Raw genomic sequence first — 55252 nt, forward strand, 5'->3', positions numbered from 1 at the left:
CCCAGAGCGCGTCGCCGATGCCTTGGTAGACCACTTCGGGCCAGTCCATCGCCAGCAACTGACCGCTGATCCGCTCAATGCCGCTGACCAGCAGCGCTGCCCCCAATAACAACAGAATGGTTTCGCTGATGGCAAAGAAACGCGGCCATGAGATGAACCGTCGACTGCCGTGCAGCAAGACGATGGTCAGCAGCGCCAGCAGCAGGCCGGCCACCGCGCCCACGGCGAACAAGCCCAGTGGCGCCCCTTGCAGACGTGCCCCGGCGCCATACAGGAAGACCACGGTTTCACTGCCTTCGCGGCTGACGGCCAGCAGCGCCAACACCATCAGCCCCCATCCACCCTGGCGGCTGAAACGATGGTCGGCGTGACGCGTCAGATCCTGTTTCAACGTCCCGGCGTTTCGGTGCATCCAACCGACCATTTGCACGATCAGCAGACTGGCGACCAGCGCCAACGCCGCCTGGAACCATTCATTGGCCGCGCCGCTCATGGCTTCGCCGGCCAACAGAATCAGACCGGCCAAGATGCCCGACAACAGCAAACCCAGCGCCACGCCAGCCCACACGAACTGCAACAAGCGACCGGCCTGTTGCTGCCGGCTGACCCAGGCCTGGAGTATGCCGATTACCAACAGCGCCTCGACGCTTTCGCGCCAGACAATAAACATGGATTGAGTCATGCAAACGCCTCCTGTTCGCCGACTACTGGGCGAGGATGCCGCCCTCGGGCAGTTGCGGGTTGAATTCATCGAAAAACGGATAGTGCCCGGGGCGCAGCGGGTGAATGACGACAAACGTGGTAACGCCGGGCGACAGGACCTTTTCCACCCGCAGGGGCGTGCTCTCGAATTCCGCCGGACCCTGGCCGACGTTTTTCAGCACGATCTTGAAGCGCTGCCCGGCCGGTACTTCCAGCAGCGGCGGGGTGAAATGGCCGTCGCGCATGCTCAACTCGTAAGTAAGCAGTTGGGCATGGGCGATTGAAGGCAACAGCAAGCCGGCCAGCACCCACCCGGCCAGCTGTCGCGCTGTTCGGCTCGTTGAACGACGCATCTTCAATACCCGCCTTTTTTGCCAATCCCGGCGTAGACGAATTCGTAATGCAGTTCACAGCGCTCGAACCACGGTGCCACGCCGGTTTCCTTGTCGGTATGACGGCCGAGGGAGCCATGGCCGCCGGGCGGCAGGACGGTGAAGGTCAATTGGTATTTGCCGGGGCCCAGCAGCTTGACGTTGTCGCCATAGTGCGGCCCGTCATTGGCCACCATGGCGTGGAAGTCGCCCTTGAGCGGGGTGTTGTTGCCTTGTTTTTTCAGTTGGAACGACACGTTGAGGTAGGGCACGAAGCTGCCTTCCTGGAAACCTTGCTGGTTGTCGGCCGTGGCCCTGATATCGGCCTCCAGGTGAACGTCAGACTCGGCGGTTGGGCGCATCATGCCGGCCGGGGCCATTTCGATCGGTTGCAGGTACACCGCGCCGACCTCCAGGCCCGGGCACATTTGCGGTTCGCCAATGGGGTATTCCTTGGCCTGGGACAGAGGGGCGAGAAACAGCAGGGCGAGAGACAGCGGAGCGAGGGTACGCATGGGAAGACTTCCTGAGGACTAAGGGATGGCCGAGTCTAGGAAGCTTTGCTGCGAATAATAATGATTCTTGTCAATTTTCGGGGCATTTAACCCGCCAGGAACGCCGATACCGTCATGCCGGTGGTTCTTGATCGATATCAAGGGCACTTCGGCCCTGACACGCTAGGGTACAGGCACACCCATCGGCTATACGGGGGCGTCATGGCAAAGCCTTTTCCAATCAGTCCGAAACATCCCGAGCGCATTTGCTGGGGCTGCGACCGTTATTGCCCGGCCAGTGCCCTGGCGTGTGGCAACGGTGCGGATCGAACCATGCACCCGGCCGAAATGATCGGGGAGGATTGGTACCTGCATGGTGATTGGGGGGTGGAGTTGGTGGACATTAGCGCCAAGGTCATCGATCCAAGCGCCACTCACCCGAAGGAATGAAGTGAACCTGTGGCGAGGGGATTTATCCCCGCTGGGCTGCGTAGCGGCCCCAAGATTTGCGGTCGCTGCGCAACCGAACGGGGATAAATCCCCTCGCCACATTAACGCCCATTTTCCCGGACAGGGGATCACAACTTCGGCAACTGTCCGATCCGCCCCATCATCTCGGTCACGATCTGCAGGTCCAGCAAAAACTGCTCGACGGTCTTGAACTCGTTGTCGTTATGCCCGGTGTACTTGACGTCGGGCATGGCCAGGCCGAACTGCACGCCGTTGGGCAAGTCATGAACCGAAGTGGCGCCAGCGGAGGTGCCGTACTTGTGCTCCATGCCGAGGTTTTCGCTGGCCACGGCCAACAGTGCCTTGACCCATTCACCGTCCGGGTTGCGATACATCGGCTCATCAATTGAATAATCGAACGCCACGGTGACCTCCGTCTTCTTGCTCCAGGCGGCCAGTTTGTCGGTGATTTCAGCCTTGATCGCTTCCGTCGGCTTGCCCACCGGCACGCGCAGATTGACGGCCAGCTTGAAGGCTTTGTCATCCATGCCGACATACGTCAGGGAAGCGGTCAGCGGCCCCATGAAGGCGTCGGAAAAGCCAATCCCCAGTTTGCTTCCCAGGTAGTCCAGGCCCCAGTTGTCGGCGGCAAAGCGGGCGGCATCGGTGATGTGGTTGTGCTTGAGCGCAACCTTGCCCTCGAGGCTGTTGATGAAGTCCAGCATCCTCGCCACCGGGTTGACCCCGGACTCTGGTTCTGAGGAATGAGCGGACACGCCGGTGAAGGTCAGTTTGACGTCTTTACCGACGACCGCGGTGGTCACCTGGAAGTCGCCGCCATTGCCCTTGGCATACGCGGAAGCGGCTTTTTGCAGCGTCGCGGCCAGTTCAGCAGGCTGATCGCCCACGAAGGTAGCGACCGATGTGGACGGAATCTGATTGGTGGCCAGGCCACCGGTCATCGCCGTGATCTCAGCGCCTTTGCCCTGGGCCGCACGCCGGGCGAAGTTGGCCATGACGGTGCCATAGCCTTTTTCGGCAATCACCACCGGGTAGCCGCCATCCAGCGCCAGGTTGTAGTTGGGGGTTGGGTTGCGCTCGAAGTAATAGGGGATGGCGTCGCCGGTGGTTTCCTCGGTGGTGTCTACCAGCAGTTTGAAATTCCTCACCAGCGGCAGCTTTTCTTCCTTGATGATCTTCATGGCGTACAGCGCCACGACAATGCCGTTCTTATCATCTTCGGTGCCCCGGCCGTACATGCGGTCGCCCACCAAGGTGACCTTGAACGGATCCAGACGTGTGCCGTCTTTCAATACCCAGTTTTCCGGGGTCACCGGCACGACGTCGGCATGGGCGTGAATGCCCACGACTTCGTCGCCACTGCCATGCAGTGAAATCTCGTAGACGCGGTTGTCGATGTTGCGAAAGTCCAGGTTGAAGGCTAGGGCAAGGCGCTTGATCTTGTCCGCGATCTTGAGGAACTCGGGGTTCTCGTGCTGGGCAACACCGTCCTTGCGAAAGGTCGGGATCGCCACCAGTTCGCTCAGGGTTTCGGTGGCGGCGTTGCCGTATTTCACCCGTGCATAGAGGCCGAGCAGACGATGAATTTCGTTCTGCTGCTCAGCCGTAAGGGGTTTGTTGTCGAGGAACGTGCTGATGGCCGGGCCGAGCTTGGCGGTTTCGGCCAACTCGCTTCTGGCCACGTTTCCCAGGAACTGCCTGAAGTCGGTGACGGAGGTGTCAGCGAGGGTTTTGACAAGGGCCGAACTCTGTTGCGCAGTGATGTTGGCCAAGGCGGGTGGAGTGATCGACGCCAGGCTGGACAGCAGCAGGGTGCTCACGGCCAGGTGCTTGAGGGATAAGTTCATTGGTAGAGGCATTCCTTTGCAGACGGTGGGAAAGAAGTGACTGATTGATGGAACACTCACTTACAACCTAGCACCGAGAAGGACCTGCCGGGAGTTTTGTAATCAACATTAATGCATGCCGATCCATTGCTATCGCGAGCAGGCTCGCTCCCACAAGGGATTAGGGGTGGTCACACGATCTTGTGTCCACTTTGCAATCCCTGTGGGAGCGAGCCTGAACTGGCCTAATGATTTTGGACACTTCAATCGGGCGCTATGATGGCGCCCAAATCTGAGGTGTTTGGATATGCGCAAATCTTATTCCAGTGAGTTCAAGCTCAAGGCTGCCAGCATGGTGCTGGACGAGGGCCAGTCCGTTCCCGAAGTCTGTGCCAGCCTGGATATTGGCCCTACCGCCTTGCGCCGTTGGGTCGACCAGGTTCGCAAAGAGCGCTTGGGTTCGACCCCCGAGGGGGCTAAGGCGATTACCGCCGATCAGCGAGAGATTCAGCAGCTCAAAGCGTTGCTCAGGCAAAAAGACCTGGACATTGAAATCCTAAAAAAGGCCAGTGCTCTCCTGCTTTTGGACTCCAAAGATCATTCTCGTTGATCAACGAGCTGGACGAGCAGTACGGCGTTAACAATTGCTGTCGGGCGTTTGGGGTCAACCGCAGCAGCTTTTACGCCTGGCGTCAGCGCCAAGGCAAGGTGAAGCCTGAGCGGGAGAAACTCAAAGCCGTGCTGGTCGAGCATCACAAGGAATCCAGAGCATCCGCCGGGTCTCGCACCCTTTCCAAGGAACTGCAAGCAAAGGGGCATCGTGTCGGGCGACATCTGGCTCGCAGTTTGATGCGCGAAGCCGGTGTTGCCAGTCATCAGCGGCGGCGGCACAAGTACAAATCTTCCGGCGTGGAAGCGCTGGTAGCGCCGCATGTGCTCAAGCGCAAGTTTGATGTCACGGCGATCAACCAGGTGTGGTGTGGAGATGTGACGTACATCAAGGTGGGTAAGCGCTGGATGTATTTCGCGGCAGTGTTGGATTTGTTTGCTCGCCGGATCGTGGGGTGGTCGTTTTCAATGATTTCCGATGCCACGCTGACCTGCGAAGCGTTGCGAATGGCGGTTCAATTGCGAGGCTGTCCAAAAGAGGTGCTGTTTCATTCTGACCAAGGTTGCCAATACACCAGCCACAAATTCAGGAATGAGATGCGCAAGCATGGACTCCTGCACAGCATGAGTCGTAAAGGTGAGTGCTGGGACAACGCCCCGATGGAGCGTTTCTTTGGGAGCCTGAAATCAGAGTGGGTGCCAGACGATGGCTACAGCTCGGAGCATGAAGCCCGCGTGGATGTGCAACGTTATGTGATGCGATACAACAACGTCAGGCTCCATAGCTACAACGACTACCGGTCGCCGGTAGCCATGGAGAAACTGGCGGCGTGAAACCTTAACTGGTGTCCAGAATTACTTGACCAGTTCAGCCTGCTCGCGATTGCTTAATGCGGCGCGCGAGGGATCGTCTTGAGCAGGTCTTCCGGGCTGATGTGACCGACGATGGGCTCCGCGCTGCTGCCCGGCAGCGGCAGGTCGAGGATGTGCCCCTTGATCTTGCCGACCACATGCATCTCGCAGGGTTTGCAGTCGAACTTCAGCGTCAGCACCTCGTCACCATGGATCAACTGCATCGGCGCAACCTTGGTGCGCACGCCGGTGACGCCCTTGGCCTGCTTGGGACAGAGGTTGAACGAGAAACGCAGACAGTGCTTGGTGATCATCACCGGTACTTCACCGGTTTCTTCGTGGGCTTCGAACGCCGCATCGATCAGTTTCACACCGTGGCGATGATAAAAATCCCGGGCCTTCTGGTTGTAGACGTTGGCCAGGAACGACAGGTGCGACTCCGGGTACACCGGCGGTGGATTGGTCTCGGCCTTGCGCCCCCCTCGGGGATGGGCCTCGACACGGGCGGTGGTCAGGGCTTCGATGACTTCGCGGCGCACTGCCTTGAGCTGCGAGTTGGGAATGAAATACGCCTGGGGCGCATCCAGCTCGATGGCGGTGGCGTGGTACTCGGTGGTGCCCAGTTGGCCGAGCAGGTCGTGCAGTTGCTCCAGCGCCTGCTCCGGCTTGTTCGCCAGGCCGAATGGCCCGTCCAGGCTGACGCTGGCGCTGACGCCTTCCTCGCTGGTAGCAGTCAGCTCCAGGCGCTCTTCACGCAGGCGTGCGACCCAGGCAACGCCCACCCGGCGCTCGGCGGAGGTCTTGAGCAGCGCTTGCTGCCAGTTGTGGTCCAGGTTACGACTCAGCGGGTGGTTGGGGCGTAATGTGTGCAACCCTGCCGGCATTTCATTGGGCTCGACGCGGTAGCGGTAACGCTTCTGGCCGTCTTCCTCGAATTCGCCCTTGGGCTCGGCGATGTTGGCGCGAAAACCCACCACTTCACGCTTGACCAGCACGTTGAGGCCATCGCCGTTGGACAGCGGATCAAAGGTCACGACTTGCAGGTCGCGCTTGCCGACTTTCTCCACCACGCCCACCGGCACGCCGGTAAAGGTCGGGGAATCGAAGGCGCCGATGTCGATCTTGCGCTCGCTGACGAAGTAGTCGGTGCTGCCGCGGTGGAACGTCTTCTCCGGGTCGGGCAGGAAGAAGTGCGCGGTGCGACCGCTGGAGGCGCGGGCCAGGTCCGGACGGTCTTCGAGGACATCGTCCAGGCGCTGGCGGTAGTAGGCGGTGATGTTCTTCACATAGCCCATGTCCTTGTAGCGTCCTTCGATCTTGAACGAACGCACACCGGCTTCGACCAGGGCGCGGATGTTGGCGCTCTGGTTGTTGTCCTTCATCGACAGCAGGTGCTTCTCATAGGCAACCACCCGGCCCTGATCATCCTTGAGGGTGTAGGGCAGGCGACAGGCCTGGGAGCAATCACCACGGTTGGCGCTGCGGCCGTTCTGGGCGTGGGAGATATTGCATTGGCCGGAAAACGCCACGCACAGCGCGCCGTGGATAAAGAACTCGATGGCCGCGTCGGTTTCGTCGGCGATGGCGCGGATTTCCTGCAGGTTCAACTCCCGCGCCAGTACCAGTTGGGAGAAACCGGCCTGATCAAGGAACTTTGCCCGTGCCAGGGTACGGATGTCGGTCTGGGTGCTGGCGTGCAGTTCGATCGGCGGGATGTCCAGTTCCATCACCCCTAGATCCTGGACGATCAACGCATCGACACCCGCATCGTACAACTGGTGGATCAACTGGCGGGCCGGCTCCAGTTCGTTGTCATGCAGGATGGTGTTGATCGTGGTGAACACCCGGGCGTGGTAGCGATGGGCGAACTCCACCAACCGGGCGATATCACTCACCTCGTTACAGGCGTTGTGACGCGCGCCGAAACTCGGGCCACCGATGTACACGGCGTCAGCGCCATGCAGGATGGCCTCGCGGGCGATGGTCACGTCGCGGGCGGGGCTGAGCAATTCCAGATGATGTTTGGGCAAGGACATTTGTTTTTAGTCAGGCTGATCACGGTCGAAGCGCGCATTGTAGCCGCCAGGCGCCCGGCCGGCACCTGTGGACTTGGATTTGCGCGATATGACCGATATGCGGCTTCGCCCCGTGGGTCATCCCGGCGAAGCATCAGGGCTGCACCAGCGGTTTCTCCCGGTGTTTTTTGCCAGATACAAGAACGCATCAGCGGCCTTGATCAGCATGGCCGGGGTCACGTCCTCGGTGCTTGGCCGGCAGGTGGTGATGCCCGCGCTGGCGGTGACCAGGCCCAAGGGATGGTCGCCGTGTTCGATGTTCAGCGCCCTGATGGACTCCAGAATCTCTTGTGCGATCGTGGCGGCCCCCGCGCTGTGGGTGTCGGGCAGCAAAATGGTGAATTCTTCACCCCCGTAGCGCACCGCCAGGTCGCCGGGCCGTTTGATCGCTTGCTGGATCGCCCCCGCGATCGCGCGCAGACAGTCGTCCCCGGCAGCATGGCCGTATTTGTCGTTGTAGCGTTTGAAGTAATCGACATCAAGCATGATCAAGGCCAAGGAGGCGTGCTGACGCTTGGCCCGGCGAATCTCATCGGCCAATGCAATGTCCAGCCGTCTGCGGTTGCCCAAACCGGTCAGGCTGTCGGTCAGTGCCATGTCCCGCATGGTTTGGTGGGCGCTGCGAATCTGTTTCTCCATGGTCATTCTGTAGCGCAACTGGCTCAACACGATCAGCCCGAAGCCGACGAGTATCACGATCAGGAATATCAGTACGAAGCCGGTCTTGAGCAGATCGTGACGCCAGGGGGTGATGATCGATTCGCGAGACAATCCGGCCTCGACCACCAGCGGATAAGTGGTCAAGGCTCGGTAGCCATAAATGCGTTCAGTGCCGTCGACGACGGCCCTGGCCTCGGCGACGCCCTGATTGGAGTTGGGCAAGTGATCACGGAAGATCACGCTATTGACCAGGCTCTTGCCGACCACCGAGGCGACGAAGGGCCGCCGGACCAGAATCGTGCCATCTCGAAGGGCCAGGACCAGGGCTCCCTTGTCGTCGATCTTGAAGTCGCCGTAGTAGTCCACGAAATAGCTGACCTTGACCGTTCCCAGCAACACACCGGCGAACGAGCCGTCAGGATTGTTCAAGCGGCGGGAGATGGGGATGATCAGGTCATTGGTGGATCGGCTCCTGATCACTTCGCCGATCCGCACGTTTCGGTCCTCGTGGGTGCGGTGATACTGGAAGTAGTCGCGGTCGGCATTGTTCGCCGAGTCTGGCGTTGTTTGCTTGTCTGTCACTATCCACTGCCCGTCGGGGCCGTAGATAAACAAACCGTGCAACTGCGGCATGATGGCCGACTGTTGCACCAGCAGTTTATGGATGCGCGGGATGTCGATGTTCTGCAGGCCATCGCCTTCCACTCGCTCGCTGAGTGCGGCGGTCACCACGTCCACTTGCCGGATGGTGTCTTCGGCGTGCTGGGCCGTCGCTCGCGCCAGGTTTGTCACCGAATCGCGGGCCGAGGCAAAGGCAGAGCGATAGTCACGCCATGTTCTCCAGCCTTCAACGGCCAGGAACACCATCACCACCACCAGCATGAAAGTGATGGTGAGCCGCAGGGCAGCTCCTGCCCGCGCTACCTGAGGGGGAAAGGATTCGTCAGCACTTTCTTTCTTTAGCTGCGGCCGTTCACGTCCGAGCATTAACATTTCCTTCTACAGCAGCGCGACTGCGCATTATTAGGGCGCAGGCTACCTTATCCGATAACAGCACGTTAGCTGAAGGATTCGAGGCAGGCACAGATCGTCAAAGCACGGATGGATATAAAAGGCCATAACTCGCGAATCCACTCAAAAAAGCTGTACAAATCATACTTCATGTACAACTATTGAGCGACCTTCGGCAATCCAGTGATGTTTTTTCAATGGCAAGGTCGTTTGCGTTCAAGAAAAGCCTGAGCCGGTTCATGGCCTGCGTTTTGGTGCTTTACGCCAGTCAGGCTCTGTGCGACTGGCGTACGGTACTGCCTGACGCCCGTCTGGTGGGGCAAGCCGATTATTCCTGGTACGGGTTCGATCTCTACCAGGCCAGGTTATGGAGTGCGACCTTGCAACCCAGCCTGGAAACGCCGCTGGCACTTGAGCTGAATTACCGCCGCACGATCAGCAAGCAAACCTTGGTGCAAGCGAGCATCGAGGAGATGCGCCGAATCGCGGGTAAATCCCTGGACCCAGTACAGCTCGACAGCTGGAGCGATGACATGCGGCGGTCCTTCGTCGACGTCAGGCCAGGCAGTCAAATCACCGGGCTTTACCTGCCCGGCAAGGGTTGCCGCTTTTATGTCGACGGGCGCTTGACCCATGAAGTCGCCGACTCATCGTTCGCTCGAAGTTTCTTCGCCATCTGGCTCGATCCCCGCACCCGGCATCCGGAGTTGCGGCAACAGCTGCTGGGGCTCAATAACGCGCGCGTAGGGGGGCAAACACCATGACTCGGCTAATGGTTGGACTGCTTTTAATGATGAGTTTGACCAGTTGCGGGAACGTGAATGTCGATCGTTATGCCGACCAGCAACCGCAGCTGGATCTGGTGCGCTTCTTCAGTCAGCCAATCAAGGCCTGGGGCATCTATCAAAAACGTTCCGGCGAGGTCATCAAGCGTTTCGAGGTTGAGATATTGAGTCACCGTGAAGGTGAACAGCTGATTCTCGATGAGCGCTTTCTCTACAGTGATGGCAGCCGACAACGGCGCGTATGGACGCTGACCCCCGATGGCCCGGGGCTCTGGCGCGGTCGCGCCGACGATGTGATCGGCGAGGCGCGGGGAGAGGTGGCCGGCAACGCGCTGCGCTGGCGCTATCGATTGAACCTGCCAGTAGACGGATCGACTTACGAAGTGACTTTTGACGACTGGATGTACTTGATGGACGAAGACACGATGATCAACCGCTCGAGCATGAGCAAGTTTGGCGTCGAGTTGGGCCAGGTCACGCTGTTTTTCCGTCGTCAGGGCGGGGGCGCGCCATGAACCTGCAAACCCTGATCGAGCTGGCCATCGAAGGCCGGGTACACGAGCTGGAGTTATGGTCGCTGGAGGGCGGTATCTACGTGTTGCGTGCGCGACTGGACCGCGGGTTTCGTACGTTGCTCGACGACTCCGGACGAACATTGCATTTGCGATCCACCACCCATTTGCGTGAGTTGCTGCGTGACGCGCCGCGGTTACCCTGCATGTTGGTACAGCATGTCGTTCACGACGAAATGTGTGGCCAGCGCGAGGGGCCGATAGAGCCTTTGCGTGTGCCACTTTTTCTGGATGAACCTTGGTAATAATGTTCGCCTGGCGCGGGTTCTGACCTCAGTGGGGATCAGTCAGGCGCAACGCCAACGGCAGCCAGAGTGCCCACAGGGGCGCCAACACCAGAGCGGTTCCCACGATGCCAAGCGGCAGCGCAACGCCGGCCAGTGGAGCGCCTGCGCAATAGGCCAGCGGACCGCCGACCATGCCCACCAACGCACCGCGCCAAACAGGCTGTACGGCCCAGGCCAGGCTGTGCCGCAAGCTTGTGGCAAACACCAGCCAGAGCAGCGCAAGCCAGAGGGGCAGGGCGGTCTGAGCGAATCCGAACAGACCCAGCACACCCAGGCTCCAGTCCAGCACCATGCCGCACAGCCCCACGCGCATCACTGCACGCAACTCGGCCCGGGGCTGTGGACAGAAGCTCAGGTGAGCCAGCAATCCTGCCGCCACAGCCAGGAGCCACCAGGCATTCTGTGCGCCCAGTACACAACCCCACCAGCCCAACTGGACCCAGAGTGCGTTGACGATCAGGCCCGCGCGACTCATCAAGCCTCCCGCCGCTCCAGCAAAGAGAGCTGACGCGCCCCGGGAGCGGCAAAGAGCAGTTGCGCGACGCCGATGGCACGCTCCTGGAATCCGCCTTCGCAGTAACACAGGTAGAACTCCCACAGGCGTTGGAAGGTTTCGTCGTAACCCAGCTCCAGCAGCGCTTGGCGTGATTGCCGGAAGTTCTCGTGCCAGTGCTTCAGCGTGCGGGCGTAGTGCGCGCCGAAGTCTTCCAGGTGCAGCAGGTTGAGCGGTGTTTGACGGCTGGCGGTGTTTAGCAGAACGGACAACGATGGCAGCGCGCCGCCGGGAAAAATATGCCGCTGGATGAAGTCCACCGAGCGGCGTGCCTGCTCATAACGCTGGTCGCGAATGGTGATGGCTTGCAGCAACATCAGGCCGTCATCCTTGAGCAGAGCGCAGCAGCGTCGGAAGTATTCGGGTAAATAGCGATGACCGACAGCTTCGATCATTTCGATCGAGACCAGCTTGTCGTAGCGCCCCTCCAGATCGCGATAGTCCTTGCACAGCACCTCAATGCGCTGCTGCAGACCCAGTGCCTCAACGCGCCGGCAGGTATGGGCGTACTGCTCGTGCGACAACGTTGTGGTGGTCACCTTGCAGCCATATTGGCTGGCAGCATAAATCGCCAGGCTGCCCCAGCCGGTGCCGATTTCCAGTAGGTGGTCGCCGGGGCGCAGGTCGAGCTTGCGACAGATGCGTTCGAGCTTGTTGAGCTGGGCTTCTTCCAGGCTTTGTTCGGGGCTTTCGAACATGGCGGCCGAGTACATCATGGTGGGATCGAGCAAACGCTCGAACAAGTCATTGCCCAAGTCGTAATGGGCAATGATGTTGCGCCGAGAGCCGCGCCGGCTGTTACGGTTGAGCCAGTGCAGCCAACGCAGCACCGGGCGGCCGAGGCGAGCCAGACCACTGTCCATCGCATCGAGCACGTCCAGGTTGGCGACGAACACGCGGGTCACCGCCGTCAGGTCGTTGCTGCGCCAGTACCCCTGGATATAGGCCTCACCGGCGCCGATCGAACCGTTACTGGCGAGCATGCCCCAGACGGCGTCGTCAAGAATTTCGACTTCGGCCTGCAGAGCACTGGCCGGATCGCCGAAGTTTAGCGATTCCCCATCGAGCAGCAGGCGCAAGTGGCCTTGGCGCAGGTGTCGTAATTGGCCGAGAACGACTTGCTTGAAGACGCCGCCGTTGAACAGGCGAAAGCTGCCGGCCTTAGTAACGCTCAGGGTGGGTTCGGGCATGGTCGGGGTCCTTGTGGGCGGTTTCGCCGACGCTCAGGCCGTTTTGGCTGGCCTGATGGTCGTGCAGGGGCGTGCGTTTGAAGAGCAGGCGCAGGGCCTGCCAGTAAATGGCGCTCAAGGTGCGCAGGCTCATCCACGGGAAGGCCAGGAAGTGACGACGCACAGCCGCGGCATCGAGAGGTTGGCGCTTGAGCGCAAGGTCGGCCTCGAACACCTTGCTGCCATCGCGCCAGTTCTCCATATGCACCCGGATATGTGAGTCCGCGATCAGAAAGCGCATGCGGTAGTCCATGTCCCGAGGCAGGAACGGTGATACATGGAACGCCTTGGCCACCCGGAACGCATGGGGTTCACCGGGGCTTACCGGCAACACATAGTGATAGCGCTCGCGCCATGGGGTGTTGCGGACCTCACAGAGAATGGCCGCCAGACGCCCATCGGTTTCGTGGCAGAAATAGAAACTCACCGGATTGAAGGACAGCCCCCAACTGCGCGGTTGGGTCAGCAGCTGGATTGCGCCTTGGGGCGCGGTGCCCAGGGCCTGGGCAAGCAATTCGCGCACCGCGTCGAGCAAGGGGACGCCCAGACGTGTGCGAGCGGGCAGGTAATCGCGCTCGCGCCAGCACAGCGGTGCCAAGGGCCACCCTCGCAGCAGGCGGGACAGGCCCAGCACCTGGCTTTGTTCGGCGAGGTCCAGATAAAGCATGCCGATGGGGTATCGGAATCCATGGGCGCGGGGTGAATAGCGGCGATGGTCGATCCAGCCGCGGCACAGGCTGCTATTCAAAGGTATTCTCCAAAATGCCCGGCCACATCCAGCCCACTGACCACACCGTCTTCGTGGAAACCATTGGCCCAATAGGCGCCGCAGAAATAACTGTGCTGACGCCCTTGCAGATCACCCTGGCGAGCCTGGGCGGCGACGCCGGCGAGGCTGTATTGCGGATGCGCATACTCGAAGCGAGCCAGGACTTTGGCCGGATCCACCACGTCACTCTGATTGAGGCTCACGCAGAAGGTCACCGGGGCGTCCAGACCCTGGAGGATGTTCATGTTGTAGGTCAGCGCAGCAGGCGCTCGCACCGAACCACCCAGTCGGTAATTCCAACTCGCCCAAGCCTGGCGGCGCTGCGGCAAGACACCGGTGTCGGTATGCAGCAGTACTTCGTTGCTGGCGTAGGCCAGGGCACTGAGCACCTCACGCTCCGCTTTGCTTGGCGTTTCAAGCAGCGCCAGGGCCTGGTCGCTGTGGCAGGCAAACACCACTTTGTCGAAACGCTCAAGTCCCGCCGCGCTGAGTATGTTCACGCCTGTCGCGTCGCGGCTCACGCGCTGCACCGGGCAGTTGAGCCGGATATGCTGGCGAAAGTGCGCGCATAACGGGTCGATATAACCCCGCGAGCCGCCCTCGATCACTCGCCATTGTGGGCGTCGGTTGACCGATAGCAGGCCGTGGTTATGGCAGAAGCGCACGAAGAACTGCAGCGGAAACTCCAGCATTCCGGCAGGCGACATCGACCAGATCGCCGAGCCCATGGGCACGATGTAGTGGTCGATGAACCGTTGTCCATAATTGTGGACATGCAGGTAATCGCCCAGCCGGGTGGTGCTGTCGATGCGCTGCGCCTTCAAGTCGGCCGTGGCCTGCCGGTTGAATCTGAGGATGTCCTGCAACATGCCCCAGAAGCTCGGCGACAGCAGGTTGCGTCGTCGGGCGAAAAGGCTGCGCAGGGTATGCCCCTTGTACTCCTGGCCGGTGGCCGGGTCATGCACCGAAAAGCTCATCTCAGTGGCACGGGAAGTCACGCCCAACTGGTCCAGCAAACGGATGAAGTTCGGGTAGGTCCAGTCGTTGTAGACAATGAAACCGGTGTCCACCCCATAGCGCTGACCTTGCCAATCCACGTCCACAGTGTGGGTGTGGCCGCCGATCCGGTCGTCGGCTTCGAACAGGGTGATCTGGTGCTGGCGAGCCAACAGGTATGCGCATGTCAGCCCCGATATGCCGCTGCCGATGATTGCGATGCGCATGTTTCAAGACTCCTGGGAAGAGCGTGCCAGACGCCGGCCAAGGGCCAGGCGCCAACGGGCGGGCAAGCGTCCGAGCGAACGCAGGACGAAGGTGAAAAACCATGGGAAAGCGATGTCCAGCGGTCGCGCGGGCAGGCGCTGGGCGATATGCCGCGCTGCGCGCTGGGCCGACCAGCGCATGGGCATCGGAAAGTCATTGCGGCGGGTCAGCGGGGTGTCGACGAAACCGGGGCTTACCAAGGTGACATCGATACCCTCGGCGGCCAGATCGATGCGCAACGACTCAAACAAATAGCGCAGCGCCGCCTTGGACGCGCCATACGCGCCGGCACGCGGCAAAGCCAGCCAGGTCACTGCGCTGCACACCCCCACCAAATGCGGGCGTTGGCCTCTGCGCAGCAAGGGCAGGGCGGCTTCCAGGCAGTGGCTGGTACCCAGCAGGTTGGTGGTCAGTACCCGTTCGACCAGTCGCGTGTCGAAGTGCCCCGGCTCCAGGTATTCGCAGGTTCCGGCATTGAGAATCACCAGGTCCAGCGCCCCCCATCGAGCGTCGATGGTCCGGCAGATATCGGCCACTTGGGCTGGATCGGTCAGGTCTCCCGGCAGCACCAGGACCTGATCCTCATAGCGAGTCGCTAACGCTTGAAGGGGTGCGACCTGGCGCGCACTCAGCGCCAGACGGTGTCCTTGCTCAAGAAGCTGCGAGGCCAATGCTGCACCGATACCGCTACTGGCGCCGGTCAACCAGATGCGACTCATGCCAGCCTCCGCTTCAGCCAGCCGATCACCGAGCCAAACAGTGGAAGGTGCTCGTAGAGCAGGGCACCCGCGTCGAAGAAGTCCTGGTGCAGGTAGACCCGTTCGTTCCAGCGCAAATAACTGCAGCCTTGCAGGGAGATAAGTGCGCCGCCGGCCAGACGTGGGTGGCTGTAATGCAGCGTCCAGCGTAGATAGCCCTCGCCGGGGCCAACCTCATCAAAGCCATGAAAGTCGTAGCGCACCTGATCGACGTTGGCATACATCTGCGCGAAGTAGTTGCGCAGGGCAGGCAGGCCTTCGATCCGATGCAATGGGTCCTGGAACTTAATGTCAGCGCTGTAGAGGGTATCGAGCTCGGCCAGGTGACTGGCGTCCAGCTCGGCGAAGGCGCGGGCAAAACGCTGGAGGTAGGCAGACATGTCAGGCTCCGAATTATTGTACAGGTAGTTATTCCTGTACAAGTTTTCGAAGCCTACTGCACGAATTGTACGTTTTAAAGTGTTTTGTATAGGTATTTGTAAATTTGTATAACTTTGCTGCTGAACGAGCCCGGTCATGATCGGGCTCGGCTGGTTCAGTGCAACGGCTGAATGTCAGTCAAGTGCGTTGCAGAAACCACGAATCGCTTCGCAGGCCTGGCGCAAAGACGCATCGTCCAGGGCGTAGGCGATACAGCAGTTTTTTCCTTGCCTGCAACAATAAAAACCCTCGTTTCGCAAATTCCCGCCTGCCGACAGAATCGCTTCGACACCTCTTGTCGATCGTCGCAAACGCAGAACTACAAAAAATCCAAACCCGAGGCGGCGTCATGCCGGCCTGAACCATCCCACTGCCGGAAGTGCACAGACATGCCCGTTGAGACCCTACAGATAGATACGCTTGTTATAGGCGCCGGCCAGGCCGGCGTGGCCATGAGTGAACATTTGAGCCGCCAGGGAGTGCCTCATCTTGTGGTGGAGCGCAACCGCATTGCCGAGGCCTGGCGCACCGCGCGTTGGGATTCGCTGGTGGCTAACGGCCCGGCCTGGCATGACCGCTTTCCGGGGCTGCAATTCCAGGGGCTCGACCCTGATGCCTTCGCCACCAAGGATCAAGTGGCCGATTACTTCCAAACCTATGCCAATACAATCAACGCACCGATCCGCACCGGTGTGGAAGTCAGGGAGGTACAGCGTAATGTCGGCCGCCCAGGCTTCAGCATTGAAACCAGCGAGGGCCCGATCGAGGCCATCCACGTGGTGGTCGCCACCGGGCCCTTTCAACGGCCGGTGATTCCACCTATCGCCGCGGATATGGCGCAAGTCACCCAGATGCACTCCGCCCAATACCGCAATCCCCGGCAGCTGGCCGAGGGCGCTGTACTGGTGGTCGGGGCGGGCTCGTCGGGGGTACAGATCGCCGATGAGTTACAGCGCGCTGGCAAGCAGGTCTACCTCTCGGTGGGCGCCCATGATCGCCCGCCTCGGGCCTATCGCAACCGGGATTTCTGCTGGTGGCTGGGTGTGCTCGGCGAGTGGGATGCGGAGGCCGTCCAGCCGGGCAGGGAGCATGTGACCATCGCCGTGAGCGGTGCCCGCGGCGGCTATACAGTGGACTTTCGCAGGCTGGCCCATGAGGGCATCACCCTGGTGGGCCTGACGAAGTCGTTCAACGGTAGCGTCGTGACGTTTGAACCCAACCTTGCCGAAAACATTGCCCGTGGCGATGAAAACTACCTGGCGCTGCTGGATGCCGCCGATGCCTACATTGCCCGCAATGGCCTGGACCTGCCGCCGGAGCCAGAAGCCCGCCGGCTGTTGCCTGACCCGCACTGCCTGACCCATCCGATCCTGGAACTGGATCTGGTGAACGCTGGGGTGACCACCGTGATCTGGGCCACCGGCTACTCGGTGGATTACAGCTGGCTGAAGGTCGACGCGCTGGACGCAAACGGCAAGCCACGGCACCAGCGGGGTGTTTCCAGCGAACCGGGTGTGTATTTCGTGGGTCTGCCCTGGCTGTCACGGCGCGGGTCGGCGTTCATCTGGGGCGTGTGGCACGACGCCCGGCATATCGCTGACCACATCGTGAAACAGCATACCTATCTCAACTATCGAGACGCTTCGCAGCGCCAGAACGACGACGTTCAAGCCCCGGCGCTCGATAGCGATTCGAACAGTTCGAAAACCAGCCTCATGGGAGTCCGTTGATGCCTACCCACACTCGCATCCGCATGTTCAACACCAAAGACACCTATCCCAACCAGACGCTGGACAACGACTTGTGCCAGGCCGTGCGCGCCGGCAATACCGTCTACGTGCGCGGTCAGGTTGGCACTGATTTCAACGGCCAGTTGGTAGGTCTGGGCGATCCGCGTGCCCAGGCTGAACAGGCCATGCGCAACGTCAAGCAATTGCTGGAAGAGGCCGGCAGCGACCTGAGCCACATCGTCAAGACCACCACTTACCTGATCGACCCGCGCTATCGCGAGCCGGTGTACCAGGAGGTGGGCAAATGGCTCAAAGGGGTGTTCCCGATTTCCACCGGGCTGGTGGTCAGCGCCCTCGGCCAGCCGCAATGGCTGATGGAAATCGACGTGATAGCAGTGATCCCCGAATAAGGAGAGTGGAGCATGACTTTTTCCATTGTCGGGCGCTGCGCCGAGACGGGCCAGTTGGGCATCGCCATCAGTTCCTCGAGTATTGCCGTCGGCGCCCGTTGCCCCTGGTTGCGGGCCGGTGTCGGCGCGGTGTCGAGCCAGAACATCACGCTGCCGGCCCTGGGTCCGCAGATCCTCGACGAACTGGCCGGCGGCCTGGCCGCCCAAGAGGCTATCGACCGCGCCCTGGCGCGCAATGGCTACAGCCAGTACCGCCAGGTGGCGGTGGTGGATGCCCACGGGGGCACGGCGATTTTCAGCGGCAGCCACGCCTTGGGCACCCATCGCGCGCTGGCCGGTGAGCAATGCGTGGCGGCCGGCAATCTGCTGGCCAGTGTGGACGTGATCGACGCCATGGTTGCCGCATTCGAACACAGCGAAGGTTGCCTTGCCGCGCGCCTGCTGAGTGCGTTGCAGGCCGGGCAGAGCGCAGGTGGTGAAGCCGGAGCGGTGCATTCTGCGGCGCTGTCGGTGGTGGATGAACTCACCTGGCCGATCGTCGATTTGCGTGTCGACTGGGCCGAGGAAAACCCCATTGGTGAGCTGGAAAAACTGTGGCTGGCCTATCAACCGCAACTGCAGGACTACCTGACCCGCGCCCTCGATCCGACCCTGGCCCCCAGCTACGGAGTGCCGGGTGATGAGTGAGCTGCGCAGCCGCGCACTGCTCGCCAGCCTCGTGGGCTTTGCCACGGTCAGTCGCGAGTCGAACCTGGCGCTGATCGAGTTCGTGCGTGGCTACCTCCACGATCTGGGCGTGAGTTGCGAACTGATCTACAACCCCGAGCGGACCAAGGCCAACCTGTTGGCGAGCATCGGCCCAGCGGTGCCCGGTGGAGTCGTGCTGTCCGGTCATACCGATGTAGTGCCGGTGGACGGACAGCACTGGACGGTCGATCCGTTTTGCCTGAGCGAGGTCGGCGGCAAGCTGTACGGCCGGGGCACCGCCGACATGAAAGGCTATTTGGCTTCAGTGCTGGCGGCGGTGCCGATGTTCCTCGCCAGCCCGCTTCGCCGGCCCGTGCATCTGGCGTTCTCCTATGACGAAGAGGTCGGTTGCCTGGGCGTGCGCAGTCTGCTGCAAGTGCTGGCGCAACGCATTCCCCAGCCTGCGTTGTGCCTGATCGGCGAGCCCACCCAACTCCAACCGGTGTTGGGCCACAAGGGCAAGTTGGCGATGCGTTGCCATGTCAAAGGGGCGGCCTGTCATTCGGCCTATGCGCCCTACGGGGTGAACGCCATCGAGCAGGCAGTGCGCCTGATCGGTCGGTTGGGGGAGATCGGCGCGAATCTGGCCGAACCTTCACAGCACGATGCGCGCTTCGATCCGGCGTACTCCACGGTGCAGGTGGGCGTGATCCAGGGCGGTACCGCGTTGAACATCGTCCCGGCCGATTGCCGCTTCGATTTCGAAGTGCGCGCCTTGCCGGATTTCGCCCCAGAAGTCGTCGTCGAGCAATTGCGCGATTACGCCGAGCAGGCGTTGCTGCCGGCGATGCGGGCCGTGCAGGGCGACACCGCGATCCGGTTTGAACCACTGTCCGCCTACCCGGGCCTGGCAACCCGACCTGACAGCGCCGCTGCGCGTCTGGTGGCCGAGCTGTGCGGCAGTGATGCCTTCAGCACCGTGGCATTCGGCACCGAAGGCGGCCTGTTTGATCAGGCCGGAATCCCGGCGGTGGTCTGCGGCCCCGGCAGCATGGATCAGGGGCACAAAGCCGATGAATACGTGAGCGTTGAACAGATGGCGGCCTGCGACCGATTGATGGATCGCCTGGCGAGCCATCTCAGCGAACCCAACGACTTCTGAGACAAGGAATTTGCGGTGAACGATTTCAATGTTTGGAAAACCCGGGCCGCGCAACTGCGCCTGAAGGATAACGCCCTGATTGACGGCCTGCCTCGTGAGGCCGGCACTCTGGGCCGGATGATCATGGCCCCGGCGCTGGTAGCCAGCCATGCCGACATCAACGAACTGGTCGACAAGACCCGTATTGCTGTAGATCGCACCGCCCGCGCTTACGGTCGCCTCTGAGTCCCGTCGCCGGCTCGTGCGGGCGAGCCGGCCTTTCGAGGAACCGCTTCATGTCCAGATCCTTGCGTTGCAATATCGCGTGTGCCCTGGTGCTGCTGAGTAGCAGCGTCCTGGCCGCGCCACAGAGCCTCACCGTGATCTCCTTTGGTGGCGCCACCAAGCAGGCCCAGGACAAGGCCTACTTCCAACCCTTCAACGCCAGCGGTGCAGGAAGCATTGTCGCCGGCGAATACAATGGCGAGTTATCGAAGATCAAGGCCATGGTCGCGGCCGGCCACACCAGTTGGGATGTGGTCGAAGTCGAAAGCCCCGAGCTGTTGCGCGGTTGTGAGGAGGGCCTGTTCGAAAGGCTCGATCTGAGCGCCTTGGGTGATCCGGCGAATTTTGTGCCGGGAACACTCACCGAATGTGGCGTGGCCACGTATGTCTGGTCGATGGTCCTGGCCTATGACCAGAGCAAGTTGGCCAAGGCCCCCAAGTCCTGGGCGGATTTCTGGAACGTCACCGAATACCCGGGCAAACGCGGGTTGCGCAAGGGAGCCAAGTACACCCTGGAAATTGCCTTGCTGGCCGACGGGGTCGAGGCGCAGGAGTTGTACAAGGTGCTCAACACCCCCGAAGGCGTGTCGCGGGCGTTCGCCAAGCTGGATCAGATCAAGCCGAACATCCAGTGGTGGGAGGCCGGTGCGCAACCGGCACAGTGGCTAGTGGCGGGGGACGTGGCGATGAGCGCTGCCTACAACGGTCGCATCGCTTCGGCGCAAAAGGAAGGCATGAAGCTGAGTATCGTCTGGCCGCAAAGCCTGTATGACCCGGAGTACTGGGCGGTGGTCAAGGGCACGCCGAACAAGGTCCTGGCCGAGCAATTCATTGCCTTTGCCAGCCAGCCGCAGGCGCAGAAGGTGTTCTCGGAAAACATCCCTTATGGGCCGGTGCATCGCAAGGCGCTGGCGTTGTTGCCTGGAGCGGTCCAAGAGCAGTTGCCTACCGCCGAGGCCAACCTGGCCGAAGCCCGGGCCGTGGATGCCGAGTTCTGGGTTGACCATGGTGAGGAACTGGAGCAGCGCTTCAACGCCTGGGCCGCTCGCTAGTCACAACGTTCCATATCAATGGCTGGCTCAGGCCAGCCATTGTTTGAACTGCTCTTTGCAGTAATCCACGAACAACTGCGCAGGTTTGGTCAGGTGCGCGCGCTTGAGCCATCCTGCCACCAGGGCCGAACCGGTGACGTCCTCGGCGATGTTGACGCACACCACTTGCTGCCCATCGTAGGTGCAGGTGGAATGTGGCCGGGTTACCAGCAGCGCAAAGCCGAACGATTGCCCGACCATGCCGCGCACCATTTCGATCGAGGGTGAGCTGAATACAATGTTCGGTGTCAGGCCCAACTCCTCGAATATGCTCACGAAATAGGTCCGGCTGGGTTGCACGTCCAACAGAATCATCGGCTCCAGCGCCAGATCGCGCAGGGACACCTGAGCCTGGCTGGCAAAGCGGTGCTCCGCCGGCAGCAGCGCGTAAGGTCGTTGCGGCGCCATCAGCGCCTCGGTCTCGATGGTGCCGTCGAGGTCGTGCTCATAAAAAATCGCCAGATCAAAACGGCCCCCCGTCAAACCTTGCACCAGTTCCTGTTGCTCGCCGTCCTGTAGACGGATCTCCACGCCGGGGTAACGCTGGCGAAAACCGGCGATCAATCGTGGCAAGTACAGGGGCGCGACAGTCTCGAAACAGCCAATGTCGATCTGACCGCTGACCACGTCGTTGTCGGCCAGCGCGTTCTGCTCGAACTCTCGCGCCATGCGCAGCAGTTCCTGGGCTTTGCGATAGAAGCGAGCGCCGCTGGGGGTTAGCGACACACCCTGGGCGTGGTGACGGATGAGCAACTGCACGCCGAAACTGTCTTCCAGCCCTTTGACGGCGGTCGCAATCGAGGGCTGGGCGATGTACAGCTTGCGGGAGGCTTCGGCGACGCTGCCACATTCGACGGTGGTGACGAAGTACTTCAGCTGACGCAAGGAATAGGACGCCACGGCACACCTCGATCCGGATGATTTTTGCCTACCTTACCTTGTGCACAGAGGGCAGTGGGCGGGCATTGCGACGGATTTTACTGGGCAGTGACGATATTCAGACTGGCTTGGGGACGAGCGCCTGAAAAAAAACGCCTGCCCAAGCATCATCGGCAGGCGTCTGGGAAAGACCGGCGCAGAAAGGAGGGACTGGCCGGGGTCGGAAACGGACTCAGGCCACCGGGATCAACGGGTCGGCGGCGGCCAGTGCGGTCGCGCGATCAGCCGCGGGCGGATAGATCCACACGGTGTTGATCTGGGTCTTGAGCTCCTTGGCTTCCTGCCCGACCAACTTGAGCTGGCGATCCCAACCCTCGGTATACACCGCGCCCCAGGCACCCAGGTCCAGACAGGTCACGTACTTGGGTTGGCTGTAGGCCATCGGCGCGACGCCCAACAAGTCGGCCGCGACGTTGTTGCCGGCATAGCGGCCCAGGGCGATGGCGTGCTGGCAGGACATGGCCGCGTAGTTACCCAGGGTGTCGGTGGCGGCATAGGCCACGTCGCCGGTGGCAAATATGTCGTTCTGGCCCAGGACTTTCAGGTTGGCATCGACGTGCAGGCGACCCTGGCGATCGCGAGTGCCGGGTATCTGTTGGGTCAACGGACTGGCGCGGAACCCCACGGTCCAGATCACAGTATGGGACTCGATACGCTGGCCGCTCGACAGGGTGACGCCACCGGCATCCACCGATTCGACCGAGTCGTTGACGATCCAGTCGATACCCAGATGCTCGGACGCTTGGACAATGGACGGACGAATGCCGTCGCCCAACGCTGCGCCGATCTGCGACCCGCGATCCACCACGATGACCCGGATGTTAGCGTCTTCACCCAGGACCGCGCGCAGGCGTGCCGGCATTTCGGTGGCGGTTTCGATCCCGGTAAAGCCTCCGCCGGCCACCACCACGGTGTTGCGGGCCGGGCTGTCCGGAAGATTTTTCAGGGACTTGATATGGGCTTCGAGGCGGGTTGCCTGTTCGATTTCATCAACGTCGAAGGCATGCTCGATCATGCCTTCAAGGTCTGGGCGGACCAGTTGGCTGCCCGCCGCGAGCACCAGGCGGTCGTAGACCAGGCTGCCCTCGGTGCCGAACACATCCACGTAGCCAACCTGTTTGTTGTCGACATCGATACGGCTCGCCGAACCTTGTACGAATTTCACGCCCACCGCGTCGAACAGGCCACCCAGTGGGGCGGCCATGGTGTGGACGTCCGGCTCATAGAAACGAGGACGGATGCGCAGCTCAGCCTGGGGGGCCAGGACGCTGATCTGCACGTCATTACGATCGTGTTGGTCCAGCAGCCGGGCGGCGCTCAATGCACTCCAGACCCCGCCGAAACCTGCGCCAACAACCAGAATATGTTGTTTCATGATGAGCTCCCGAAGACAAAATCGATACGTTGAATTGTTTAACTGTTTCAGCGTGACCGTGTCGCGAACTACTCCAAAAGCGCCTGGCTGCAATGAGTTGCCATCGAGCACATTCAATTTCAGTTCGCTGTAGGGAAGCTTATTGGCAGGGCCTGTGTTTAACACTTCTACATAAGGTCATCCGGCCTATGCCTGGGTAGGGGGGATCTATACAAAGGTATGAGGTCGCGACGATGGCGCGGCATCAGGAAGGCCGGCCAACTACCGATTCGATGCAGGCGATCAATTGAGCGCAGTCGAAGGGCTTCGGGAAAAACGCCACCGGCTCGGGCGCCCCGGCGCTGACACGGGGTGGCACGCCAGGGTATCCGCTAATGAAAATGATCGGGATATGAATGCCCAGGGTCGACAGTCGATCGTACATCTGAATACCGGTCATGCCAGGCATTTGAATATCCGATATCAGGCACGCTGTGTTTTCAAGTTCACAAGAAGATAAAAAGTCCAAGGCGCCCGCGTATGTTGTAACCCGATATCCGTGGGAACGTAACAAGCCATCCAGTGCAATTCGAACTGACTCGTCATCATCAACAATTGAAATAGTTGCGGTATTGGACATGTCGATACCTGGGGTGATATCAGGTAGCCATAAAGGCGCCTGTATCACTGCAAGATACGCCGTCCAATAGTCCCGCCAAGTATACGTGTGTATGAACTTTCTACTGCTCGCCGCGCCATTCCAGCACCTGGGCCATGCGGACCAGATCGGCAAACGAGCCTGCGCACATTTTGCGCATGGCTTGGCCGCGGTGAATCTTGACCGTGATTTCGCTCAAGCCCAGTTCCCCGGCGATCTGCTTGTTCATCAGGCCTGACGCCGCCAGCGCCATGACCTGTTGCTCGCGCGGGGTCAATGTAGTGTAACGGTCAAGCACCTGCTGATGGCTGCGTTCGGCGTCGCGTCGCCGACAGTCCTGTTGATGGGCGGCGGTCACGGCGTCGATCAGGTCTTGTTCGCGAAACGGCTTGGCGAGGAAATCCACGGCACCGGCCTTCATCGCCCGCACGGTCATGGCGATGTCACCGTGGCCGGTCATGAACACGATGGGCAGATGGACGTTGGCCGCGACCAGCGCCCGTTGGCACTCCAGGCCGCTGGTGCCTTGCAGCCGTACATCCAGAACCAGGCAACTGGGCAGGTCGGGCCTGGAATGGTTCATGAACTGTGCGACCGAATCGAACAGATGCACCTGCAGGCCGATGGAGCGCAGGAGGCTGCCGAGGGCTTGGCGCAGCGGTGCGTCGTCGTCAACGATATAAACGATGGGCTCGTTGCCGAGGACCGGTTTCGTGGGCTGCATGGCGTTCATTGCCCGCTCCCCGATACAGCGGTGCAAGTGAGCCGCGGCAGCGCGAATCTGAATGAGGTGCCTTGGCCGGCCTCGCTGGTCGCCCAGATCCTGCCGTCATGGAAGTCGATGATGGACCGGCAGATGGAAAGGCCCATGCCCAGGCCGTTTTCCTTGGTGGTAAAAAACGCATTGAACAAGGACGGCAGGACCTCGGGGGCAATGCCGGTTCCGTGGTCAGTCAGCTCCAGCAGCACTTCGTCATCCTCCATCCAGGTGCGTATGTGCAGGGTTCGTTCGTGTACCTTGACTGCGTCCATGGCGTGACAGGCATTGATGATCAGGTTGATGATCACTTGCTGCAGTTGCACCCGGTCTGCGCTGACCTGGCTGTCGGTCGCTGCCAGCTCCACCTTCGCCCGGACTTTATGATGAGCCAGTTGCTGCTGGACCAGGTTCAGGGTCTCGCGGACGATGTCGTCCAGCGGCTCGGGCTGGCGCACCGGGTCGCATTTGCGCGACAGCGCTCTGATACCGCTGATGACCTCGCTGGCGCGACAGCCGTTGGCGACGATTCGGTCGAGGCAATCCAGGGCTTCCCCGAGATCGGGCTCCGGACGTTTGAGCCAGCGGCGGCAGGCCTCGCCACTGCTGGTGATGGCCGTCAGTGGCTGATTGACCTCGTGGGCGATGGACGCGGCCATTTCCCCCAGGGAGGTCAAGCGCGTGACGTGGGCCAATTGGCTCTGGGCGCGGAACAATGCGTCTTCGGCCTGCTTGCTGGCAGTGACGTCCATGAGCGCGCCCAAGTACTGGAAACGGCCATGCTGGACGAGCAGGGGGCTGGCGATCATGTGGATGTGCTTGATGCGCCCATCAGGCATCAGCAGGCGCAGCTTGACCTCGATCTGCGGTTCACCAGCGGCGGCCTGTTGGAAAACCCCGCGTGCCAACTCCAGGTCTTCAGGGTGAGTGCGCGCCAGCATCATCGACACCGTCGGTGTCTTGCTGGGCGAGTACTCGAAAATCCGTGCCGACTCCTGCGACCAGGTCAACGCTTGGCGATCGCCGCGAAAGCCCACGCTGCCGGTCTGGCTCAGGCGCTGGGCGCCGATCAGATAAGCCTCGTTGTGCCGCAGGCTGTCGGAAGCCTGCTTGCTGCGCAGCGCCAGGAACGCAATGGCGGACAATGCGGTCAGGCAGCGAAAGAAACCGGTGGTCGATTCCCAGCGGTGATAGCCGCCGTTGTACAAGAACATCGCGGTGAGCAAGCCCATGCACATCAGCGCGACGGTGATCACCAGATTGATGGAGAACAGGTTGGCCGCCATCAATAACAAGGTGATGTACAGCAGGGTCGGCGCCAGGTCGGAATGGGTCTCGGAGTTGATGATGACAATCCCGCAAGCCACCACCAGGCCTACCAGCCAGCCGAGGGCGTTGACCAGCGGATGGGTACTGATTCCCATCGACAGTCGCGGCCCCTTCTGGCATGGGGCGTATCGCAGGCTGTCATAGACGTTCTTGAGCATCGCGGAGGGTAGGGGCACGCTGGCAGACCTTTTGTTTTTACGTGGTCTCGCTCTGGGATGTCGGGGGACAGAGCATCGGTTCGTATCTTAGAAGCGCCGCTTGGGCTGAGGTAGGACATAAAACCCTGAAATTCCGCCAGGCCGTGCCAATACTTTATTTGTGGCGAGGAGATTTATCCCCGCTGGGCTGCGCAGGGGCCCCCAAACCAGGCAACTCGGTGTGCCAGGAAGATTGAGTTCACTGCTTTAGGGCTGCTGCGCAGCCCAACGGGGATAAATCCCCTCGCCACAAAGGCAGTGTTCGCCACAGGGCTTGGTATATACCGAAGTATCGATGAAGCCGCCCAAAGGGTGGGTGGAGTGTCCCCACGTACAACAGACACTGGCTTGCCTCGGGGATTACGCTTTCAACACCTCGTCGCCGTAGGCCTTGATGGAGGACGCAGGCGATGATCTTGTCCACTCCTGACTCAATGGCCTGGCGCCTGGGGCGACGACGATGATGAACAGAAATGACCTGCGTCGTGCTGACATCAATTTGCTGGTGGTCTTCGAAACCATGATGCACGAGCGAAACGTGACCCGCGTCAGCGAAAAGCTGTTCCTCGGCCAGCCAACGATCAGCAGTGCCCTGGCACGCCTGCGGTTGATGTTCGATGATCCCTTGTTCATCCGTTCGGGGCGGTTGATGGAACCGACCTCCCGGGCGCGGGAAATCTTCTCCAATCTATCACCGGCGCTGGACAGCATCGCCGCAGCCTTGAGCCGCTGCCAGGCGTTCGAGCCAGCCACCAGCGAGGCGACCTTCCATATCGGCCTTTGCGATGACGTCGAGTACGCACTGCTGCCGGAGTTGTTGCGGCGCCTGCGGGTCGAGGCACCGGGCACCACCTTGGTGGTGCGCCGGGCCGATCAATGGCAGGTGTCCCAGCTGTTGACCAGCGGCGAGATATCCCTGGGCATCAGCCCGACCCTGGAGCTGCCGGCCAATGCCCGGCGCAAGACGCTGCGGCCGATTCGACCGATGCTGCTGCGCGCCGATTCGCAGCCCGGCGAACTGACCCTGGATGAATTCTGCCGTCGGCCCCATGCCGTCGTGTCGTCCATGGGCAATGTCATCGATGATTCGGACCGGGCGTTATGCCTGATGGGCCGACAGCGCCGGGTGGTGTTGACCGTGCCGCAGTTCAGCGCCTTGCCCGTGCTGTTGGCCGGGAGCGACATGATTGCTATCGTGCCGGATTACGTTGCCCTGGCGATGGCCGTGCTGGCTGGCATGCGGGCTCAAGCGGCCCCGATCTGTTTGCCCCAGCACGAGCTTTCCATGGTCTGGCGCGGTGCTTCGCACAATGATCCGGGGGAGCGTTGGCTGCGCTCCCGTTGCAGCGCACTCCTGGCTGAGCAGGGCGACTCGCAGGCGCGATCCTGGAAAGTGGCCTGACAGGCCAGTAGCGCAAGTTTCGCGCTTAACGGGAAAACCGGCTGCGATACTCGCGGGGGGAAATCGACAGGTGACGCTGAAATGTGTGACGCATTCGTTCCTCGTCACCGAAACCGCAGGCGCGGGCGATCTGGTCGATGTTGCGCTGAGAGTCTTCCAGCATTCGCCGCGCCGCCTCAAGGCGGAACATCTCGATGGCTTTGGCCGGGGTGCGGCCGGTCTGGCGTTTGTAGACCCGGGCAAAATTGCGCGGGCTCATCCTGGCCTCGCGGGCCAGTCGCTCGACGGTGAGGTTGTTGTCGTCCAGATGTGCGCAAATCCACACGTGCAGTTCATCGAAGCCGGCGCTCTCCTGCATCTGCAATTGCAACAGTTGGCTGAACTGCGCCTGACCGCCGGGGCGTTTGAGAAACACTACCAGCTCACGGGCCACCTGCAGGGCCACGTCGCGACCGCAATCGGCTTCGACCAATGCCAGGGCCATGTCGATGCCCGCGCTGACACCGGCCGAGGTCCAGACGTTGTCCTGCTGGATGAAGATCGCATCAAGATCCACCTCAACCGACGGGAAACCACTCTTGAGCATCTCGCACATGGCCCAATGGGTGGCGGCCCGGCGTCCGTCCAGCAAGCCGGCCTGGGCCATGAGGAAAGTGCCGCTGCACACCGATGCGGTGCGCCTGGCCTGGACCGAGGCAATGCGCAGCCATTGCACCAGATCGACACAGTCGATCATCGCCTGCCGAATGTCCGGTGCGCCGGGGACAATCAGCGTATCGATGAGCGTCCCGTCGAGCTCCCGCAGGGCACGGGTATCCACGACCAGGCCTTCGGCGCTTTGCATCAATCCGCCTGCCAGACTGGCGGTGTGCATGGCGTAGCCGGGCAGGCCGCGTTCGGTCATGGCCTTGGTGGCGGCCCAGAACACTGTTTGGGCGCCGGTCAGGTCCAGCAAGCCCATCTGCGGATAGGCCAGGAATACCAGGGTGCGCGGTTGGGAAATGGACTCGGCGGCGAGGCCGACATCCAGGGTCATCTCGTTCATGATCGTTTCGCGCGGGGTGTTTGTCAGGGCCGGTGAAAGAGTCTATCCGTTTTCGGCACAATTGAACGAATGGCCTACCCAGCGGAATGGAACTTGCCTGAGCTTTGATCCATAAGCCCTGGAATCATCAAAGGTCGGGTCAATGAACAATGACAACATGGCGCAACCAGCGGTCTCGTCGGAGGGACTGCCGATGCTGCCGATCAATCGGTTCCGCACCACAGACATCGACGAGCACGCCCGGAACATGGGCGGTTGGCAGGTTTGCTACGACCAGTTGACCCCCGGGCGCTTCGACGGCGAGTTGATCGAGTTCCGCTCGGAGTGGATGCAACTGGTGCGCGACCGCTCTAATCAGGCTCTGACCAAGCAAGGCACGGCCTGGGAGGGCGCCATCACCTTCAGCGTGCCGCTGAGTGCGGACGGGCCGGTCTTTTGCTCCGGGCACCCGATTGTCGAGCCCAGCCTGTTGGTCGCCCGTGGGCATAACCTGCCCGAGCTGCGCACGCCCCAACATCTGGATCTGCTCGGTGTCGCCATCGACGAGCAGGCGTTGGAGCATGTGCTGGAACGTCAAGGCAGCCGCTTTCGAATTACCGATCTTCCCAAGTGTTACCGTCTCGGCAACTCGACGCTGCCCGCCGAGCTTGCGGCGTTATTCGATGAGCTTGAAGGGGGCGAGCAGGGGCGTGACTCGTTGCTGGGTTACGAGTCGATTCGTCGTGGCCTGCGTGACACGGTGATGCTGCACATACTGGAACTGGTGGCACCGGACGAGGCACCGCCGCTCAATCCCACGGCGCGCAAGCGCATGGTCGACCGCGCCCGGGAGTACGCCTTGGCCCATGTCGATGAGCCGCTGTCGATCCTCGACCTGTGCAACCACATCGGGGCCAGCCGACGCAAACTGCAGTATTGCTTCCAGGAAACCCTGGGTATCAATCCGGTGGCCTATTTACGGGCGTTGCGCCTCAATGCCGTGCGTCGTGAACTGCGCAACGGGGATCAGGCCCTGGGCGTCCAGGAGGTGGCGGCACGCTGGGGCTTCTGGCACTTGAGCCGCTTTTCCAGCGATTATCGGGTGCTGTTCGGCGAGACACCTTCCCAAACCCTGCGTCGCACGCATCTGTGCTGAAAACGGATAACGGCTGACCGGCCGGCTCCCTAGGATGACCCCAACACCACAGGGTTGGAGGGGCATTCGATGAATCAAAATAAAAAAGCAAACGCCTGGCGCTGTACTTGGTTGACCTTGGGGCTGATCGGTATGGGGGGCGCTGCCCATGGCACCGAAAACGGCGCGCCGACCACGGCGGTCGGGGTCTATGATTTCGGCGCGGGCATGATGCCGCCGGCCACGCCCTTTGGCACCGTCGGCCTGCGCACCGCGTTCTATTCGGCCAACGTGCAGAAGGACCGCCACGGCAAGTCCGTGGACAACAATTTCTCTCTGGATGTGCTGTCCATCGGCGTCGCCTATATGCGCATGACCGATTACACCGTGCTGGGCGCCAAATATGGCTTCGGCGCCGTGGTGCCGTTCTTCCAGATGGACGCTTCGGTACAGGTGCAGACGCCTATCGGTCCGCTGGACCTTGCGGCCGATCCGTTTCGCATGGCCGACATCCAGTTGTTGCCGCTGATCCTGCAGTGGACCCTATCGCCCAACCTGTTCGTCAACACCCAGTTCCAGATCCAGGCACCGACTGGCGACTATGACAAGAACCGGCTGATTTCACCGGGGCTCAACCACTGGACCTTTTCGCCGATCCTCAACGCCACTTACATCTCCGACAGCGGCTTCGAAGTGTCTTCCAGTTTCGAAGTCGACATCAACACACGCAACCCGGCCACTGACTACAAGAGCGGCGTCGAGTACCGCCACGAATTCGCGGTGGGCCAGCACGTCGGGCCCTGGACCGTGGGCGTGGGCGGGTATTACTACCGCCAGTTCAGCGATGACGATGCGCCAGGGCTGCAATCGGGCAATCGCGCCCGGGTGATGGCCGTCGGGCCGGCGGTGAGCTACTTCAAGCCCGGTATGCCGCCGGTATGGCTGCACGTCTACAAGGAGTTCGACGCGCGTAACCGTGCCGAGGGCTACACCACGGCACTGCGCATTTCTCACAGTTTCTAAAGGGGCTCCCATGAACCAATCAAGTTCCATTTCAACGGCCGCAGCCCCGTCACGCCAGGCCACGGGTCGGCGTGAAGGGCTGGTGCTGATGCTCGGCAGCAGCCTGACCATCATGGGCTCGGTGATGGTCGCACCCATCTTGCCCCGTTTGGGCGCCGAATTCGGTCCCATGGAGCCGCGAGCCGATCTGCTGGTGCCGCTGGCGATCACCGGGCCGGCCCTGACCATTGCCCTGTGCGCGCCGTTGGCCGGTTGGCTGGCGGACCGGGTCGGGCGCAAGGCGCTGCTGGTGATTGCCACGTTGCTCTACGCAGTGCTCGGCGCGCTGCCGGCGATGCTCGATAACCTGCCGGCGATTGTCGGCACCCGGCTGCTGTTCGGCTGCGCCGAGGCGGCGGTGATGACCTGTTGCGCGGCCCTCATTGCTGACTACTGGCACGGCGAAGAGCGCTTGCGCTACGTCAACCGGCAAGTGGTGACCATCGGCCTGGTGGGAGCGCTGTTTTTTGTGGTGGGTGGGGCGCTCGGGGAGCATTCGTGGCGCTCGCCGTTCCTTTTGTACCTGCTGCCATTGTTGCTGGTGCCCGCCATGATGAAGGTGCTGTGGGAGCCGTCGATGGCCAAGCGGCCAAGGGCCGAGCAGCAAGCGGACGAATCGGGTCCGGCCAAGGTCGCGGTACGGTCGCTGGTGATCGGTTACCTGATGATTCTGGGCGGCATGGTGCTGACCTTCATCGTGCCGATCCAGGCGCCGACGCTGTTGGTCAGCCTGGGCATCACCTCCAGCACGCTGATCGGCATGGCGGCAGGCTTGAGCCTGCTGGCGACCCTGGGCGGTTCGTTGATGTGGCCCTTGCTGCGCCGTCGCTTCGGCATTGCCGGTTGCAACGCGCTGTTGCTGAGTCTGATAGGGCTTGGGCTCTGGCTGCTGATGCGCGCCCAGAGCTACAACGCCGTGCTGGTGGCGGTCTTCATTCAGGGCCTGGGTTCCGGATTGCTGGTGCCCAACGTGATGGCTCCCGTGATGAATGCCTTGACCGCCAGCACCCGCGGCCGTGGCCTGGGTGGGTTCACCTCGTTTCTGTATATCGGCCAGTTCGTCAGTCCGCTGGTGGTGGCCTCTGTGGGCGCCTTCGCCAGCGATCTGCGCCAGTCGATCCAATGGCTGGCAGTCGCCAGTTATGCCGCCGCGCTGCTGTGGATCGCTGTCGGTCTGCGTACTCGAGGCCATGGTCAGGCGACCACTCTCGGCCCCCGTCAATCGTCATGAAACAAGGAATCTGAAGCATGGGCATGCAAGACATCCACCACTTGATGGACAACGAAGACGCCAGCGCACTGGCCGAGTGGGTCAGGCGCGGCGAGATCCGCCCCGGCGAACTGCTGGAGGCGGCCATCGAACGTCTTGAACGGGTCGAACCGCAGCTCAACGCGGTGGCCGAGCGGTTATACGATTCGGCGCGGGAAGCGGCCGACACGCCTGAGGTCGGGCAAGGTCTGTTGGCGGGCGTGCCGACGTTGATCAAGGACCTGTTTTCGCCCGTTGCGGGGGCGGCAATGACCAACGGTTCACGCTCATTGGGCGATTTTCGCGCGGATTTCGAATCCGAAGTCGTCACCCGCTTGCGCCGTGCGGGCTGTCAGGTAATGGGCACCAGCACTTCACCGGAGTTTGGCACGTCGTACTCCACCGAATCTTCACGGTTTGGCGCCACCCGAAACCCTTGGAGCACCCGTCACAGCGCCGGTGGTTCCAGCGGTGGCGCAGCAGCGCTGGTGGCGGCCCGGGTCGTGCCGTTCGCCCACGGCAACGATGGCGGCGGGTCGTTGCGCGTGCCGGCGTCATGCTGTGGCGTCTTCGGGTTCAAGCCAAGCCGCGGCCTGCTGCCGTCCGGGCCGATGATCGGCGAGGGGTGGGCGGGGATGGGCACGCCCCATGCGATCACCTTGTCGGTGCGCGACAGCGCCGCGCTGTTGGACGCCACCGCCGGAATGGACCTGGGAGCGCCCTATGCCGCGCCGGTCCAGACGTTGCCCTATGTGACGGCGTTGCAGCGCGATCCGCAACCGTTGCGCATTGCCCTGGTGGAGCAACTCGGTCCCTGGCCAACATCGCCACAGAGCCTGCAGGCCGTAGGCGAGGCGGCGCGGTTGTGTGAGTCCCTCGGCCACCGTGTCGAACCGGTAAACCTGCCGGTGGTATTACCGGAGTTTCTCGATCAGGTCTTCACCATCATCGGCGCAAGCACTCGCCATTACGTTGACCTGCTGGGCCAGATGCGCGGGTTCGCGGTACAGGCCGAGGAGCTGGAGGTGCGCACCCGGATCATCCTGCGGGACAAGGGCAACGTCAGCGGCGCCCAGTACGCGGCTGCAGTGGAGTGGATTCATACCCTGGGTCGACAACTGGCGACGTTCATGCACGATTACGACCTGATCCTCACCCCGGTCCTGACCCGTGAACCGGTACCGATTGGCGAGCTGGACGTTGAGGACGTGTGCATGAGCCTCGATCAACTGCTGGAGCGTTACCACAGCTACTCGCCATTCACCGCGCTGTTCAATGCCAGCGGTCAGCCGGCGATGTCCGTACCGTTGTCCTGGAGCAGCAACGGCCTGCCGATGGGCGCGCACTTCGCCGGTCGCTTTGGCGAAGAAAGCACCCTGCTGGCCCTGGCCGCGCAATTGGAACGCGCCCAGCCGTGGCGTGGCCGGGTGCCTGCGGTGAACGCCTGTCGTCGTTGAAGGCGGCGATGTCTCAATAAAGTGAAGCGGGCCGGTTCCAAGCACGGCACATCCAGCGTCGATGGAATGCCGATCTCGATGCCTGATCAGGCCCGCTTCCCACCACTCAGCCGTGCCCCTCCCTAAAACGCTGATCAAAATCCTCCGCTAACTGCGCCAGAGTGATGCTGCCCAAACGCTTGAGCAGCAACGCCTGAGCCTCATCGAACGCATCCGTCAGCGCCGCATTCACCGCTTGTTCCACCAGGCACTGCGGGTGATCGGTGGACAGGCCGATGGCAAAAATCGACGTGCTACCCAAGGCCTGATGGATGTCGAGCAGGGTCATCTCTGCCAGGGATTTGCTCAACGTCCAGCCGCCGCGATGGCCTTTCTCTGACGTGACATAGCCCTGTTCCTTGAGCAGCGCCATGGTCCGGCGCACCACCACTGGGTTGGTGCCGAGCATCTGCGCGATGGTGTCGGAGGTGGCGGATTGCTGGTGACGGTCCATGTGGATGAGTACATGAAGCATGCGGGACAGGCGCGTGTCGTTTCTCATGGTAACGGCATTGTTCTGTGGTTGAGACGGGGTGGAGTATCGCCTGTAATTGCAAAAGTTACGAGATCGTTGACAGACGCTTTTCAAGGAACTTACGATGTGTCGAGACTTTAGCGGTCCTTCGAAAACCACCCTTGGAGAAAGATCATGGGCTACGACGTCATCATTACAGGCGGCAGCTACGCGGGTATGTCGGCAGGACTTCAACTGGCACGGGCTCGGCGAAAGGTGCTGGTGATCGATGGGGGGCAACGCCGTAACCGGTTCGCCGCGACTTCCCATGGGTTTCTTGGCCAGGATGGCCGCGCACCCGCTGACATCGCCGAGGATGCCCGCGCCCAGCTCATGGCTTATCCGACGGTGGAGTGGGTGTCGGACACCGTGGTCCAGGCGCGCAAGGAGGAGGGCGGCTTCACCCTGGAAACTGCCCGTGGGCAACATTTCCAAGCCCAACGCCTGCTGCTGGCCACCGGAGTGGTCGATGATTTGCCGGCGGTGCAAGGCCTGGCTGAGCGCTGGGGCAAAAGCGTTTTCCACTGTCCTTACTGCCACGGCTATGAGTTGGACCAAGGGCCGATAGGCGTGCTGGCGACGTCGCCAATGTCGCTGCACCACGCCTTGATGCTTCCCGACTGGGGGCCGACGACGTTCTTCACCAATGGCGTATTCGAGCCCGACCCGGAGCAGCGGGCCAGCCTGGAACTACGTGGGGTGACGCTGGTAGCCGAACCGGTCGAACGCATTGAAGGCGAGCGGGCCAATGTGGTCCTGGAAGGGGGGCGCGTAGTTGCCATCGATGGTCTGTTCGTCTTGCCCCGTACCCGCGTGGGCAGCTCGTTGGCCGCATCTCTGGGGTGTGAGTTCGAGGACGGCCCGCTCGGTGCCTTCATCCAGACTGACATGACCCGCGAAACCAGCGTGCCGGGAGTGTTTGCCTGTGGTGATGCGGCCATGCCGTTCGGCTCGGTGGCACTGTCGGTGGGCGATGGTGTGCGGGCGGGATCGGGCGTGCACCGATCGTTGATCTTCGGCGCACACTGAAAACCCGATCCCCGCGCTGAACCCTAAACCTGTACCGCCCCGGTCGCCACGGCGAAGGCGAGCATCACCAGGCTGACGCCCCAGGCCCAGAAAAAGGTGTAGGCCATGTGTTTGCGCAACTCGACGCCGGACAACGCCAGGGCCAGATACACGCTGGGCACCACCGGGCTGATGGAGAAACCGGTGTTTTCACCGATCAGCATGGCCCGGGCCACCGCTTCCAGGGGAACGCCCGCGGCGGCGGCCACATCCCTGATCACCGGCAACAGGGCAAAGTAGTAGGCGTCCGGCGAAAAGATCATCCCCAGGGGAACGCCAAAGAATCCGACGATCACATGCAGGTACTGAGCGGATCCGCCAGGCAGAAAGTCGATCAGCGCCAAGGCCATGCCGTCGGACATTTTTGCCCCGGACAGCACCCCCAGCAACACGGCGGCGGCCATCATCACCAGCACCATTTGCAGGGCATCGGATGCGTGGGCCTTGAGACGTTCGGCCTGGGTATCCAGGGAAGGGAAGTTCAGCGGCAGGGCAATGCCCAATCCCACCATGAAACAGGCATAGAGCGGAAAGATACCGGTGAACAGGCAAGCCAGGATCGCGCCGGTCAGGGCCACGTTCAGCCAGTACCGCAGGTTGCGGGGCGAGAGGCCGAACTCGCGACCTTCGGTGGACAGACTGTCCAGATCGACGCTGGCGGCCGCTCCCAGTGACATTGGCCGGCGACGCTGGGCTCGCGAGCCCAGCACGGTGGCCACCAGCAACATGCAGACCAGCCCCACCAACTGCACCGGCAGTAAACCTAGCCAAAGCTCCGTGGCGTCCAGCCCGGAAACTGCGGCAGCCCGAGCGGTGGTGCCACCCCAAGGCACCATGTTGATGACCCCGGCGGTGGTGCCCACTAGGCACAACAGCATGGCCGGGCTCATGTTCAGGCGCTTGTACAACGGCAACAGCGCCGGAATGGTCAGTAAAAATGTCGCGGCGCCCACCCCGTCCAGATGCACCACTGACGTCACCAGCACCGTGACCAGCGCCACAGCCAGCGGCTTGCCACCGGTACTGCGGATCAGCAGGTTGACCAGCGGGTCGAACAGCCCGCGATCACGCATGATCCCGAAGAACAGAATGGCAAACAGAAACAGCGCGGCGGTGGGCGCCACGGTGATCAGCCCGGCCTTGATGAACTCGCCGATCTGTCCGGGGTTGAAACCGGCCAGCAGGCAAGCGGCGACGGGGAGGGTGGTGAAGGCGACGACGGGGCTGATCCTGCGCAGCAATATCAGCCCGATGATGACCAGCATCATCAAAAAACCCAACGTTGTAATCATGGTGCAGCCTCTCTTTTTATTGTTGTCGACGGTACGGGCGCGTGAGTCCTTCAGCCCTGTGGTTGGGGCAGGCGCAGGGACAGCAGCAGATAACTCAAACTCTTGCCGTGGCGGTCCAGGCCGCAACTGAGGTTTACGCCGCCTTCCAGGGCGTCTTCGAGGACGAAATTCAGCGCATGCAGGTTCGGCAGTTCATAGCGATGCACCTTGGCAGGCCGGCGCGTGGCGAATTGTTCGGCGACTCGTTCGCAGGTCAGTTCGCGCAGCAACCATGGGTAGTGCGCCGGATCGAGGGGGAATACCGCAATGCTGAGGATATTGCCTTTGTCTCCGGCACGAGCGTGGGCGAAGTCGGCGAGGGTGACCAGGTTCATCAGTACCACTCCAGGGTCGTGTGGATTTCGCTACGCGGCAGCAGGAAGCTGCGGGTGGTGACGGCTTCAGCGAGGTGCCGGCGCACGCCGCCACCGCCGGCCGGGCCGTTGGTGTAGAGCGATTCCACCTCGGCCAACAGCGTCTGAACCATTGCCTGGTCGGTATGGGTCAGGCCGACGCGCACACGCACATCATCAAGGGCCGGCGCCAGGGCCAGTCGTTGTTGCAGATAGCGGCCACCGTGGTCATTGAACAGACTGGCGACACCCGACAAATCGATCCAGGGCTGTACGCCTGGCGCTAATCGGTCAAAACGTTGCAGCAGAATTTCCCGGGCCAGGGCGGCACGGGCCACGGCACCGGGGCCGGCATAGGAAATTTCCGCCTCGCCGAACCAGAGCCCACGCACACCGGCCAGGCCCTTGAGCGTATCGGGGCGCGGATGGCCCAGCAGGCCGCTGATCTCAACGCGGTCTTCACCCAGGTCCCGGACGCGGGCCTGCCCCAGGTCCAGCACCACGTCCGGGGTCAGGTAGCGGCGCGGATCATGCACCTCGTAAAGCAATTGTTCCTTGACCGTTTGCTCGCTGACGCAGCCCCCGCAGCCCTGGGTTTTGCCGATGATCAAACGCCCATCTTCATGGATTTCGGCAATGGGGCAACCGAGGTTCGCCGGGTCCGGAATCTCTTTGATCCCAGGGTGGGCAAAGTACCCGCCGGTGACCTGGGTGCAGCACTCCAGCAAATGCCCGGTCGCGGTGGCGATGGCCATTTTCTGCCAATCGTCGGCGGCCCAGCCCAGTCCATGGCGAATCGCGCCCACCGCCAGCGAAGGGTCGGCCACTCGCCCGCACAGCACGATACCGGCACCTTCTTGCAGCGCCGTATGAATGCCGTCGGCACCGGTGTAGACGTTGACCGAAACCACGTCTGCCGGGTCCACGGGCAGCCATTGCTTGAAGCGCGGTGTGGTTTCTTCCAGCAGGTCATCGCCCAGTACGCAGGCAATTTTCAAACTCGGATAGCGTCCTGCCAGTGTTGCTCGCAGGCGCTGCGCGGCGGCTCTGGGATTGGCTGCCCCCCCATTGGTAATGATGGGGATGCCGGAGTCGATACACACATCCAGCATCGGCTCGAGGAAATCGAACAGGCGAGAGGCGTATCCGGCTTGAGGATCGAGGCCCCTGCGCAGTTGCGCTTCGGCCAGCGTCCGTTCGGCCAGCAACTCCAGCATGATGTAGCGCTGGCCGTTTCGTTGCGCCAGGTCCTGGGCCAGGCGCAAGGCGGCGTCCGGGCGATCATTGGCAAAACCGGCGCCGCATCCGACGAGAATTGTTTTTGTCATGTCCGTTTCCACTGATGGGATGGCCCATAGTGGCGGCCATGGATTGTTCTGTGAATTTTAAAGGTAGAATCAATTGATCCATTATCTTTATAAGTACGGCCATGAACGTTTCTTTCCGACAGCTTCGTGCCTTTATCCTGATCGCTGAAACCTCAAGCTTCACGCGCACCGCTGAACAGCTTCACCTGTCCCAGCCAGCGCTGAGCTACAGCATCCGCAAACTGGAGGAGACCATGGGTCTGCAGTTGCTGGCGCGTAACACCCGCAGTGTCGAACTGACGCTGGCCGGTGAACACTTTCTGCCCCAGGCCAGGCGCATGCTCAGGGACATGGACGATGCCGTACGGGACGCCCGCGACACCCTCAGCCTGAGTCGTGGCTCCCTTCGCCTGGCGGCACTGCCCACGGCCGCCGCTTCGTTCCTGCCTGTGGTCATCGCTTCGTTCCAGCGCAAACATCCGGGTGTAAGGGTGAGCGTACTGGATGGTCGGGCCGGGGAGATCATGGGGTGGGTGCAGCGCGGTGAGGTGGACGCGGGCATTACCTCGTTACCCGACGACCTGTCCGGGCTGAGCTTCGTGCGCCTGTTGGATGACAATCTGGTGTTGCTGACCCACAAGGATCATCAGCGCGACAGTCTGGACGACTGGAAACGCAGGCCCTACATTGCCCTGACTCCCGACACGAGCATCCGGCCCTTGGCCGACGCAGCGTTGCGCTACCTGAATGTCGAGCCTGAGCCGGCTTGGGAGGTGGCGCACATGAGTACCGCCACTGCGCTTGTACGCGAAGGGTTGGGATTTTCCCTGCTGCCGGCCAGTTGCACGGCGGTGTTCAATATTGGCGAGCAATGCGAGGTGATTGCCATCGACCAGCCCGGCAAGCGTTCGATCGGCCTGTTGCAACGCAAGCCAGTGGCCCAGTCGCCGTCGTTGAGCCAGTTCATGCAGCATTTGCGGCAGACGCTGCGTCAGCAATGACAGTTCCATGGTCATCGCGAGCAGGCTCGCTCCCACAGTGTGTAGAACCCTTGTGGGAGCGAGCCTGCTCGCGATAGCGGGATTGCCGCCAGTGCCAAGCGATCTGATCAAACGCTATTGGGTGCCAAACATCGCGGTCCAATAAATCCCCGCATCGCTCTTCGGATCCACCGCATAGCCGGCGCCCAGTTCCTTGAACTGCGGGTTCATCAGATTGGCGCAATGACCGGGGCTTGCCAGCCAGCCGTCCACCACTTTGAGGGCCGTATCCTGTCCGGCGGCGATGTTCTCACCGATCAATTGGCCGAGGTAACCGGCCAACTCGGCGCGGTCGCCCGGCATACGGCTGTCGCGATCCTTGTGGTCAAAGAAGTTGTTGTTGGCCATGGCCCGAGTGTGGTTCACGGCGGCCAGGGCCAACGTAGCGTTCCAGGCCAGCGGCGTCGTCGCCGTGAAGGCTTCGGTGCCGCAGCGGCGCGGTTGGGCACGCGCACTGTTGATCAGCTTCAGTAGCTTCTGACCTTCGGCTTGCCAGTCTCCCAGACGCGCCGACAATAGCGGGCGCGCCAACACGATGCGCCATTCGCGATCCAGGCGACTGACGCCGATGTCGACGAACTGTGGATCCAGCACCACCTGGCAGAAGCTTTCCTGCACGGCCTTCATCGCGGCTTGCGCGTCCCGTGGCCCGGACAGGCTGATGGCCTGTACGTTGACCATCGGGTAGGCCGTGCGGGCCAACGCCTGCTGCAGGTCACCAATGCCGTTGGCCGACAGGATCAGCCGCGAATCCATGGCCAGCGGCGGTAGCTCCAGAGAGGCCTGATCCGCACAACTTTGCGACTGACTGCGATAAAGGTTGATGGACTCGACCAGTTGCGTCTCTTCGGTGGCCAGGACACTGGTGGCGAAGGCCAGCCCCAGCGACAGCCCGATAAGACGCATGACGGATGAAATGGCACGCATGTAAATCTCCCTTGAGCGGACGGCGCCTATGATGCGCAATTTTTGCCCGGCTGGGGCAACGGTATTCACGCTCTCTTGAAATCCCTTGCAACGGCACCGTTGGGTACCGTTTGGGACAATCCTCAAGTAGTGGGATCAATTTTCAGGCAAATAAGTCCATCTCCGTCGATTCAAGGGCAAAACTTGCGAATTATCAGCTCATCCAGTTCCCGCCATCGACGTTATAAGTCTGTGCTACCACATATTCGCTCTCCGCCGAGGCCAGGAATATCGCCATCCCCACCAGATCCTGCGCGGTGCCCATCCGGCCATAGGGCACTTGCGCGCCGACCTGACGCTTTTTCTCTCCCAGGGGCAGGTTTTCATGATGGGCGAACAGCGCATCCACACCATCCCAGTGCTCACCCTCCACCACACCAGGGGCAATGGCGTTGACGTTGATTCGATGCTTGATCAAATCAAGGCCGGCCGACTGGGTCAGGCTGATCACCGCAGCCTTGGTGGCGCAATACACCGCCACCAGAGCTTCTCCACGTCGGCCGGCCTGGCTGGCCATGTTGATGATTTTGCCGCCATGCCCCTGGCGGATCATCTGCCGGGCGGCGGCCTGCAGCGTGAACAGTGTGCCGGCGACATTGATGCAAAACAGCCGTTCGTAGCTTTGGCGCGTAATCTCCACGATAGGCGCCAGGTCGAAAAGCGCTGCGTTATTGACGAGGATATCGAGCTTGCCCGTCCGGGCCACGACCGCCTCGATGGCCTGGTCAATCGAAGCTTGTTCAGTGACGTCCATTTTGACCGCGTAGGCGCTGTCGCCCAGTTCGGCGGCGGTGGCTTGGGCGCTTCCAAGATCGATATCGGCAATCGCCACAGTAGCCCCTTCGTTGATATAGGCCTGGGCGAACGTCCTGCCAATACCACGGGCAGCACCGGTGACCAGGGCGCTTTTTCCTTCCAGTCGTTTCATGGGTTGTCCTGTCTCGAATGACAAAATAAACAGCAGGGGAGCGCGGCTCACCATCAATGACGTGCCGATTACAGCAGCGCCATTGGCGCCGGACAAACGCAGGAGGGATCATCGGCTGGTACTTTTTTTAACGCCGTGACGTGTCCCTTGGCCGGGTTAAAAAAGTATCGGTGGACGATCAGGTCAGGGCTGGTGAACCGGTGCGCGCCGAGCGTAAGGTGCTGCCTACAGCGATAGAGACGCGCGACATGCCTGATCACCCAACGCCCCTGTTCGAGCAGCCACCCGCCGAACTTGAAGTCATCCTGCCTGAGCCCGAGCACAGTTTTCGCTGGTATGAGCACGACTATCCGTATCCGCTGGCGCGCTGGAACCACCATCCCGAATTCGAGATCCATCTCATTCGTCGGGGCAGCGGTAAATTGCTGGCGGGCGATTATATTGGTCCATTCGGCCCCGGCCACGTGGCGATGATCGGCCCGGGCTTGCCCCACGATTGGATGGGCGACCTGGCCCCGGGCGAGTACCTGGCTGGAAGGGACGTGGTGCTGCAATTCGATGGCGCAACGCTGTTGAGCCTGCGCCGGACGCTACCTGAACTCGGGGATTTACAGCCGCTGTTCGAAAGGGCACGACGAGGTCTGGTCTTCAGCGGCGACACCGCGGTGAACGCCGCAAGGCTGTTGGAGAGCATCGGCCCGGCCCAGGGACTCGGGCGGCTGGCATTGTTTCTCCAACTGCTCAACACACTCAATCTCGCCCCGCAGGAGCAGGCCCAGTGCCTGGCCAGCCCTTGTTATGCACCCAGTCTGGATGCCCGCAGTTCCGAACGCATCCACAAGGCCTTCGAGTACCTGCAGACTGAACTCACGGGTGACCTGCGCCTGTCGGTGATTGCTCGGCAACTGGGCATGAGCGAGCCCGGTTTTTCGCGTTTCTTCAAACGCATCACCGGACACGGTTTCATTGACCTGATGCGCAAGCTCCGAGTCCAGCGAGCCTGCCGGTTGCTGTTGCACAGTGAAATGCCGGTGACCGATATCTGTTTTGAGGTGGGTTACAACAACCTGTCCAACTTCAATCGGCACTTTCGCATTGAGATGCACCAGACGCCCAGCGAGTATCGATCAGCTAGACCCTGAACTGCTTCAGCAACCCGTTCAATTGCTCACTCAGCGACTTGAGACGGGTACTCGCCAGGCTCGATTGTTCAGCCGCCAGGGCGGTGCTGTGGGAGAGGCCGGCGGCCTGGGTCACGTTCTGATTGATGTCTTCCACCACATGGGCCTGTTGCAGCGTGGCGCTGGCGATGGAGGCGTTCAGGCTGTTGAGATTGCGCAGGGCCTGACCGATGGCGTTGAGGCTGGCGCCGGCCAGCCCGGCTTGTTCAATGGTCAATTGCGAAGCACGGCTGCTGTCGCTGATGACTTTCACCGCCGCTTCGGAGTGGTTCTGCAAGCGTTCGATCATCGCCTGGATCTCGGCGGTGGACTTCTGCGTGCGCTGGGCCAGCAGCCGCACTTCATCGGCCACCACGGCAAAGCCCCGACCTTGTTCACCGGCGCGGGCCGCTTCGATCGCGGCGTTGAGGGCCAGCAGGTTGGTCTGCTCGGCAATGGAGCGGATCACCTCCAGCACACTGCCGATCTGGGTGCTTTCGCTGGCCAGGGTACGAATCACCTCGACCGCCTGATCAATGGTCTGGGACAGTCGGTCAATCTGCTGCAAGCTGCCATCGATATTCACCTGGCCCTGCTGGGCCTGGGATTCGGCGTCGCGCATTTCGCTGGCGGCGTGTTCGGCATTCTTGGCGACGTCTTGCACGCCGTAGGTCACTTCGTTGATCGCAGTCGCCACCAGTTCCATCTGTTGCGATTGTTGCTGGCTGCGCTCCTGGGCTTGGGCGGCGTCGTTACCCAGGTCGTTGGACGATTGCCCCAGGGCCCTGGCCGAGTCCTGCAACTGGCTGACTACTTCGCGCAGTTTGGCGGTAAAGGCATTGAAATGCCGGGCCAGTTGCGTCACTTCATCCTGGCCGTGGGTGTCGAGGGTGCGGGTCAGGTCGCTTTCACCGCTGGCAATGTTGGCCATGGCATTGACCGTTTCCTGCAACGGCCGAACGATGCTGCGCACGATCAGGGTCAGGAGCAGGCCCATGAGCAGGGTGATCGCCAGGCCGATCAGCGAAGCCTTGATCACTTGAGAGCGGAATTCGGCCTCCACGTCATCGACATACACGCCTGAACCGATGATCCAGCCCCACGGCTCGAACAGTTTGACGTAAGAGGTTTTCGCCACCGGCGCCTCGGCGCCCGGTTTCGGCCAGAGGTAATCCACCATCCCGGCGCCCTTGGCCTTGGCAATGGCGACCATCTCGTTGAACAGCGCAAAACCATTCGGGTCGCGAATCGCCGAGAGGTTCTGGCCTTCGAGTTTCGGGTTGGTCGGGTGCATGACCATCACAGGCGTCAGGTCATTGATCCAGAAGTAGTCACTCTGGTCATAGCGCAAGCCGCGCACCGCGCTAAGGGCCTGCTTCTGCGCAACCTCGCGAGTCAGGGTGCCAGCCGTTTCCAGACCATGGTAGTAGCTCAGCACACCGCTGGCAGTCTGGACCACATGCTGGGTTTTCTGCACCTTGGCCTGATACAGGTCGGTGTGGATCTGCTTAAGCATGAACGCGCCTAACGTGAACAACATCACGATGGACACGACCAAGATGAGCCACAAGCGTCGGCTGATCGACACACTGCGCAAGCTATTCATACGCTGTCACTCCGGTTTCTTATTCTTGTCATCTGCGGCCGCCTGAGTCTGGCGTCGGGCGGGTATGCCTTTGTGTCCTGAGTCATAACGCGGCAGCGTTATCAGGGCTTGTCTGATAGGATTTCGGCCCCGCGGCGCAAAACCTGAGCCTGTTCCGGTTTTTTCATTGGTTTTTTTGAGAAATCGCAGTCACCGTGCGCCTGCTGTTTACACCTGCATAACGCTTAAATTTTGATGAGACGTGCGCAAGCATAGTCTTTTGGGGGATGAATGGATTTGTGGACCGCCTTTCAGGCACTGATTCTTGGCGTGGTAGAAGGCTTGACGGAGTTTCTGCCGATCTCCAGTACGGGGCACCAGATCATTGTCGCGGACTTGCTCGAGTTCGGCGGCGAGCGCGCGATGGCGTTCAACATCATTATCCAGCTCGGGGCGATCCTGGCGGTGGTGTGGGAGTTTCGGCGCAAGATCTTCGACGTAGTACTGGGCTTGCGCACCCAGCCCAGCGCTCGTCGGTTTACGGCCAACCTGCTGATTGCCTTCATGCCCGCTGTGGTATTGGGCGTGTTGTTTGCAGACCTGATCCATGAATACCTGTTCAACCCGATCACGGTGGCCATGGCGTTGGTGCTGGGCGGTTTCGTGATGCTCTGGGCCGAGAAGCGCCAGCACACAGTGCACGCCGAAACGGTAGACGACATCACCTGGAAGGATGCACTGAAAGTCGGCTTCGCCCAGTGCCTTGCGATGATTCCCGGCACCTCCCGCTCAGGTTCGACCATCATCGGTGGCTTGCTGTTCGGGCTGTCGCGCAAGACCGCGACCGAGTTTTCATTCTTCCTGGCGATGCCAACCATGGTCGGCGCGGCGGTCTACTCCGGCTATAAATATCGCGAGCTGTTTGTGCCGGCGGATTTTCCGGTGTTCGCCATCGGCTTCGTCACGGCGTTCATTTTCGCCATGATCGCGGTCAGGGGCTTGTTGCTGTTCATCGCCAGCCACAGTTACGCCGTATTTGCCTGGTACCGGATCGCTTTCGGCCTGTTGATTCTGGCCACCTGGCAATTCGGTTGGGTGGACTGGACGGCGGCCCAGCCATGAGCCGTCCAGGCCGTGAGCCGGGCCCAGCCGTGCAGAGTTTGCGGCTCAAGCTCGTGGTATTTGCGCTGGTGTGCGCCTTGCCGCTGCTCGGATCACTTTTGCTCGGATTGCGTGCGGAGTCCTGGGTGCCGCTGACGGCCTACGGGCTCGTCAGCGTGGTGGCGTTTCTGTTGTACTGGAGCGACAAGCGCAAGGCCCGCGCTGACGCCTGGCGCACCCCGGAAAACGTATTGCACGCCGTGGAGCTGGCCGGGGGCTGGCCCGGGGCGTTGTTGGCTCAGCAAGTGTTTCGCCACAAGACTCGCAAGGTGTCGTTTCAGGTGGTGTTCTGGTTCATCGTGTTGCTGCACCAGGTGTTCTGGATCGACCAGTTATTCCTGGGCAGTCATCTGCTGATGCTTTTCTGAGCTTCACGACAGCAGCAAACCCACCTGGGTGCGCTTGGGCAGCTTGCTCACCACCAGTTGGTGGGAGCGCTGCAGCAGGCCACGCAGTTCATCGGCGCCCAGCGGGTAGGGCGTCTGCATGATGACCCACTGAGCCCGCGCCAGATAGGGCGCCGGGTGGATCCCCGGGCGGTCGCAATGCCCCAGGAACAGATCCTTGTCCACCTTGAACGCCAGTGATTCGCCCCGCAGGTTCTGCAGGGCGAACATCTTGTTGCCGGCAATGGAAAATACCCGCACGCCGCCCCATTTGTAGTCCTCCCTGGCGCCCGGCAAACCCAGGCAGAACTGCGCGACATCCTCTTCGCTCAAGCTCATATTTTTCTATCTCCACAGCCATCGAATGCTTCTACCAAGTGGTCGATCCACGCGCGTACCGCCGGCAGCATGCCGCGTCGATGCGGGTAGACTGCCTGCAGCCAGCCGTCCGGCAGCGACCACTCGGGCAACAATTCCACCAGTGTGCCGTCCTGCAGTTCCTCCTCGCAATACATGCTCGGCAACAAGGTGAAACCCAGGCCGGCGAGGGCGCAGGCGCGGCGCACAATGAAGTCGTCGATGCCTAGCCGGGCTTCCAGGGCCAGTTCGACGGGCTCTGCGTTGGCCTTGAGCAGACGCAGGTGGACCAGGCGATCGGCATCCAGCGCCCCGAGTATCGGCAGTTTCTTGAGATCCTCCGGGGTATTGATCTGCCGTCCTGCGACGAACGCCGGGCTGGCGACCATGATCAGCCGCGCCTGACGCAGCCGTCGCGTCATCAGCAGCGGGTCTTCGTCCCCCAGATCGCGCACGCGTAATGCCACGTCGATGCCTTCGCTCACCAGGTCTACCCGCCGATTGACCAGCATCATTTCCAGCTGCACTTGAGGGAATTTTTCCAGGAAGCTGGCGATCACCCCGCCCAGCATCTGATGAGCCAAACCCACCGGACTGGAAACCCGCAGGCGCCCGCGCGGCTCAGTGGACATGCTCGCCACGGCTTCATCGGCCATCTCGGCTTCCAGCAGCATGGCTTGGCAATGGCGCAGATAACGCTCGCCAACGGCCGTGAGCTTCAACTGGCGGGTGGTACGTTGCAGCAGTCGGGCGCCAAGGCGCTCTTCCAGTTCAGCGATACGTCGTGACAGCCGCGACTTGGGAATACCCAACAGGCGTCCGGCCGCGGCGAAACCACCGGCTTCAACCACTTTGGCGAAGTAGTACAGATCATTGAGGTCTTGCATATCGAGTTCTATTGTCCTGTCAGTGGAACGAACTATCGCATTAATACTGACTTATCGGCTATTGGCTTCATCGATAGGATTGTTCTCAATTGATCGCTTGGTCGCGATCCTCACTTGGAGAGCACTCATATGAAACTGTTGCACATTGACTCGAGCATCCTGGGCGACAATTCCGCGTCCCGCCAACTGAGCCGTGACGTGGTTGAGGCCTGGAAAGCTGCCGAAGCGGACGTCGTCGTGACCTACCGCGACCTGGCGGCCGATGCCATCAGCCACTTTTCCGCCCAGACCCTGATCGCCGCCGGCACCAGCGCTGAACTGCGCGACGCCGCCCAGAAGCACGAGACTGATCTCAGTGCCTCGACCATGGCCGAATTCCTGGCGGCGGACGCGGTGGTCATCGCAGCGCCGATGTATAACTTCACCATTCCGACTCAACTCAAGGCCTGGATCGACCGTATCGCCGTGGCCGACCAAACCTTCCGCTACACCGAAGCCGGCCCCGAAGGCCTGTGTGGTGGCAAGAAACTGGTGATCGTCTCCACCTCTGGCGGCCTGCATGCCGGCCAGCCAAGCGGCGTGGCGCATGAGGAGTATCTGAAGGTCATGTTCGGTTTCCTCGGCATTACCGACATCGAGTTCGTTCGCGCCGAGGGCCTGGCTTACGGTGACGAAATGCGCAGCAAAGCCATGAACGAAGCCAAGCTGCAGATCAGCGAGCAATTCGCCGCAGCTTAAAGACCGCGCAAAAAACACCAGGCCTGGGCGAACCGGCCTGGTGGGTTTGCACAAGGTCGATCAATAAGCGGCTGTTTCGGTACGGCGCCGCAGCAGTAAAGTCAGCCCCAGTCCGATGATCGACAGCAGTGCCGCACTGAAAAAGATCGAGGAATACCCCAGATTCAACGCCACCGCGCCCATCAAGGGGCCGGCAATCGCCAGCGCCAGATCGAAGAACACCGCATAGGCGCTCAGTCCTGCGCCACGGCTGGTATTCGGTACTTGTTTGATGGCTTCCACACCCAACGCCGGATACACCAGCGACAGCCCGAAACCGGCCAGCCCCGCGCCAATCAGCGCGAACGCGGTAGAAGGCGCCAGCCATAGCAACACCAGCCCCAGGGTTTCTATACACATACAGGCAATGGCCGTCCTGAAGCCTCCGAAGCGGGCGATGCTGGAAATGAACAACAAGCGCGACAGGATGAAACAGACGCCAAACACCGTCAGGCACCAGGCTGCACCCGTCCAGCCGCGACTGACATAAAACAACGTGATGAAGGTGGTGAGCGTACCGTAGCCGATCGACGCCAGGCACAGGCTCGTCCCGTACGGTGCAATACGCCCGAACACCGCCCAAAAGGGCAGGCGCTCGCCACGAATGACCGGCACCGATGGCTTGTTGCGTATCAACAGCAGCGCCGCGCCGGCCAGCAGCGACAAGGCGATCCCCAGGCTGACAAAGCCCAGCTCACTGACCATTACCACTCCCAGCGGCGCGCCGATGGCAATGGCCCCATAAGACGCGATGCCGTTCCATGAGATCGAGCGGGCCGTGTGTTCGACCCCCACCTGGCCCATGCACCAACTGATGGTGCCCACGCCAATCAGGCCCTGAGCCACCCCGAGCAGCAAACGCCCGGCGATCAGGATCAACAGGCTCAGCAGTGGAAAGCTTTGCAGCAGCGTCGAAAGCAACGTCAGCAAACCACTGAGGACGATCCCGTACAGCCCATAAACGATCGCCCGCTTGGTGCCGATACTGTCCGACAGCCGCCCGGCCATGGGCCGACTGAGCAGCGTCGCCAGATACTGGGAGCCGATGGTCAGCCCGGCCACCACGGCACTGAAGCCCAACTGTTCGTGGACATAGCCCGGCAACACGGCAATCGGCAGGCCGATGCAGAGAAAGGCGATGAAGGTATAGAAGACGATGGAGATGATCTGCCAGGTGATCGACAGGGAACTGGGGGTGGATGGGTGTGTTGGCATGAGGCTCGTTCGCGGGCAGCGGTAAGAGGGGCTCATCATGGCGCGCGGCGGGAATAAAAGAAAGCAGGCTAACGGTTTGCCCGGGTGGTGATAGTGCCGACGCTATCGCGAGCAGGCTCGCTCCCACACTGGCCGCAGGGCTTGGAAGAACATCGGTTCCTTGTGGGAGCGAGCCTGCTCGCGATGACGGTAGGTCGGCCAATACCAAGTCGACTGAAACGGCCAAATCGCAAGCAAGCTGTGCTCCCACAAGCGGTTCTACCTTGAAAACAAAAAGCCCCGTCACAACGGACAGGGCTTTTCACTTGCAGCTTGAAGCTTACAACTCGACGCTGCTCTTAAATCAGCACACCCTGGCTGCGCAGGTAATCGTCATAGGTGCCGCTGAAGTCGATCACGCCATCGGCGCTCAACTCGATGATGCGGGTGGCCAGGGACGATACGAACTCACGGTCGTGGCTGACGAAGATCAGCGTGCCCGGGTAGTTTTCCAGCGCCAGGTTCAGCGCCTCGATGGATTCCATGTCCAAGTGGTTGGTCGGTTCGTCCATCACCAGCACGTTCGGCTTTTGCAGGATCAGCTTGCCGAACAGCATGCGACCCTGTTCACCACCGGAAATGACTTTGACCGACTTGAGGATCTCGTCGTTGGAAAACAGCATGCGGCCCAAGGTGCCACGAACCAGTTGTTCGCCGCCCTGGGTCCACTGGCCCATCCAGTCGAACAGGTTGACGTCGTCTTCGAAGTCGTGGGCGTGGTCCTGGGCGTAGTAACCCAGTTCCGCGGCGTCGGTCCATTTCACAGTACCGGCGTCCGGCTCCAGTTCATTGACCAGGGTGCGCAGCAACGTGGTCTTGCCGATGCCGTTCGGGCCAATGATCGCCACGCGCTCGCCGGCTTCGACGGTGAAGCTGAAGTCCTTGAACAACGGCTTGCCGTCAAACCCTTTGGCCATGCCTTCGACAATGACCGCCTGACGGTGCAGCTTCTTGGTCTGTTCGAAGCGAATGAACGGGCTGACACGGCTCGATGGCTTGACCTCGGCCAATTGGATCTTGTCGATCTGCTTGGCACGGGAGGTGGCTTGCTTGGCCTTCGAGGCGTTGGCCGAGAAGCGGCTGACGAACGATTGCAGTTCGGAAATTTGCGCTTTCTTCTTGGCGTTGTCCGACAGCAGTTGCTCGCGGGACTGGGTCGCCACGGTCATGTACTCGTCGTAGTTGCCCGGGAACAGGCGCAGCTCGCCGTAGTCCAGGTCCGCCATGTGGGTGCAGACACTGTTCAGGAAGTGACGGTCGTGGGAGATGATGATCATCAGGCTCGAACGCTGGGTCAGCACGTTTTCCAGCCAGCGGATGGTGTTGATATCCAGGTGGTTGGTCGGTTCGTCCAGCAGCAGCACTTCCGGGTCGGAGAACAACGCCTGGGCCAGCAGTACCCGCAGTTTCCAGCCGGGCGACACTTCGCTCATCGGGCCGAAATGCTGCTCGATGCCAATTCCCAGGCCCAGCAGCAGTTCACCGGCACGGGACTCGGCAGTGTAGCCGTCCATTTCGGCGAATTCGGTTTCCAGCTCGGCCACGGCCATGCCGTCTTCTTCGGTCATTTCCGGCAGCGAATAGATGCGGTCGCGCTCGGCCTTGACCTTCCACAGCTCTTCGTGGCCCATGATCACGGTGTCGATCACGGTGAATTCTTCGTAGGCGAACTGGTCCTGGCGCAGTTTACCCAGGCGCACGTTCGGCTCAAGCATGACCTGGCCGCCGGACGGTTCGAGGTCGCCGCCGAGGATCTTCATGAAGGTCGACTTGCCGCAACCGTTGGCGCCAATCAGACCGTAGCGGTTACCCGCGCCGAACTTGACAGAGACGTTTTCGAACAGTGGCTTGGCGCCGAACTGCATCGTGATGTTAGCTGTAGAGATCAAAGGTTTATCCTGCGGAACATTCAGAGTAGCTAAGGGTGCGGCAGTACCTGTTCAGTACCTGTTTGCGCAGGTCCCGACCGCGCGAAAGCTTCGCGGTCGCAAGCGCAAGGGTCCATCCGGCATAAGAGGACAGCAGCATACGGAGCGCTTGACCCAAATAGACGTACGCCGAAGCCGGAATCCGGTATCGGCCAAAAAGGGGGCGCGTAATGTTTGGCGGCAATTGTACTGATCTGGCCGCGTTAACGATAGGGTGTAACCCAGGCAAGACAGTTTTTCACAACGCAGGGATAACCTTTGGTTACGAGTTGTGGCTAAATTGCCGTCTCACTTACGCCATTCCCCACGCTGTTCGGCTGTGCGGGAAGTGGCAGCCTGTCCACTTTTGATGTGTGCGGATACTGTGAAACTCATCATTGCCGCGATCTATCTTCTCTCTATCGGTTATGTGCACCTGCGCGGGCGCGTTCGGCACAAGCTCGGACGCCAGTTGAGCGACCATTCGTCCTTCCTCGCGCCGATCAACTGCCTGCTTTACCTGTGCTCGAAACTGCCCAACAAGCCTTTCCTGAACCCGGCGCAGTTTCCCGACCTGAGCCCGTTGCAGGCCCATTGGCAGGAGATCCGTGCCGAAGGCCTGAATTTGCTGCGAGCGGGGGAGATCAAGCGTTCCAACCAGTACGACGATGTGGGCTTCAATTCGTTCTTCAAGACCGGCTGGAAGCGTTTCTACCTGAAGTGGTACGCCGACAGTCATCCCTCGGCGATGAAACTGTGTCCGCGCACCACTGAACTGGTGCAGAGCATCGGTTCAATCAAGGCGGCGATGTTCGCCGAACTGCCACCGGGCTCCAAGCTGGTTCGTCATCGCGACCCGTATGCCGGGTCCTATCGGTATCACCTGGGCCTGGAAACGCCCAACGATGCCGGCTGCTACATCAATGTCGACGGTGAGCATTACCACTGGCGTGATGGCGAGGCGGTGATATTCGACGAGACGTTCATTCATTACGCCCAGAACACCACGCCTCACAATCGCATCATTCTCTTTTGCGACGTGGAACGCCCCATGAGATTTCGCTGGGCCAGTGCCTTCAACCGCTGGTTCAGCCGCACCGTGATGGCGGCCGCCGGAGCGCCCAATGACGCCGGAGACAAAACCGGCGGCCTGAACCGGGCGTTTTCCAGGCTTTACAGGATTCGCCTGCAAGGCAAGGCTCTGAAGAAGCGCAACCGCAAGCTGTATTACTTGCAGAAGTGGGCGTTCTTCGGCGGTCTGCTGGCGGTCTTCATCTGGATATGAGCGGGTGACTCTCCGTACCTGCGTCATTCCCCAGGTTTTTGCGCATCCAGTTGCTCCCACATCCTGGCCGTGATTCGCTGGCGATGGTTGTACCCCTCCCAAGGATCGGCGCCCAGGTTTCTGGCCCGTTCTAGGGCCGTATAGATGTCCCACTGCTGGGCGTTACGCAGACCGTCAAGCTCGGCCCGGGCAATCGGCACGGATACCGGCAGACCTGGCCGAGCGCGCACGGAATAGGCGCTGACGGTGCTGGCGCCCCGGGCGTTACGCAGGTAGTCGACAAATATCTTCCCGACACGATTCTTCGGCCCCATGGTCGCGGTGATCCGCTGCGGCATCTGCCGGGTCATGAACAGGGAGATGGCCTTGGCGAAAGCCTTGGTAATGTCCCAGCCTTCACTGCGCGCCAGCGGCACGATGACATGCATGCCTTTGCCTCCGCTGGTTTTGAGGAAGGCCTGCAAACCCAGTTCGTCGAGCACCGAGAGGGTCAGGCGAGTCGCCTCGATCATCGCGCTCCAGGGCAGCGACGGGTCGGGGTCCAGATCAAGAACGAACAGGTCCGGCGTCTCGATCCGATCATGCGTGGCGGCCCATGTGTGCAACTCCACCGTGCCCATTTGGGCCGCGCTGACCAGCGACTGCACACTGTCGATTTCCATCAGCGCGGCATGCCCGGGATCCAGTCGCGGATCCAGCTGTTTGATGTGGGGAATGTCCAGGCGATCGGCGTGTTTCTGAAAGAACTGCTCTTCGCCGATTCCCTCTGGCGCCCTGAGCAGGGCAACCGGGCGCTGCTTCAGGTGCGGCAGAATCCAGGGAGCGATGTCCTCGTAGTACTGCGCCAGTTCGACTTTCTGCACGCCGCTGACACTGTCGATGACGCGCTCAGGGTGGGAAATCTCCACCCCTGAGACCTGTACGCTACGGGCTTTGCCGCGAGGCGTGGTTTTGGCGGACAGGGGTTTTATCGGAACTGGCTGCTGACGCACAACCTTGCTTGCCGGTATGTCGTTCTGTAGATCCAGGAACACCGCCTGGCGCACCAGGCCGTCGCGGGTCCAATCAGCGAACTCGACTTCACAGACCTCGGTTGGCTCTACCCAATGCACGCCGCGGCTTTGCGCGCTGCTGACCGGTGCGACCAGTGGCGAATCGTCCCGCTCCAGGCTACAGAGTTGCTCGTGCAGTTGTTTGAGCCGGGCTTGTGCGAACCCTGTGCCGACACGGCCGGCATACATCAATCCCTCGGGCCCGTTGACCGCCAGCAACAGTGCACCGAAACCATTGCGCCGACCTTTGGGGCGGGTGAAGCCGACGATCACGAACGGCTGGCGCAGACGGCACTTGAGTTTGATCCAGTCGGCGCTGCGGCGCGACACATAGGGGCTGCCCAGGCGTTTGCCGATCACGCCATCGAGTGCGAGGGCGTTGGCACTTTCAAAAATGTCGTGCTGGTTGGCGGAAAACGACTCGGAGAAGCGCAGGCGCTTGCTGGCATTGTTCTTCAGCGCCTTCTTGAGGGCTGCCCGGCGTTTTTCAACCGGCGCCTGGCGCAGATCGACGCCATTTAAAAAAGGCGCATCAAACAGGACGTACACCAGGTCTACCGTGCGGCCAATCTCGAACGACTGTCGCAGGGCCACAAAGTCAGAGTGGCCGTCGTTATCGAGCGAAACGAGGCCGCCGTCGAGCCAGCTGTCACCCAGATTCAGCTCAGACAACGCATCGGCGTGCAATTGCAGTCGGTCGGTCCAGTCCTGTTGATTGCGGCTGAGCAATCGCACTTGACCCGCTTCAATGCGGGCCATCAGGCGATAGCCATCGAACTGGACTTCATAACGCCATTCACCGGCCGGGGGCTGCTCAACGGGGGTGGCGCGTTGCGGCAACAAGCGCTCGGGAAGGGCACTGCTACCGGTCTGGCTCTGCCGGGTGCGCTTGCGGCTGTGCTTGTGCTCCGGCTCGGCACCGGACAAACGGGCGTATTCACTCTCGGCCTTGGCCATGACGGATTCCCTTGTATTGCTGGCGCCCGGGGATTAGCCCCGGGAGGCCTTGGTGGCTTTTTTCGCGGGAGCGGACTTGCTGGTCTTTGCGGGCTTTGCAGCGGTTTTTCCGGCAGGCTTTTCTGGCGCCTTGCCCTTGCCGCCCAGGCTGCGTTTGAGCAGTTCGGTAAGGTCGATGACATCGGCGCTCTTGCGTTGCTCTTCACCCGGATCGGTTTCCACCGCCTCCAGGCGGCCTTCTTTGGCCTTTTTCTCCACCAGTTCCATGATCTTGTCTTCGAAGCTGTCCCGGTACTCTTGCGGTTCCCAATCGGCGCTCATGTCCTGCACCAGCCGCTTGGCCATTTCCAGCTCCCCCTTGGCCAGGGTTGGCTTGATGACTTCATCGCCCAGTTCCAGGATGTCGAGTTCGCGCACTTCGGCGGGCCAGCGCAGCATCACCAGCACCAGCGCAGACTCCAGCGGCATCAGCGCTGCCAGATGCTGGCGGGTATGCAGCACGACATGGGCCAGCGCCACCTTGTTGGTCTTGATCAGGGTTTCGCGCAGCAGGGCGTAGACCTTGCCGCCGCGTTTGTCTGGCGCCAGGAAGTAGGGCGTGTCGATGTTTTGCAGGGGAATTTTGTCGCTGTCGACGAAAGAAAAAATATCGATGGTCTGGGTGGACTTGGGGTGGGCAGAGCGAATCTCCTCTTCGCTCAGCAGGACGTATTGACCCTTCTGGTATTGCACACCCTTGACGATATTTTCCTTGGTCACTTCCTTGCCGGTGACCTTGTTCACTCGCTTATAGCCAACCGGGTCCATGCTGCGCTTGTCCAGCCAGTCGAAATCCACTCCCTGGGAGGACGTGGCCGACACCAGCGCCACAGGAATGTGGACCAGTCCGAAGCTGATTGCGCCTTTCCAGATTGCCCGTGCCATGGAGGGGTTTCCTTGCCGATGAATGAGTCATTCAGGTGACCTTGCGGCGTTCGCAAAAGTTTCCATGGAGCGCCGGTTGACCCGCCCCGCATTGCCTTCGAGACGCTTGGTTACATCTTCGGACGGACATTTCCCTTAACAACGGCGAACCGGCGGCGTAGCGTGCTTTCGATATGCCTGAATCCAAGAGGTGCTCCGATGAACAGGCTGCTACTCACTCTCATGACGCTGTTGCTGACCACCGCCGCCCACTCGGCAACGCCCGACCGCGGGGCCATGGTCCTGGCCCAGAACCTGCCAGGTAACAACAATCCCTATAACAGCCCGATCCGCCGGGCCAATCCCAACAGCATGCAGGGCACCCGGCCCAACGTGCCGATGATCCATAACAACCCGACCG

At 61.2% G+C, this 55252-nt stretch carries 55 protein-coding genes and 1 pseudogene (2 of these 56 cut by a window edge); 25 read left to right on the top strand and 31 right to left on the bottom strand.

What is annotated here, in order from left to right:
• The 3 genes in view from HQ912_RS14245 to HQ912_RS14255 are tightly spaced (at most 22 nt apart) and all read right to left on the bottom strand, a layout consistent with a single transcriptional unit that may run on beyond the window.
• A protein-coding gene (locus HQ912_RS14245) for an FTR1 family protein (RefSeq protein WP_173406924.1) crosses the window boundary here: on the bottom strand, positions 1–682 show its 5' portion. Its footprint begins 173 nt before the window's first position; only the first 682 of its 855 coding nucleotides appear in the window; its start codon is at positions 680–682; its stop codon lies beyond the left edge, outside the window.
• Positions 683–704: 22 nt separating this feature from the next.
• Complete coding sequence (locus HQ912_RS14250) at positions 705–1055, bottom strand: cupredoxin domain-containing protein (RefSeq protein WP_107322434.1); 351 nt, start codon at positions 1053–1055, stop codon at positions 705–707.
• 2 nt (positions 1056–1057) lie between these two features.
• Complete coding sequence (locus tag HQ912_RS14255) at positions 1058–1588, bottom strand: iron transporter (protein ID WP_173406925.1); 531 nt, start codon at positions 1586–1588, stop codon at positions 1058–1060.
• 201 nt (positions 1589–1789) lie between these two features.
• Between HQ912_RS14255 and HQ912_RS14260 the strand changes: the two genes are divergently transcribed.
• Positions 1790–2017: a DUF3079 domain-containing protein gene (locus HQ912_RS14260; protein ID WP_076384533.1), complete on the top strand. Its 228-nt coding sequence runs from the start codon at positions 1790–1792 to the stop codon at positions 2015–2017.
• A 128-nt stretch (positions 2018–2145) separates the two neighbouring features.
• Here HQ912_RS14260 and HQ912_RS14265 read toward each other — a convergent pair whose 3' ends face one another.
• Entirely contained in the window at positions 2146–3885 is a 1740-nt protein-coding gene (locus HQ912_RS14265) for a dipeptidase (protein ID WP_173406926.1), read from the bottom strand.
• Positions 3886–4171: 286 nt separating this feature from the next.
• Here HQ912_RS14265 and HQ912_RS27815 point away from each other — a divergent pair, with 286 nt between their 5' ends.
• A complete protein-coding gene (locus HQ912_RS27815; protein ID WP_047230570.1) occupies positions 4172–4474 on the top strand; it encodes an IS3 family transposase in 303 nt (100 codons plus the stop codon).
• On the top strand, positions 4471–5307 hold the full coding sequence (locus tag HQ912_RS14270) for an IS3 family transposase (protein ID WP_047230569.1): 837 nt from the start codon (positions 4471–4473) through the stop codon (positions 5305–5307). Before HQ912_RS27815 ends, HQ912_RS14270 begins: the two co-directional genes overlap by 4 nt.
• A gap of 53 nt (positions 5308–5360) precedes the next feature.
• Here the strand turns inward: HQ912_RS14270 and HQ912_RS14275 are convergent, their stop codons facing one another.
• Both HQ912_RS14275 and HQ912_RS14280 read right to left on the bottom strand, forming a co-directional pair.
• A complete protein-coding gene (locus HQ912_RS14275; protein WP_076384537.1) occupies positions 5361–7361 on the bottom strand; it encodes a peptidase U32 family protein in 2001 nt (666 codons plus the stop codon).
• Between the two features lie 117 nt (positions 7362–7478).
• On the bottom strand, positions 7479–9047 hold the full coding sequence (locus tag HQ912_RS14280) for a sensor domain-containing diguanylate cyclase (RefSeq protein WP_173406927.1): 1569 nt from the start codon (positions 9045–9047) through the stop codon (positions 7479–7481).
• A 221-nt stretch (positions 9048–9268) separates the two neighbouring features.
• On the opposite strand from HQ912_RS14280, the gene HQ912_RS14285 reads away from it, so the two are divergent.
• The 3 genes from HQ912_RS14285 to HQ912_RS14295 are packed head-to-tail and all read left to right on the top strand — an operon-like array spanning position 9269 to position 10673.
• Complete coding sequence (locus HQ912_RS14285) at positions 9269–9835, top strand: chalcone isomerase family protein (protein ID WP_047229156.1); 567 nt, start codon at positions 9269–9271, stop codon at positions 9833–9835.
• Positions 9832–10371: a DUF3833 domain-containing protein gene (locus HQ912_RS14290; RefSeq protein WP_047229155.1), complete on the top strand. Its 540-nt coding sequence runs from the start codon at positions 9832–9834 to the stop codon at positions 10369–10371. Before HQ912_RS14285 ends, HQ912_RS14290 begins: the two co-directional genes overlap by 4 nt.
• Positions 10368–10673 carry a DUF6482 family protein gene (locus tag HQ912_RS14295; protein WP_047229154.1) on the top strand — a complete coding sequence of 102 codons (306 nt, stop codon included), beginning with the start codon at positions 10368–10370 and terminating at the stop codon, positions 10671–10673. Before HQ912_RS14290 ends, HQ912_RS14295 begins: the two co-directional genes overlap by 4 nt.
• A 28-nt stretch (positions 10674–10701) precedes the next feature.
• Here HQ912_RS14295 and HQ912_RS14300 read toward each other — a convergent pair whose 3' ends face one another.
• The 6 genes from HQ912_RS14300 to HQ912_RS14325 are packed head-to-tail and all read right to left on the bottom strand — an operon-like array spanning position 10702 to position 15667.
• Positions 10702–11190 (bottom strand): DUF2878 domain-containing protein, encoded by a 489-nt coding sequence (locus HQ912_RS14300; RefSeq protein WP_173406928.1) that lies wholly within the window; start codon positions 11188–11190, stop codon positions 10702–10704.
• Positions 11190–12458 carry an SAM-dependent methyltransferase gene (locus HQ912_RS14305; protein ID WP_139050018.1) on the bottom strand — a complete coding sequence of 423 codons (1269 nt, stop codon included), beginning with the start codon at positions 12456–12458 and terminating at the stop codon, positions 11190–11192. The genes HQ912_RS14300 and HQ912_RS14305 overlap by 1 nt, the downstream gene beginning before the upstream one ends.
• Positions 12430–13245 (bottom strand): DUF1365 domain-containing protein, encoded by an 816-nt coding sequence (locus tag HQ912_RS14310; RefSeq protein ID WP_160892345.1) that lies wholly within the window; start codon positions 13243–13245, stop codon positions 12430–12432. The genes HQ912_RS14305 and HQ912_RS14310 overlap by 29 nt, the downstream gene beginning before the upstream one ends.
• Positions 13242–14489: an NAD(P)/FAD-dependent oxidoreductase gene (locus HQ912_RS14315; protein WP_173406929.1), complete on the bottom strand. Its 1248-nt coding sequence runs from the start codon at positions 14487–14489 to the stop codon at positions 13242–13244. Before HQ912_RS14315 ends, HQ912_RS14310 begins: the two co-directional genes overlap by 4 nt.
• Positions 14490–14492: 3 nt before the next feature.
• Positions 14493–15248: an SDR family NAD(P)-dependent oxidoreductase gene (locus tag HQ912_RS14320; RefSeq protein WP_173406930.1), complete on the bottom strand. Its 756-nt coding sequence runs from the start codon at positions 15246–15248 to the stop codon at positions 14493–14495.
• The gene (locus HQ912_RS14325) at positions 15245–15667 is read right to left on the bottom strand and encodes a nuclear transport factor 2 family protein (protein ID WP_047229149.1); all 423 of its coding nucleotides are present in this window, start codon (positions 15665–15667) and stop codon (positions 15245–15247) included. The genes HQ912_RS14320 and HQ912_RS14325 overlap by 4 nt, the downstream gene beginning before the upstream one ends.
• Positions 15668–16096: 429 nt before the next feature.
• On the opposite strand from HQ912_RS14325, the gene HQ912_RS14330 reads away from it, so the two are divergent.
• The 6 genes and pseudogenes from HQ912_RS14330 to HQ912_RS14355 all read left to right on the top strand — a co-directional run bounded on the left by HQ912_RS14330 (position 16097) and on the right by HQ912_RS14355 (position 21012).
• A complete protein-coding gene (locus HQ912_RS14330) occupies positions 16097–17437 on the top strand; it encodes a flavin-containing monooxygenase (protein ID WP_107322439.1) in 1341 nt (446 codons plus the stop codon).
• Positions 17437–17847, top strand: a complete 411-nt coding sequence (locus tag HQ912_RS14335) for a RidA family protein (protein ID WP_003201555.1) — start codon at positions 17437–17439, stop codon at positions 17845–17847. Before HQ912_RS14330 ends, HQ912_RS14335 begins: the two co-directional genes overlap by 1 nt.
• Positions 17848–17859: 12 nt before the next feature.
• On the top strand, positions 17860–18534 hold the full coding sequence (locus tag HQ912_RS14340; protein WP_107322440.1) for a DUF1028 domain-containing protein: 675 nt from the start codon (positions 17860–17862) through the stop codon (positions 18532–18534).
• Complete coding sequence (gene argE / locus HQ912_RS14345; protein WP_076384553.1) at positions 18527–19696, top strand: acetylornithine deacetylase; 1170 nt, start codon at positions 18527–18529, stop codon at positions 19694–19696. Before HQ912_RS14340 ends, argE begins: the two co-directional genes overlap by 8 nt.
• Positions 19697–19798: 102 nt before the next feature.
• Positions 19799–19921, top strand: a pseudogene (locus HQ912_RS27820) (hypothetical protein); the annotation flags it as partial.
• 50 nt (positions 19922–19971) lie between these two features.
• Entirely contained in the window at positions 19972–21012 is a 1041-nt protein-coding gene (locus HQ912_RS14355; protein WP_139050023.1) for an ABC transporter substrate-binding protein, read from the top strand.
• Between the two features lie 27 nt (positions 21013–21039).
• On the opposite strand, the gene HQ912_RS14360 is transcribed toward HQ912_RS14355, so the two are convergent.
• The 5 genes from HQ912_RS14360 to HQ912_RS14380 all read right to left on the bottom strand — a co-directional run bounded on the left by HQ912_RS14360 (position 21040) and on the right by HQ912_RS14380 (position 26183).
• Complete coding sequence (locus HQ912_RS14360; RefSeq protein ID WP_107322443.1) at positions 21040–21951, bottom strand: LysR substrate-binding domain-containing protein; 912 nt, start codon at positions 21949–21951, stop codon at positions 21040–21042.
• A 211-nt stretch (positions 21952–22162) separates the two neighbouring features.
• Positions 22163–23365 (bottom strand): NAD(P)/FAD-dependent oxidoreductase, encoded by a 1203-nt coding sequence (locus tag HQ912_RS14365; RefSeq protein ID WP_107322444.1) that lies wholly within the window; start codon positions 23363–23365, stop codon positions 22163–22165.
• Between the two features lie 244 nt (positions 23366–23609).
• On the bottom strand, positions 23610–23984 hold the full coding sequence (locus HQ912_RS14370; RefSeq protein ID WP_139050024.1) for a response regulator transcription factor: 375 nt from the start codon (positions 23982–23984) through the stop codon (positions 23610–23612).
• A 100-nt stretch (positions 23985–24084) separates the two neighbouring features.
• The gene (locus HQ912_RS14375) at positions 24085–24735 is read right to left on the bottom strand and encodes a response regulator transcription factor (RefSeq protein WP_139050025.1); all 651 of its coding nucleotides are present in this window, start codon (positions 24733–24735) and stop codon (positions 24085–24087) included.
• Positions 24732–26183 carry a sensor histidine kinase gene (locus HQ912_RS14380; protein WP_173407541.1) on the bottom strand — a complete coding sequence of 484 codons (1452 nt, stop codon included), beginning with the start codon at positions 26181–26183 and terminating at the stop codon, positions 24732–24734. The genes HQ912_RS14375 and HQ912_RS14380 overlap by 4 nt, the downstream gene beginning before the upstream one ends.
• Before the next feature lie 562 nt (positions 26184–26745).
• On the opposite strand from HQ912_RS14380, the gene HQ912_RS14385 reads away from it, so the two are divergent.
• Positions 26746–27687 (top strand): LysR substrate-binding domain-containing protein, encoded by a 942-nt coding sequence (locus HQ912_RS14385; protein WP_076384563.1) that lies wholly within the window; start codon positions 26746–26748, stop codon positions 27685–27687.
• A gap of 25 nt (positions 27688–27712) precedes the next feature.
• Here HQ912_RS14385 and HQ912_RS14390 read toward each other — a convergent pair whose 3' ends face one another.
• On the bottom strand, positions 27713–28723 hold the full coding sequence (locus HQ912_RS14390) for a GlxA family transcriptional regulator (protein WP_047229184.1): 1011 nt from the start codon (positions 28721–28723) through the stop codon (positions 27713–27715).
• A gap of 151 nt (positions 28724–28874) precedes the next feature.
• On the opposite strand from HQ912_RS14390, the gene HQ912_RS14395 reads away from it, so the two are divergent.
• From HQ912_RS14395 to HQ912_RS14410, 4 genes are all read left to right on the top strand, one after another.
• Positions 28875–29867, top strand: coding sequence for a helix-turn-helix domain-containing protein (locus HQ912_RS14395; RefSeq protein ID WP_076384565.1), 993 nt, complete (start codon positions 28875–28877; stop codon positions 29865–29867).
• Positions 29868–29936: 69 nt separating this feature from the next.
• Positions 29937–30869, top strand: coding sequence for a transporter (locus tag HQ912_RS14400; RefSeq protein WP_076384567.1), 933 nt, complete (start codon positions 29937–29939; stop codon positions 30867–30869).
• A 10-nt stretch (positions 30870–30879) separates the two neighbouring features.
• Positions 30880–32139 carry an MFS transporter gene (locus HQ912_RS14405; RefSeq protein WP_173406931.1) on the top strand — a complete coding sequence of 420 codons (1260 nt, stop codon included), beginning with the start codon at positions 30880–30882 and terminating at the stop codon, positions 32137–32139.
• Between the two features lie 17 nt (positions 32140–32156).
• Entirely contained in the window at positions 32157–33614 is a 1458-nt protein-coding gene (locus HQ912_RS14410) for an amidase (protein WP_173406932.1), read from the top strand.
• 106 nt (positions 33615–33720) lie between these two features.
• On the opposite strand, the gene HQ912_RS14415 is transcribed toward HQ912_RS14410, so the two are convergent.
• The gene (locus tag HQ912_RS14415) at positions 33721–34155 is read right to left on the bottom strand and encodes an Rrf2 family transcriptional regulator (protein WP_047229136.1); all 435 of its coding nucleotides are present in this window, start codon (positions 34153–34155) and stop codon (positions 33721–33723) included.
• Between the two features lie 147 nt (positions 34156–34302).
• Here HQ912_RS14415 and HQ912_RS14420 point away from each other — a divergent pair, with 147 nt between their 5' ends.
• Positions 34303–35196: an NAD(P)/FAD-dependent oxidoreductase gene (locus tag HQ912_RS14420; protein WP_173406933.1), complete on the top strand. Its 894-nt coding sequence runs from the start codon at positions 34303–34305 to the stop codon at positions 35194–35196.
• Between the two features lie 23 nt (positions 35197–35219).
• Here the strand turns inward: HQ912_RS14420 and HQ912_RS14425 are convergent, their stop codons facing one another.
• Genes HQ912_RS14425 through HQ912_RS14435 form a run of 3 tightly spaced genes read right to left on the bottom strand, consistent with a single transcriptional unit; the run spans position 35220 to position 38247 of the window.
• Positions 35220–36527 (bottom strand): CitMHS family transporter, encoded by a 1308-nt coding sequence (locus HQ912_RS14425; protein WP_173406934.1) that lies wholly within the window; start codon positions 36525–36527, stop codon positions 35220–35222.
• Between the two features lie 50 nt (positions 36528–36577).
• Positions 36578–36901, bottom strand: coding sequence for a hypothetical protein (locus tag HQ912_RS14430; RefSeq protein ID WP_171061361.1), 324 nt, complete (start codon positions 36899–36901; stop codon positions 36578–36580).
• Positions 36901–38247, bottom strand: a complete 1347-nt coding sequence (locus tag HQ912_RS14435; RefSeq protein ID WP_173406935.1) for an acyclic terpene utilization AtuA family protein — start codon at positions 38245–38247, stop codon at positions 36901–36903. The genes HQ912_RS14430 and HQ912_RS14435 overlap by 1 nt, the downstream gene beginning before the upstream one ends.
• Positions 38248–38348: 101 nt before the next feature.
• On the opposite strand from HQ912_RS14435, the gene HQ912_RS14440 reads away from it, so the two are divergent.
• The gene (locus HQ912_RS14440; protein ID WP_076384573.1) at positions 38349–39227 is read left to right on the top strand and encodes a LysR family transcriptional regulator; all 879 of its coding nucleotides are present in this window, start codon (positions 38349–38351) and stop codon (positions 39225–39227) included.
• A 114-nt stretch (positions 39228–39341) separates the two neighbouring features.
• Here the strand turns inward: HQ912_RS14440 and HQ912_RS14445 are convergent, their stop codons facing one another.
• A complete protein-coding gene (locus tag HQ912_RS14445) occupies positions 39342–40193 on the bottom strand; it encodes a CAP domain-containing protein (protein WP_047229130.1) in 852 nt (283 codons plus the stop codon).
• 193 nt (positions 40194–40386) lie between these two features.
• On the bottom strand, positions 40387–41160 hold the full coding sequence (locus HQ912_RS14450; protein ID WP_047229129.1) for an L-iditol 2-dehydrogenase: 774 nt from the start codon (positions 41158–41160) through the stop codon (positions 40387–40389).
• Between the two features lie 248 nt (positions 41161–41408).
• On the opposite strand from HQ912_RS14450, the gene HQ912_RS14455 reads away from it, so the two are divergent.
• The gene (locus tag HQ912_RS14455; protein WP_160892357.1) at positions 41409–42302 is read left to right on the top strand and encodes an AraC family transcriptional regulator; all 894 of its coding nucleotides are present in this window, start codon (positions 41409–41411) and stop codon (positions 42300–42302) included.
• Here HQ912_RS14455 and HQ912_RS14460 read toward each other — a convergent pair.
• Positions 42292–43926 carry a methyl-accepting chemotaxis protein gene (locus tag HQ912_RS14460; RefSeq protein WP_047229127.1) on the bottom strand — a complete coding sequence of 545 codons (1635 nt, stop codon included), beginning with the start codon at positions 43924–43926 and terminating at the stop codon, positions 42292–42294. The two genes, HQ912_RS14455 and HQ912_RS14460, sit on opposite strands and share 11 nt — an antisense overlap.
• Positions 43927–44196: 270 nt before the next feature.
• Here HQ912_RS14460 and HQ912_RS14465 point away from each other — a divergent pair, with 270 nt between their 5' ends.
• Together HQ912_RS14465 and HQ912_RS14470 are read left to right on the top strand one after the other, a co-directional pair.
• Positions 44197–45027, top strand: a complete 831-nt coding sequence (locus tag HQ912_RS14465) for an undecaprenyl-diphosphate phosphatase (RefSeq protein ID WP_047229126.1) — start codon at positions 44197–44199, stop codon at positions 45025–45027.
• Positions 45024–45434: a DUF1294 domain-containing protein gene (locus HQ912_RS14470; protein ID WP_076384581.1), complete on the top strand. Its 411-nt coding sequence runs from the start codon at positions 45024–45026 to the stop codon at positions 45432–45434. Before HQ912_RS14465 ends, HQ912_RS14470 begins: the two co-directional genes overlap by 4 nt.
• 3 nt (positions 45435–45437) lie before the next feature.
• Here HQ912_RS14470 and HQ912_RS14475 read toward each other — a convergent pair whose 3' ends face one another.
• Both HQ912_RS14475 and HQ912_RS14480 read right to left on the bottom strand, forming a co-directional pair.
• Complete coding sequence (locus HQ912_RS14475; RefSeq protein ID WP_047229124.1) at positions 45438–45791, bottom strand: MmcQ/YjbR family DNA-binding protein; 354 nt, start codon at positions 45789–45791, stop codon at positions 45438–45440.
• Positions 45788–46696, bottom strand: a complete 909-nt coding sequence (locus tag HQ912_RS14480) for a LysR substrate-binding domain-containing protein (protein ID WP_047229123.1) — start codon at positions 46694–46696, stop codon at positions 45788–45790. Before HQ912_RS14480 ends, HQ912_RS14475 begins: the two co-directional genes overlap by 4 nt.
• Before the next feature lie 129 nt (positions 46697–46825).
• Here HQ912_RS14480 and HQ912_RS14485 point away from each other — a divergent pair, with 129 nt between their 5' ends.
• Complete coding sequence (locus tag HQ912_RS14485; RefSeq protein WP_173406936.1) at positions 46826–47434, top strand: FMN-dependent NADH-azoreductase; 609 nt, start codon at positions 46826–46828, stop codon at positions 47432–47434.
• 60 nt (positions 47435–47494) lie between these two features.
• On the opposite strand, the gene HQ912_RS14490 is transcribed toward HQ912_RS14485, so the two are convergent.
• Both HQ912_RS14490 and HQ912_RS14495 read right to left on the bottom strand, forming a co-directional pair.
• A complete protein-coding gene (locus HQ912_RS14490; protein WP_047229121.1) occupies positions 47495–48688 on the bottom strand; it encodes an MFS transporter in 1194 nt (397 codons plus the stop codon).
• Between the two features lie 338 nt (positions 48689–49026).
• On the bottom strand, positions 49027–50616 hold the full coding sequence (locus tag HQ912_RS14495; RefSeq protein ID WP_076384583.1) for an ABC-F family ATPase: 1590 nt from the start codon (positions 50614–50616) through the stop codon (positions 49027–49029).
• A gap of 403 nt (positions 50617–51019) precedes the next feature.
• Between HQ912_RS14495 and lpxO the strand changes: the two genes are divergently transcribed.
• Positions 51020–51919 carry a lipid A hydroxylase LpxO gene (gene lpxO / locus HQ912_RS14500; RefSeq protein WP_076386642.1) on the top strand — a complete coding sequence of 300 codons (900 nt, stop codon included), beginning with the start codon at positions 51020–51022 and terminating at the stop codon, positions 51917–51919.
• 23 nt (positions 51920–51942) lie between these two features.
• Here the strand turns inward: lpxO and ligD are convergent, their stop codons facing one another.
• Both ligD and HQ912_RS14510 read right to left on the bottom strand, forming a co-directional pair.
• Positions 51943–53928 carry a DNA ligase D gene (gene ligD / locus HQ912_RS14505; RefSeq protein WP_173406937.1) on the bottom strand — a complete coding sequence of 662 codons (1986 nt, stop codon included), beginning with the start codon at positions 53926–53928 and terminating at the stop codon, positions 51943–51945.
• A 33-nt stretch (positions 53929–53961) separates the two neighbouring features.
• Positions 53962–54852, bottom strand: coding sequence for a Ku protein (locus HQ912_RS14510; RefSeq protein ID WP_076384587.1), 891 nt, complete (start codon positions 54850–54852; stop codon positions 53962–53964).
• A 198-nt stretch (positions 54853–55050) separates the two neighbouring features.
• Between HQ912_RS14510 and HQ912_RS14515 the strand changes: the two genes are divergently transcribed.
• A protein-coding gene (locus HQ912_RS14515; RefSeq protein WP_047229118.1) for a hypothetical protein crosses the window boundary here: on the top strand, positions 55051–55252 show its 5' portion. The gene runs 140 nt beyond the window's last position; 202 of the gene's 342 nt are visible here — the first part of the coding sequence; the start codon lies at positions 55051–55053; its stop codon lies beyond the right edge, outside the window.

The organism is Pseudomonas sp. MPDS (genome assembly GCF_013283895.1).
Taxonomy (GTDB): Bacteria; Pseudomonadota; Gammaproteobacteria; order Pseudomonadales; family Pseudomonadaceae; genus Aquipseudomonas; species Aquipseudomonas rhizophila.

What these genes read in the sequence shown, in the direction of transcription:
- HQ912_RS14250 (WP_107322434.1), bottom strand. Translation starts at nt 1,055, where the DNA reads ATGCGTCGTTCAACGAGCCGAACAGCGCGACAGCTGGCCGGGTGGGTG.
- HQ912_RS14255 (WP_173406925.1), bottom strand. Translation starts at nt 1,588, where the DNA reads ATGCGTACCCTCGCTCCGCTGTCTCTCGCCCTGCTGTTTCTCGCCCCT.
- HQ912_RS14260 (WP_076384533.1), top strand. Translation starts at nt 1,790, where the DNA reads ATGGCAAAGCCTTTTCCAATCAGTCCGAAACATCCCGAGCGCATTTGC.
- HQ912_RS14265 (WP_173406926.1), bottom strand. Translation starts at nt 3,885, where the DNA reads ATGAACTTATCCCTCAAGCACCTGGCCGTGAGCACCCTGCTGCTGTCC.
- HQ912_RS27815 (WP_047230570.1), top strand. Translation starts at nt 4,172, where the DNA reads ATGCGCAAATCTTATTCCAGTGAGTTCAAGCTCAAGGCTGCCAGCATG.
- HQ912_RS14275 (WP_076384537.1), bottom strand. Translation starts at nt 7,361, where the DNA reads ATGTCCTTGCCCAAACATCATCTGGAATTGCTCAGCCCCGCCCGCGAC.
- HQ912_RS14280 (WP_173406927.1), bottom strand. Translation starts at nt 9,047, where the DNA reads ATGCTCGGACGTGAACGGCCGCAGCTAAAGAAAGAAAGTGCTGACGAA.
- HQ912_RS14285 (WP_047229156.1), top strand. Translation starts at nt 9,269, where the DNA reads ATGGCAAGGTCGTTTGCGTTCAAGAAAAGCCTGAGCCGGTTCATGGCC.
- HQ912_RS14290 (WP_047229155.1), top strand. Translation starts at nt 9,832, where the DNA reads ATGACTCGGCTAATGGTTGGACTGCTTTTAATGATGAGTTTGACCAGT.
- HQ912_RS14295 (WP_047229154.1), top strand. Translation starts at nt 10,368, where the DNA reads ATGAACCTGCAAACCCTGATCGAGCTGGCCATCGAAGGCCGGGTACAC.
- HQ912_RS14300 (WP_173406928.1), bottom strand. Translation starts at nt 11,190, where the DNA reads ATGAGTCGCGCGGGCCTGATCGTCAACGCACTCTGGGTCCAGTTGGGC.
- HQ912_RS14305 (WP_139050018.1), bottom strand. Translation starts at nt 12,458, where the DNA reads ATGCCCGAACCCACCCTGAGCGTTACTAAGGCCGGCAGCTTTCGCCTG.
- HQ912_RS14315 (WP_173406929.1), bottom strand. Translation starts at nt 14,489, where the DNA reads ATGCGCATCGCAATCATCGGCAGCGGCATATCGGGGCTGACATGCGCA.
- HQ912_RS14320 (WP_173406930.1), bottom strand. Translation starts at nt 15,248, where the DNA reads ATGAGTCGCATCTGGTTGACCGGCGCCAGTAGCGGTATCGGTGCAGCA.
- HQ912_RS14325 (WP_047229149.1), bottom strand. Translation starts at nt 15,667, where the DNA reads ATGTCTGCCTACCTCCAGCGTTTTGCCCGCGCCTTCGCCGAGCTGGAC.
- HQ912_RS14330 (WP_107322439.1), top strand. Translation starts at nt 16,097, where the DNA reads ATGCCCGTTGAGACCCTACAGATAGATACGCTTGTTATAGGCGCCGGC.
- HQ912_RS14335 (WP_003201555.1), top strand. Translation starts at nt 17,437, where the DNA reads ATGCCTACCCACACTCGCATCCGCATGTTCAACACCAAAGACACCTAT.
- HQ912_RS14340 (WP_107322440.1), top strand. Translation starts at nt 17,860, where the DNA reads ATGACTTTTTCCATTGTCGGGCGCTGCGCCGAGACGGGCCAGTTGGGC.
- argE (WP_076384553.1), top strand. Translation starts at nt 18,527, where the DNA reads ATGAGTGAGCTGCGCAGCCGCGCACTGCTCGCCAGCCTCGTGGGCTTT.
- HQ912_RS14355 (WP_139050023.1), top strand. Translation starts at nt 19,972, where the DNA reads ATGTCCAGATCCTTGCGTTGCAATATCGCGTGTGCCCTGGTGCTGCTG.
- HQ912_RS14365 (WP_107322444.1), bottom strand. Translation starts at nt 23,365, where the DNA reads ATGAAACAACATATTCTGGTTGTTGGCGCAGGTTTCGGCGGGGTCTGG.
- HQ912_RS14370 (WP_139050024.1), bottom strand. Translation starts at nt 23,984, where the DNA reads ATGTCCAATACCGCAACTATTTCAATTGTTGATGATGACGAGTCAGTT.
- HQ912_RS14375 (WP_139050025.1), bottom strand. Translation starts at nt 24,735, where the DNA reads ATGAACGCCATGCAGCCCACGAAACCGGTCCTCGGCAACGAGCCCATC.
- HQ912_RS14380 (WP_173407541.1), bottom strand. Translation starts at nt 26,183, where the DNA reads ATGGGAATCAGTACCCATCCGCTGGTCAACGCCCTCGGCTGGCTGGTA.
- HQ912_RS14385 (WP_076384563.1), top strand. Translation starts at nt 26,746, where the DNA reads ATGATGAACAGAAATGACCTGCGTCGTGCTGACATCAATTTGCTGGTG.
- HQ912_RS14390 (WP_047229184.1), bottom strand. Translation starts at nt 28,723, where the DNA reads ATGACCCTGGATGTCGGCCTCGCCGCCGAGTCCATTTCCCAACCGCGC.
- HQ912_RS14395 (WP_076384565.1), top strand. Translation starts at nt 28,875, where the DNA reads ATGAACAATGACAACATGGCGCAACCAGCGGTCTCGTCGGAGGGACTG.
- HQ912_RS14400 (WP_076384567.1), top strand. Translation starts at nt 29,937, where the DNA reads ATGAATCAAAATAAAAAAGCAAACGCCTGGCGCTGTACTTGGTTGACC.
- HQ912_RS14405 (WP_173406931.1), top strand. Translation starts at nt 30,880, where the DNA reads ATGAACCAATCAAGTTCCATTTCAACGGCCGCAGCCCCGTCACGCCAG.
- HQ912_RS14410 (WP_173406932.1), top strand. Translation starts at nt 32,157, where the DNA reads ATGGGCATGCAAGACATCCACCACTTGATGGACAACGAAGACGCCAGC.
- HQ912_RS14415 (WP_047229136.1), bottom strand. Translation starts at nt 34,155, where the DNA reads ATGAGAAACGACACGCGCCTGTCCCGCATGCTTCATGTACTCATCCAC.
- HQ912_RS14420 (WP_173406933.1), top strand. Translation starts at nt 34,303, where the DNA reads ATGGGCTACGACGTCATCATTACAGGCGGCAGCTACGCGGGTATGTCG.
- HQ912_RS14425 (WP_173406934.1), bottom strand. Translation starts at nt 36,527, where the DNA reads ATGATTACAACGTTGGGTTTTTTGATGATGCTGGTCATCATCGGGCTG.
- HQ912_RS14430 (WP_171061361.1), bottom strand. Translation starts at nt 36,901, where the DNA reads ATGAACCTGGTCACCCTCGCCGACTTCGCCCACGCTCGTGCCGGAGAC.
- HQ912_RS14435 (WP_173406935.1), bottom strand. Translation starts at nt 38,247, where the DNA reads ATGACAAAAACAATTCTCGTCGGATGCGGCGCCGGTTTTGCCAATGAT.
- HQ912_RS14440 (WP_076384573.1), top strand. Translation starts at nt 38,349, where the DNA reads ATGAACGTTTCTTTCCGACAGCTTCGTGCCTTTATCCTGATCGCTGAA.
- HQ912_RS14445 (WP_047229130.1), bottom strand. Translation starts at nt 40,193, where the DNA reads ATGCGTGCCATTTCATCCGTCATGCGTCTTATCGGGCTGTCGCTGGGG.
- HQ912_RS14450 (WP_047229129.1), bottom strand. Translation starts at nt 41,160, where the DNA reads ATGAAACGACTGGAAGGAAAAAGCGCCCTGGTCACCGGTGCTGCCCGT.
- HQ912_RS14455 (WP_160892357.1), top strand. Translation starts at nt 41,409, where the DNA reads ATGCCTGATCACCCAACGCCCCTGTTCGAGCAGCCACCCGCCGAACTT.
- HQ912_RS14460 (WP_047229127.1), bottom strand. Translation starts at nt 43,926, where the DNA reads ATGAATAGCTTGCGCAGTGTGTCGATCAGCCGACGCTTGTGGCTCATC.
- HQ912_RS14465 (WP_047229126.1), top strand. Translation starts at nt 44,197, where the DNA reads ATGGATTTGTGGACCGCCTTTCAGGCACTGATTCTTGGCGTGGTAGAA.
- HQ912_RS14470 (WP_076384581.1), top strand. Translation starts at nt 45,024, where the DNA reads ATGAGCCGTCCAGGCCGTGAGCCGGGCCCAGCCGTGCAGAGTTTGCGG.
- HQ912_RS14475 (WP_047229124.1), bottom strand. Translation starts at nt 45,791, where the DNA reads ATGAGCTTGAGCGAAGAGGATGTCGCGCAGTTCTGCCTGGGTTTGCCG.
- HQ912_RS14480 (WP_047229123.1), bottom strand. Translation starts at nt 46,696, where the DNA reads ATGCAAGACCTCAATGATCTGTACTACTTCGCCAAAGTGGTTGAAGCC.
- HQ912_RS14485 (WP_173406936.1), top strand. Translation starts at nt 46,826, where the DNA reads ATGAAACTGTTGCACATTGACTCGAGCATCCTGGGCGACAATTCCGCG.
- HQ912_RS14490 (WP_047229121.1), bottom strand. Translation starts at nt 48,688, where the DNA reads ATGCCAACACACCCATCCACCCCCAGTTCCCTGTCGATCACCTGGCAG.
- ligD (WP_173406937.1), bottom strand. Translation starts at nt 53,928, where the DNA reads ATGGCCAAGGCCGAGAGTGAATACGCCCGTTTGTCCGGTGCCGAGCCG.
- HQ912_RS14510 (WP_076384587.1), bottom strand. Translation starts at nt 54,852, where the DNA reads ATGGCACGGGCAATCTGGAAAGGCGCAATCAGCTTCGGACTGGTCCAC.